This window comes from Methylophilus sp. 'Pure River', assembly GCF_046765995.1.
GTDB lineage: Bacteria > Pseudomonadota > Gammaproteobacteria > Burkholderiales > Methylophilaceae > Methylophilus.
Genome location: NZ_JBKOUE010000001.1, coordinates 114,166 through 169,716 on the forward strand (window position 1 = coordinate 114,166; position 55,551 = coordinate 169,716).

Below are 55,551 nucleotides of genomic sequence, written 5' to 3' on the forward strand. Positions count from 1 at the left end.
TTGAAAACCAAGGGGAGTGAGAATGGCTGCAGTTGAAACTTCTGATCCAAAAGATTTGGACAAATACGATTATAAATGTGAAGCAGGGAAAATCAGGCAGTTCCTGTGGTTCTGCGCCGGTATTGATGAGCAACTCATCAGAAGATGCCCACATTCAGAACGCGTCAAAGCAGAAGGTATCGGAGGGGTGATCTTAGCCACCTCTGTTCTTGCATTCTTGTCTGGATCATATGCCTTTTACACAGTATTTGGCCCTAAGATCAGTTATGCACTAACTCCTGAGCAACAGGTATCGGATCCCATGAGTGTCTTGTGGGCGATTGTATGTGGCATTGCTTGGGCGTTGGTGATTTTCAACCTGGATCGTTTCATCGTTACTTCCACAGGGCATGGTGATGGTACTGAGAAGATTACGTGGGATGAACTGATCAATGGTCTTCCTCGTATCGTGATGGCTGTATTCATCGGGATATGTATCTCTGCGCCATTGGAAATTAGAGTCTTTCAATCTGAAATCAATGCTGAGTTAGAAGTTAGACAGACGGAACAAACAAAAAAATATGATGAAGGCTCAAATGCCGGTTTTGCAATGAGAGAAGCGGATCTAAACGGGCGGAAACAAGAAAAACGTGAAGAGCTTCAGAAGAAAGAGTCCAGATTAAATGGCGGCCTTCTGGATATCAAAAATCAACGGAAAACCTTGGAGGATGAGGCTGGTGGTAATACTAAAACTGGAACGGCAGGCCGTGGTCCGGCGTGGCGTGACAAAATGGCCAACCTAGAGAAAATGGAAGCTGAACTTCAAGAAGAGAAGCCGAGATTAGAGCAAGACATTAGTCACTTAAAGACAGATATTGCTCAACTGCAGACTGAACTTACGCAACTGTCAGAAGAAAAGACTAAGGCGCATATGGAGAATACGCGCCGTGCAGTGAATATTGATGGTCTGGGAAATAGGATCAATATTGCTCATGAGCTGTTTCCAACCTCTTCGAAGCTGCTAATGCTTTTACTGATTATTATTGAGGTCACTCCAATCTTCATCAAGATGATGTTTATTAGAGGTCCATATGACCTGCTAAGTGAAAACCAAAATAGGATTGTGACAGCTAAGTTTGGCATTGAAGAGTACCCATTGATTCAAGCAGGCCAGAATCTCTCACCGATAGGTGCGGTATCACCCAACTTCCATCAAGCGAAAATTATTGAGGAGTATGAGGTAGCCACTTTGGCCGCCGAACGTGAGTTATCTAAAACTGCACAAGAAGCATACTTAAGAAAGATGAAACGCGACATTCAGGCAAATCCTGAAAAGTACTTTACTGAAAACAGTTAGTAAATACGAATTATGAAGGCATTTATTTCAAGAGTGCTTTTTGAATTCAATGGCTTCAACCCTGAGGTGATTGAACGACTCAGGGGAGAAGACCAATTCAAACTGGTTGCACTCAGTATATGGGCTTTGGCCGGAACACTACTTTGCGCTTTGTCGATAGGGTATATCGTCAGCTATGCAGCAGTTAGTGTTCTTTCAGGGGTGATTAGTTTTTTTATCGCATTTTTTGTACTAGTCTCTCTAAATGTTTTGCTTGTTACGACAAGTGGTATGGAGTCCAATCTTAAGCCACTAGAGCGTAAGAAATGGCAACCCTCTAAATTTCGACCATTAAGCTATTTCATGGTTGGTTTGCTGTTTTCGCAGCCAATTTTGCTGGCGTGGTTATCTCTGACTGATCAATTGGAGTCGAATGTTTCTATTCGCCATCTGGATACCCAGATTGAATCGATATCCAATCAATACAAAAACTATTCTGCACAAAAAAACTTGAGGCTTATTCAGTTAGAAACCTATCGGAATCTCGCTGATAAGAATGCACCAAATGTCACGGCCAAATACGTGAAAAAAGCAATATTGATTGATGATGGTGATTCCAAAGACACTTTAGAACAACTGAAGAATAAACTAGTCGGCTTGGGTTTCGATGTTACTTCCCTCTCAAAGGTTTATGGTGTCGATTTAGATGCCAAAATCAAAAGCTATTACGACAACATAAGTGCAGGGGACATAAGTCTTTTTGTTTACAGAGGGCCTTCCAAAGTCACATCTGATCATTCGCTCGAACTAACCCCACCCAATGCCGGGATGTTTTCTCATTCGGTTGATACTGATAGCTTAATTTCAATCGTAGCTAATAAAAAACCGTTGGCGTCGTATTTCTTGTTTAGCTTATCGGCAAGTTCTGATAGTGCGAAGATCAGTAAAACGATCAACTGGGAGAACCAGGAAAGTAGCTATGTTATGTCTTTGAGTAATGATGAGCGTGGCGAGCTAGTAGAATCTTTCTTGAAAAACTTGAATGAGTCAGTCGAGCTTAACAATACCTTTAGAACTACTGCCTCTGAGTTCGCAAGTGATGAGGAAAATCCTAGGTTATATCAATCGTTGCAATTGCAATTTCCTATTTTGCTGACTTGGGGTCAAGGCCAGTTTTATAAAGAAATGAGCAGGGTAGATATGGACGGTATGCTCCCTGCGGGTGATTACTGTAAAACTTACTCAGGATTTGAACAAAGTACTTTTGCTAAATGCTTGGAGGCAGAAGAGGGTATCGTTAAATCAGAATTGCAGTTCATCGATGAAATGCTAGCCAAGAATGTACAAAGTATTGAAGAAGTGAAAACAAAAAAACTTCAAAATCCGTCAATTCTATTTAACTATACGGGTTGGTTTGTCAAACACGTCTTCTTGGCGATTATTCTAAGTTTGTTTGTAATCTTATTTGTAGGTGGGCCTTATATCTACAGAGATTATATAAATACGGGTGTGATATTGAGGTATGAATTAAAAAGCATTCAATTTAGCCGTGTGAGCCTTCATAAGCAGTTTCGGATATTTAGAACAGTTATCAGAAACATAAGAAACAGATTTATCAAAGAAGGGGAGCCGTTTGATGAGACAGCAATACAACACCCACTGTACAAGTCTAATGTGAAAGAGCGCAAGAAGAAGCCAAACTCTACTGGCGATGATCTTTATAGGTCTCTTAGAGAAGCTATTAAAAATAATAAGCGGAGTTCATTGTGAAGAAACTGTTTCATGCGCTAAAGGGCTTTGTGTATGCCTCCGCAGGCGTGGACACCCAGTTGATATATGACTGCCCATTACATGAACGCCGAAGAAATCTATACATTGGCTTATTGGTTTTAATGGTCAGCCTTTTGAGCTTCATAAGTGTTATTTATACCGTTTACAACATATTGGAAGCATCCGTAATTGATAGTAAATACAGCGACTATGTGAATTTTTCAATTGCATTGGTCACAGGCTTTATTTGGTTCTTAGTCGTATTCAATATTTACCGTGCGTGTTTAACAATTTCTGGAATTGGAGATGGCACCTCACGAATTACTTCTGATGAAATCAAAAACGCAATTCCACAAATAATCATGGCATTGGTATTAGCTCTATCTTTAGGGGCACCGCTCAATATTTTGTTATTACACCGTGAAGTAAATCATGTTGTAACTGCTTCAGATATTGACAGATTAATGCAGAATGAAGAGAGCCAAATCAAGTCAAAGGCGCAAATGCTCATTGAAGCACACATGGATGAAACTTCTAATGATCAGATGGCAGTCAGCGAGAGTCAGGTCTTCAAAGAGCTCAATGACAATCAGGAGGAGCTTTTAATACAGAGTTCACAAAGCTTTATGGGGTTGCTTGACAAGATCTATAACCAGAATCCACTACTGACTCTCTTGATTTTTGTAGTCGCGATTCATCTTTACATCGTGCCCATCTTTTTAAGGATGCTTTGGGTTAAAGGGGTGTATGAGTTCAAGGTCGAGTTCCAGAATCAAATCTCGCTTGCCGACAACGGTATTTTCAAAGATTACTACAGGGTAAATTTCCAAGGAACGCATACAGAGAATCGATTTATTCAAGCTGAGCGTGTGATGAGGTCAAGAAAATTCACGACTTCCGAAATTGAAAATCAAGAGTAAGAACAGGCGTAACCAGAGTGATGAAAATGAGAAAAATAAATCTAAACCTTATATTAGTTAGCGCTGTCCTGCTGTTGTGCTCTTCAGCAAGTGCTGATTCATTGAGGGGGCATGTAGTAGGTGTCGTTGACGGCGATACAATCACTTTGCTTGTAGACTCGCACAAGCAATACAAAATTAGGCTTTCAGGAATTGACGCTCCTGAGAAAGCACAGCCATTTGGCCAAGTCTCGAAGAAATCACTTTCTGATTTGATTTACGATAAAGATGTATTTGTCGAATATTCTAAATATGATCGATATGGCAGGGTAATAGGGAAAATCAGCTTTAATAAGCTAGATGTGAACTTGGAGCAAATTAAGAAGGGGTTAGCTTGGCACTATAAGAAATATCAAAATGAGCAATTACCTTCAGAACGAGAGCTTTACTCAGATGAGGAGCTAAAAGCTCAAGCTTCCAAATTGGGCTTGTGGAGTGAAGTTAATTCGATACCGCCTTGGGATTGGAGAAAAAAGAAGAGTGAGCACTGAGTTAAAATACTCAATAAGAAACGAACTGATAATAAAAGGAAGAGGGCTGTAAATGGAAAAACAACAATCATCACAATGGTGGCGTTGGCCATTATTACCATTTGCTTCAATATTAGGCGGCTTGCTAGGTTCCATGCTATTTGTATTTCTACATTGGATTTTAATGAAGTTTCAGGGGGACTTCCACGAGGATGGCTGGTGGTTTAGATATATCTTACCAACTATTTCTTCTGGAGTTTTTGGTTGGCTATACATATACATTACCTTCAGAGTAGCGCCAAAGGGAAAAGTGATCGCTGGGGTAGTGATGACGACAATTCTCGGGATTTTTACGATTTTTAGTATCGTAGCATCTTGGTATTTAAGCTCGAACTCAATGATAAATGCAATTCAACCAACTATTGGAGCACTGGCGGCATTCATTTTTGCAATTGTTGGTTTGGTTCAAATGAAAGAAGAGCAAGAGCGTATAAAAGGTTACTCTCAACAGTTCTCAGAGACCTAGCTAACTTTTATCAATTTCAAATAATCTAAGAGCCTCTGAAATGGCACAAACAAAAAGACCGAAGAATAAGTGCAAAAATTGCGGAGACACCTGGTATCCCCGTGGTAGAAATCTATCAAATAAATGTCCAAATTGCGGCAGCGAAAATATAGAGATTAGCCGGGAGGGTTTGCTAGTTGGCGTTCTATTCTTTGCGATTTTGATAATAGTCGGCCTATATGGCGACAATAAAAATACAGAACAGGAACAAAATAATCTAACGGAGACTGTTCAGTTGGATGAGAGTACGTTTATAGACCGCCGTGAAGTTGAAGAGGTTGAGTCAGGGGCAGAGGTCCCACCTGAGATGGGCACTGAACAAACCAATCCCATCGATTTCATATCGGATGGTGCGGGGCATCAACATGAGACATCTGACGGCACTTCAGATACTAAGACGCATGCTACTATCCCAGCTGATGAACAACCTTCATTTCGTGAGGATTTTTACAGATGGTCTGAGTCTGAGAAACAACTACGGGCTCGTTACATGTCTTTACTAAACGATTCATCTGCAAGCCAGAGCGATTTGGATGGTAGAAGGTCAGACTATCTAACTTTTGTGGATAATAAAAATAAGAAATGCGGGAGTATATTGAGTGATCATGCAAGTAACATAAACTCAAATGTTTCACATATCAACTTCAATAGAGAGCAAATTCATATCATTAATTGCCATCAAGAAGCGAATGTAGCAAGGATTAATGAAATTCAAGAGCAATATTAATTGCTAACGCTTCAGTACCAACTGCTCCTCAACAAGTGATGACAGCTACAACGCTTACAATAAATCGATGAGGTTTGCTTCCTAAAACTCATCTTCATCAAGGGCATATGTATGCATGTTGCCATTTGCGACTTTATATAGTGTCATCGTAAAGACACTAAATTCAATGCCTTCATCAGTTTGTCTCTCTTTAGCTACAAATGATTCCGAGCGGGACAGTTTTCCACTATCCAGATTTTGATATCTTAGGTCATACTCACCTGCCGTAATATTTTCGACTGTGAAGTCGCTATGTGCTGGGATGAAAAATACCCGTACAGGAGCAGCGCCATTGTTTTGAAGAGCATAGAGTTTAACGAATACATCAGAATCGTTTCTATTGTTATCTACTGTTACCTTGGACTTACCGTTCGTCCTAAGCTGCGGATACCCATCGACATATGTTGGAAAGTCAGGCCATTCGTTTCCATTCGGATCTTCTAATGGGCGAGTGTAGGCTGGCTTGTGCTGTATTGGCTCCGCAATTTGCTCTGAAGCCGAGTAGCTACTTCCATTGGAGTTATTGTTGTTTCGTTTACTTTCATTGTAAAGAGCATCTGCCACAACCCCAAAAACCAAAAGCATGACTGAGGCTTGTATATAAAAAGCTTTATTGAAAAGTGCCCATGAGTTGATTAGTTTTACCGTATTAACACCATTTTTTGTAAGAGTGTTAATTAAATTATCAATGTCATTTTTTAAAGTAAGCGTTTCTTGTGATGCATTTCTCCTTGGGAGTTTATTGGCAAACCTCAATGCATCTTGTGCCACGGCATATGCGACATCCAGTTTGTTGTTGTATGCAAATACCCATGCCTGATAGAAAGTCAGCCGAGCATTCATATCGTTAGGGCGTTTTCCTCCAAACATATTAACTAATAGTGTTTGAATCGAGTAAATTGGACCCCACGGTAAGCCCCACCATCCAAACAGCCATGTAACCAAGGAGGCCTTCAATATTTGTTTTTCGGCACATACGCTGCAGTAAATGCCCTGGTGAGCTCTTTTGGACGTATAGAATAGGAAGCTTCTTACGTCATAGAAAATTGAATATCTTGGCTGGGCTGATACTTTATCGCATACAGAGCAAACAGCCGGCTCAGGTTGGTCTTCATCCTCTTCAGGTGTGTGATGAACAGTTTCAACAAGTGAGGTATCGTATTCAGCTCTTAGGTCAGGATCACTGAGTACACTGAGTGCCTCGTTTAACAACTGAAAAAGTTGTGTAGCATTTTTGGCTTTATTTCTATCCGGATGTAACTCCATCGCCTTCTTTTTAAATGCCGACTTGATATCGGATTCAGTGGCGCTACAATCTATGCCTAATATTTTGTAGTAGCCTTTAGGGTCTTTTGAACTCACTTATTTTTTCCCTGGTTTGTAAAATGAGGCAGCATTATCATTATTTAACTTTTGACGAATAATACCCTACCTTACCGTCTAAAATTCATTAAACTTGGGTAATGTGATCGTGCAACTGGCTTTTCTGCTATATCTAGCAACGGATGAACGGTATTTCCAGATTACTTCCTCTGGCCTCCTTAATTTTTCTCTTAATTTTTTACCAAATGTGATTGGTGAGTGTATTCATGGACTCTGCAATTTTCTTAGAGTGGTTTCGTTATGCTGTTAACCGTGTAGGGTCGGGTTATTTTGGCTATGCTGAACGTGTTTATTGTTACGAGCTATATCATTTTTTAAGAGTTGCAATGCATCATCATGAGCGAGTAAATGGTCCCATTGGAAATATCTACCTTCATAGCGAGTTGGTTAAAGCTGTTATTTCAACTGATATAGCACAGCGGTACGAGGTTTGGCCTTTGAGTGCGCAGAGAATGCCTGACTTTCTTTTTCACACGCCCGGAAACTTCGATAATCAAGTTGCAGCAATCGAAGTAAAAGTTTCACCGGCCTTGTCATCTGCCGATCTAATAGACGATTTAAAAAAACTCACTGAGCTTCGCCAAAATTATCGATACGACCTTGGAATATTCCATTGTGTAAATATCGAATCATATAGGTTGCGATTGCTTCTGCAGCGAGCTAACGCTGAAAATATGGTCTTGGATCAAGACATACTAGTTGAGTGCAAATCATCTCACGGTGCACCAATTGAATCATTTAGGCTTTCGGAACTACTGACATAAGGCTGTGCAAAGAGGATTAGATCTGGATTTGGATTTGAATATGTATCGTAGCGCCGAGATGGCCATGATGTTTTCTTGGATTTTTTTATGGGAAGAGAAGGGCAATTCAAGTTTCCAGTAGGTTTGGCTATCAAATCTGAAATTTATACATCATTCTATTTACAAATCATATCACCCATATAGAATACCAACCGAATGGTATGTTTTGTGAGGTTGGTAATGAAATCAAGGCCAGATGAGTTTAAAGTTTGGGATGCTTTTTTAGCAGGGTTATTCATTAGCACTACTGCTTGGGCAGAAAACACCGAAGAGTTATGGCAAAAAGCTCAAAGTAAATATTTCGATAGTCGCCTCATAGAGGCATCTGAGTTTATGCAGATTGTTGGACCACGGATATCAGAAAATGGTAGCCAGGTTCCGTTAACAATCACTGTTGATAATAGTAGGGCGCCTTCACGAATCGAGAAGCTCTATTTGATTTTGGATGGGAATCCAATTCCATTGGCGGCTACTTACAAACTTGGTGGGTTGCTAGGCAATCTGAAATTAGAGACTCGCATCCGGATGGATAAGCAATCTAATATCCGAGTTATCGGTGAGACTGCAGAAGGTAAACTTTACATGGCCACAACTAATGTAGAGGCCGGGGGAGGGTGCGGTGGTAATGTTAATGTCGAGAATCTGGCATTAAATCCAGATATTGGTCGAATAAGATTAAACCTTGCTGGAGTTCCTGGGGGCAACTCTCACGTTGCCTTTATGATCAAGCATCCAATGCTCAGCGGGCTTCAGCATGACTCCAAAACGAAAGAGAAAATCCCAGCTAACTACATTAATAAAACAGTTTTTAGGTTTAATGGTGAGTTATTATTTGAGGCCGATTTTGGAGTATCGACCAGCGAAAATCCATACCTTCGTTTTACTTTTATACCTAAACAGCAAGGAGAGCTTGGTGTCATTGCTGAAGATAATTTTGGCAAAAAATTCTCCCATGATTTGAAAGCCACTTTTTAATCATCAACAGTTACAGGATGTTTGCAATAGCCTCCAACTTCATATCTTTGCTTAGTCGATAGTAATACCTCCTAATCTAATGGATAATGATCAATATATTAGGGAAAAAAGAATAGTATGGGCCTAGAAAAACTCGCCGACCTCAAGAAACAACTTTCTGCAGAGGCCAAATCAGCAAAACCAACTAGGTCACAAAAGACCGCCTCCGTAGATCCAGTCGTATTAATCATAGGTAAGTTACAAAAGCTGTTTCCGAAAACTTTCCCTAAAAATCCAAACCCTAAGGTCCCTCTAAAAGTAGGTATTCTGGATGATCTTTATGCTCGATCTGAAGAGATTGGTATTTCAAAGGAAGATATCCAATTAGCAATTAAAACCTGGTGCAAATCCTCTCGATATTGGAACGCCTCCAAAGAAGGTGCCGTACGCGTTGATTTGGATGGAAACCCTGCTGGTGTTGTAGAAGCAAAAGGGGCTGCACAAGCAAGAGCTATGGCAAGAAAAGCCAAGCCCGCAAGGATTGAGGCTTCCAAGCCTACTACCGATTCTCCTAAATCTGAAATAGAGTAGCATTCCCTGCCAACGCTAATTTCTCCATAACCTGGTTGAGATGGCAGAAGTGTTTATATAACGAGTAATCCCTAGCCCCACAGAAGCTTCTGGGTGTTAGAACTCTCAAAATCTATAATCATCAATATAAATTGTTGTATTTGGTTAGCCGCCTAACTATAATGTACCTAATCATGGTCTTGGCAGTTTGATATTCCTGAATTAGCTGGCGAACCCAGTTAGGTGTAATGCTTTGGCGATGTGACTTGAAGCGACATATTTCTTGCTTCTTAGATTTTTGTTTTCTAATACTCAATAAAGGATGGCTACACATGAAATCAATCATTAAATCCGTATTTGCACTCGTTGCATTTAGTTTGGTCACGGCTGGTAGTGCTGTTGCTGGTGACGCATCCACCAAAGCTGCGATCGAAACTTTGAACAATAGCTGGAATAAGGCTTTCAACAGCTCAGATGCAAAATCACTTGCAAATTTGTACGCTGAGAATGGTGTGCTCTCACCTGGTAACGGTAAAGCGCTAATTGGCCGTGCAGAGATCGAGGGTTTGTTTAAGAGTTTCTTTGACGCAGGTGTAAATAGCCATAAATTGGAAATTGTCACGGTCGATGGCGACGACAAAACTATTTACCAGGTCGCAAAGTGGAGCGCCCGTGGTGCTGAAAAAGACGGTGTCTCACCAACATTTGGTGGCATAACAACGAGTGTTTATAAGAAAGATGCCAGCGGTAAGTGGGTCGCTCAATCTCACGTTTGGAACGCAGGTAATTAAACCAATTGTGAGGCACTTGCCTCACTTTGGTGATTAGGAGCATTCCATTTTCGCTTCTTTGAATCTCATAAAAAGACATTCTGATTATTGTAACAATAATAAATTTTATTGTTACAATAAAAAACATGAGAAACGAAGACTACGAAGATATCGATAAAAGACCAGGTTCTGGACGAAGAATTCGCTTTGCCATGTTGAGAGGCTAAGGCATGCATTATCCTATTCCGCTAAGCCAGAACCCTACAGTAATCCTGATCCCTTTTTATGAGGGTAAGGTCCGTGCTGGCCAATCGCGTTTTGTGTCAGCTGCGCAGGACTACGAGATGAAAGAGCTCGACCTAAACGAGCTTCTGGTCGCTGATCCACCGGCAACCTTTATGGTTCAAGTGGCCAAAGACTCTGACTCCATGATCGATGCTGGCATCTTCCCAGGCTCCAAACTTATCGTGAACAAGGCTCTGGGGTCTAAAGCCAAGTCATCCAATATCGTTATCGCAATCGTTGATGGTGAGTTCGTTGTTAAGCGCTTGTATAAACGACTTAAGATCGTGCGCCTATTGTCAGAGAATAAGGCAAAAGCGTATCCACCTATTGAGTTCTCAGAAGGCCAAGAGCTTGTGATTTGGGGTGTGGTACAGCATGTCATCAACTCCTTCGATTAGACGGGTATTCGCCCTCGGTGACGTAAACTCAATGTATGCCTCCTGCGAGGAGGTATTCCGTCCTGATATCCAGGGTAAACCAGTTGTCGTGCTATCCAATAACGATGGATGTGTCATTGCCCAAAACAAGCTTGCCAAAGCCACTTTAGAAATCTACATGGCCCGACCATGGTTCGAGATCAAAGAAGCAGCCGAGAAGCTAGGGACTGTAGTGTTCTCATCTAACTACGAGTTGTACGCAAACATGAGCAATCGGTTTGCGGCAATCATGTCCAAATACTCACCACGCATGGAGAAGTATTCGATTGATGAGGTGTTCCTGGAGATGACCGGCATTCATGTCAATTACACTGATTACGGCCATACCATCAAACAGGATGTCAGAGACTCAACAGGTCTTCCTATCTGTGTCGGGTTTGGTTACAGCAAGACGTTGGCCAAATTAGCTAATCATTGTGCCAAAAAACAAGATCACTGGAATGGCGTATGTGATTTCACATCAATGTCGGAGAATGAGATAGATGCCATCCTTGCAGAGTTATCAGTCGGTAAGGTCTGGGGGGTGGGGCGGAAGCTAGAAGCCCGATTGAACAAACTTGGTGTTCATACCGTTTTACGGTTGAAGCATGCTGATCCAAAACGTATTCGTGATGAGTTTGGTGTTTTGCTGGAGCGGACTGTCAGGGAGCTTAACGGTGAGGTCTGGATAGAGATGGAAGATGAGCTGCCTGAAGCCAAGCAGGTTATGAGCTCTCGCTCGTTTGGCGTACGCGCTTCTACCTTAGAGGACCTGAGCCAGGCAGTTGCCTTCCATGCTGGGATTGCCTCAGAGCGAATGCGGGGCAAAGGCTTGTATGCGAATGGGGTCTATGTCTTTGCTCAGAATAGTCCGCATGATAAAGCTGAGTATTACTCAGGTCAGCTTTCAGTAGGTTTCCCAGCACCCACGAATTCGACAACCAAGATCACTAAAACTGCTCTATGGCTTTTGAGGAAACTATACAGACCAGGTGTGTATTACCAGAAGTGCGGTGTAATGTTGCTAGATACCGTTTCCAGCGGTGGTTTGCAAAGCGATATGTTTGGCTTTACTGAAAGCGATCCAAAATCGGAAGCCTTAATGGAAGTTATGGACAAGATCAAACGCAAGTATCCGAACAACCCGGTTAAGTCTGCTGCTGAAGGTAAGGTCCAGGAGTGGAAGATGCAGCGTAATTATCTTAGTCCTAATTACACTGGGGATTGGAAGCAATTGCTTGAAGTTAAATGAAATATAAGTTAAAAAGCGTGCACTCTTAAAGGGTAGTGGGTCTCGATAGCCGACCGTTAGCGAGACCCTACTTCAATCTATTTAAAACCAAAACCACGTTCGTCTAGAGTTGATCTTAATTCCTGTCGGCCATCCATATACTCCATACTGGTAGCAGACCCTTGAACGGCTTCTTTCCAGGTCTTACCTTTCATACCTAAGCCTTCGCGGAAAGTCTTGAATACTTCTTCATAGGCTTCAATATGCGTGTTCAAATCCTTAGCTTGATATCGGTTGTGATGTACAACAACCTGCTGAGGTAATCTAGGGCGAATGTTAGTTTGAACTTCGAGATCAGGCCAACCGACGACTAACCCACAAACTACATAGCTGTAGCGTGGCAGACTCAATAATTCAGCAAGCTCTTTAGCTCTATTACGAGCAGCACCAATATATACCGTTCCAAGTCCAATTGATTCAGCGGCCACTGAGGCATTTTGAGCTGCCAGCGCTGCATCTAGGGATGCCATCAGGAATGAGTCGAGGTACTCATGCACGCTTGGATTAAGACCAGCATCCACAGTGATATCGTGGTTTCTTGAAATGTCCGCCACCCAGAGAAGTATTGCTGGCGCTTGAGCGATATAGCCATTACCTTGTCCATCTTTACCACCGGCCAGGGCTCTGACTTTAGATTTCAGTTCAGAATCTGTAACTGCAACCACACTCCATTGTTGAAGATTTGAAGAGGTTGAAGCGGACTGAGCAGCTGCCACAAGAGTTTCCAACCAACCTTCCGGCAGTGGTTTATCCAGGTAATTTCTAATTGAGCGATGATTCAATAAACCTTCGATCTGCTCATTCCAGATAATGTTTTGAGGAGTATCTTGACTTCCATATCTTGCCTTAATCAAATCGTCCTTATGTAACTTTGTAGCCATGTATTTTCCTTAAGTGCTGAACTGACATTTTCTCAATCAAGATCAAATTTCACTGTGATGAAGATCACCCCAGGACAGAATTCCTTGCACACAATCTATGCTAAGCCAATAGTTAGTGTGTCATTGACTTGTAGTCTTGTGTGCTTTACGTTTACTTGGGCGAATAAGGCCATTTCCTTTGCGAATCTTTGCCAAGTAAGGCTCTGTCGAATCTGGCACATCAACCGTAAATTTTAGACCAAGCTCATTCATTAGCTGAATGACTCGACCTATCTGTGCTGTTTCCTTACCGTACTCAACATCACCAACAAACACTGGACCTACTCCAGCCATGCCCGCTAAATCGTCTAGCCGAATCTTATTAGCCTTTCGTGTTGCGCGAATTACCTCGCCTAATTCTGCCATTGTGTTGATTTGGATTTTCATTACATTCCTCAAAAATATATTCGAACTGATATATTTTATTGTAACTCCAACGCAAAAAGCAAAAATATATTCGAACTGATATATTTTAAAGTCGGGAAATTTAAGGCTGTATTGATAGGCAGGCATGAAAGAAAAAAGCCAGCGCGACTCCGAGCTGGCTTTGCAAGTGCTTTATGCTTTACTTAGTGCGACGACGTGACATTAGACCCATTAAGCCTAATCCAGCTAAAAACATCGCATAACTATCTGCCTCTGGAACAGGTGAGATATTTTCTGAGAACGATAAGCGCAGGCCATAACTAAGTGGGGCATTGGCGTTTTGATTATCTGCCCACATCCATGTAACACCAGAAGTGCTAGATGTCAGAGCACCTCCAATTGCAAAAAATCCATTCGTGGATTTTGCCGCATCAATACCCGCTTGATTAAATTGGATCGCGAAACTGTCGTAACGACCCGGATTGCTTATTTGCAAACTCGCATACTCAACACCACTACCTAAATCATTGTAGATTGAATATTGACCACTGCCGCCATTACGGAGATCGGCAATGCTTGCGCTCACATCGAATAAAGAATATTCAATATTATTCTCTGGACTTGAGTTCCAGACATTATTGGCAAACAACTGAATCGATACCAGGGCCGACATATCTAACCCTGTAAAATCAAATACAAAGAAATTGCGATCTGCAGAACCGGAAACTTGATCGATTCCAATTGAAGGGTTCAAGGGATTATGGCTTGCAGTGATGCCACTGTAAAAGCCCTGGTCAATAGTTTGAAGTTCAACTGTTGTATTGGCTGCCACAGCTTGATTGCTTAATGAAAACGCGAATGCAATTGAAACTGCCAATTTGTTAAAAATACCTCTCATTAGTACCTCTCTATTTTTCTTAGTTAGTAAAACGCACTTAAATGTACCCCAAAGAGTACACGCGAGCATTCTACATCCAAATGTACTCTATAGAGCATAGTCATTATGGGTACATGCAGGCTTTATTTAGTCCTCTATAGAGGAATAAAAAATGGAATTCAAAAAAGCACTTGGCGTGGCGATCAGAGAGGCAAGAGTGGCTAAAAATATAACCCAGGAATCAATTAGCGCTTTTTCGAGTAGGACATACTTGTCTGATCTTGAGAATGGGAAAAAAGATGCTTCGGTTTCAAAAATTAATGCCTTAGCAACATCTATCGGAGTCCACCCGCTAACAATATTTGCGCTGGCTTATTTGCATGTTGAGCAGGAGTCAAATATAGAAGATCTTCAGCGTAAGATAGCCAAGGAGTTAACCCACATAAAGAAAGCCACACAAGTTGACTTGTAATTCAATTAAATATACCAATAAAAATATTTCGATAAATTAAAGCTATAAAAATTTCTGTCGTAAAACTTTTCAAAGCGGAACCAAGTAAGCACATACGAGGGCCATCGTTGCTTGTTGGGGAAAGCCCCCCAACTGCTATTAGGCTCTAGTCTTCAAATCATCTTGGAAGTCAATCAAGAAGCTGTGCACATGCCCAAAGTGTAATTTTAATCTGAACGATATAATTCCACATGTTAAAAAATCATTACTCCTTTGTCCTTGGGCTCTGCTCCTATGTCGTTTTTATTGCGACTACACTGATCATAGTATTATGGCCGACCGAACTGAACCCTATTTTTGATGGCGTATTTTGGTCTACATTTGCAATTTTCTTCGAGAGTTGTTTTGTCGTTGGGTATTTATATAAAACCCGAGGAGGCTCTACTAGAAATGTTCGTTTTTCATTCGGCATTTTGCTTATTGTTGCCGCCGCAGTAATGTTTAGTGGCCTCAATCGCATAACAGAGAATTCTGCTACTTGGAAACCTCGTTATCCTGATAACTACGCTATTTTTTTCATTTGGCTTAGTACCCTCATAGTGTATGCCAAAGACATCATTTCAATCGGGATAGGAGCGTTAGGTGCCAACCTTATTGGCTATGCTATTACTGAGCCGAAGAAGTCGAAGAATAAAACTTTCAAAAGAAGATCTCAATTTATGTAAAACACCCAATACCATCATGCTTAAGATATATTCAAAAAAGTGAATACTTGAGAGCCTTATACACAGAAATGAAAATACCCTGGTTCTGGGGATCGATTTCCGACTCCCATCTGGATTAAGCAACAACCTTACATCAGAGTTAGTTTTTTCATGAAAATTATCCGAGTTTAGTATCAGTTAGTCTTTACAAAACCGTTACTGGATAAGTCGATTATGAAATTGGAATTAAAATCCTCATTTTCATTTCTACCTAAAACATATCCCCTTGGATTACAGACCACACTTGTTTCATTGAGTACATAATCAAAACTGTCATGAGTATGTCCATGTATCCAAAGTGTACTGGCGCCAAATAAATCCTCTAGTCTCGATGCGAAGCAAGGTGCCAATGGGACATTTTGAAATCTTGGAGGAACAGAGTACCAACTCGGGCAGTGGTGCGTGACAACAACCGTCTGCCCATTGAATGGCTGATCAAAGAGCTTTGCCTTGAGCCAGGCCCTGGACTCATGATGTAGGGTTTCAGAGTCTTCAGCAGGGAACCTTGAATTGTTCTGCATTATTAATCGGAAGTCATTGAGTCCTCTATTGGCCTCTCGTAAAGAATCTTGATATTTCGACTCGCCAAACAGCTGAAAGTCTGTCCAAAGCGTGCATCCCAGGAAACGAACGCCATTAATAATGACTTCATCGTTTTCTAGGAAATCCACGCCATATTGTTTACCGGAGGACCTCAGATCGTCGAGGACCTTTAACCGATCGCGCTTATAGAACTCATGATTGCCGGCGACATAAACAATTCGAGTATCTGGCCAGGCATTTCTTGCCCATGGTATAGCTTGATCGCCAGTCCAGATGTCCCCGGCTAGTACAACCACATCCACCTTCTCTTTTGCAGGGTAAAAAGGTGCAAACTCTAGATGTAAGTCACTTAACACTAATATCTTCAAAACTTTCTCCTAATCTTTGAATTTGCGCGTCTCGCTAATGGCTTTGCGAAGGCCGTGTCTTCATCTACGAATAGCCGGGCACACCAAAATAACTTCCTATGCCCTCCTGGTGCAGAAAACCGCACAGATTGACCAACAAGAACGGGTCTGGTGCAATCAGCTCATTGATTAAATAGTGAGAACCAGTCGCAGTGAGTGCGACTTGGTTATCCGGATCGTAGCCAATCACCGGTGAGGTATGCACTGCACTCGATAAGGGTTTGCCTACCCGACGCCCGATCAGAAAGTACGAACATTTATTGAAAACTGGATAAATCCTTTTATAGATGAATCCGCCTTCAACATTGCCTCTCAGATTACTTATGATGAATGGCATCTGAAGCGTTAGCATATCCTCAGGTGAGGCCAACTCAAGGCGTAGGAACTCTCTATTACGCCTAATGATGTCATCAATATCCTTGGGGATATGCTCACCATATTCCTCATGCAACTTCCCTAACAAGCTGTCATAGCTAGACTGACTCATATTCGATGAACTTCAAGCCCGAGTATCTCAATAGGTAACTGGCCTAGCGCCAAAATAGTTACCAATGCCATCACGATGAAACATGTAGCAAATATGAAGCAATAGTAAAAGATCTGGTGCACCGGTTTTGAAGCTCTCAACCACGTAATGTGATCCGGAAGCGGTCAAAGCCACATTGTTAACGTTATCGTATGCAACAACTTGTGAGGTGTGGAAGGCCTCCTCACCGCTCCTAAATCCAACAAGACAAAAAATTTCAGCATTCTTGCTTGGAACGATGCGTTTATAGACAAATGCCTGAGTTAGAACTCCACGCAGATTTGTCACAGGAATGTCCTTATGCATTTTGGCCAAATCCTCTGTACTCGCATAATCCAATTGCATCATGTGTCGATTCTGAGTGATGATGTCGTCGAGCTCCTTGGGCAATACAGCTTCGATGGTGTCGTTTAAATTATCTTTTTCCATAAATTTCTCCTTAATATTCATCTAACCAAGTGCCGGTCTTATTGGACCGATTAACTTTAGAGTTGCAATACTGGCAGTACTTAATGCCATTACCTTTCTTTTTAGCCACTCCGCACCGAGCACAGATAGCGAGTGATTCATGCTTGGCTTTAAGAATGGCTGAGTAGACTTCTTTTGCATGACTGGTTTTTGATAGGTCCACTTCGATGTCCAGGAAGTCATGTCGATCATCAGCACTTATGATGATGACTTGAAGATTTTTGATTGCACTGACAAAGTCAGCAAAAATGTCAGCCCAGCCTTCTTCGAACTTCAATTGATGGTGGGCCACCAAGAGTTTCTTACCAATCTCCAGCTGCTTAACGAAAGCGACAGGATCAAATCTTTTGTAGGTTTTACTAGAGGAATCCGACACGCTGTACCTCCTGTTTAATGTTTGGAAGATCGTCTACGCAAACTCGATCACGCTGATCGAGAAATGCCTTCATCATCGCTTCATCAAGAGAGAGCCTTACCTCTCTGGGGGATAGATAAGCCAATTGCTGTTTAACCTCATCTTCCAGAGATGCGCTCAGAAATGACTCTAGAGAGTTATGCTTTAACAACATTGAGTAAATGCTATCGATAACCCCCAGCATTTCAGTGGGCAGAGGTTGCTTAATGTGGAAGAGCTTCATCCTGGACAGAATGGGACCATTGATGGTGTTGGACTCATTGGCAGTTGCAATCCAAATCACATTGCTCGCATCCAGCTCCAGGGGAATAGCTTCATCTTTAAACCTGCTGGCAGTGTGAGGTTCCAGCAATGTATAGAATGAAGAGATCACGCTATACCTGGTATCTCCAGCAGCTTTATCAATTTCATCGATTAGGATGATGGGATTGGCTGTTTTAGATGTGGCCAAAGATTTGATAATGAAGCCTGGGCTGCCTTCTCCCCATTGCAGGCTGGTTCCTGACAAAGCGAAACCTGCTGTGACTGTAGCCAGGGACATTTCAAAATATGGGAGCTTTAGAAGCTTTGCAGTCTCACTTACGAATAGTGTTTTGCCGAGCCCTGCATCTCCTAGAAGCAGGATTGGCGACAGCTTGAAAGGCCTGTTGAATTTCCTGGAGACATTCGCTTGCAACTGAATGTAATTGATGACCTCTTTGAATTGAGGAAATGAAACCCTCAATGCATCAAAGTCAATTTCATTACTGATGACTTTATTTGGCCTTCTAGACTTCCAAAGACCTTTGAGAACAGGTGCAAGCCTGCTCTTGATATCACTTCCTCTTTTTTCATGTGATTTAACGAGTTCAACAAGCTTATCGTGGTTAACGATTGGTACGGTTTTCTTTGGCATGACAATTCCTCAAGACTAATCAACGTACATGCCTTCGAAATCAATTATTGTTCTATATTTGAGTTGCTCAATCTGCTCGCCTGTAGCTTCTGGATCGTAATAAAAGCGTTTTCCTTCAAAGAAATCGAATCTATACGAAAGGTAGTCTTCATTTTTGTGCGTAAAAGGGGCTTTGGAAAGTTTGTACACTTCAAGCGTTTCATTAAGCCCTGAATTACTCAAACTTCTTGGAATTAAGCAACGAATTGAATTGATTGGGCACTCCTGAAAAACCTTCTCTAGATGTGCTACATCGCAGCAATATTCATAGCTATATCCTGAGGGGATATTACTTTCAACAATTTCAGAAATGAAACACAACTGCCTGTCAGGAAAAATGAAATAGGGGACTTGTACTTCTAATGCACTTGGGCCGTCTTCAAAAGCCAAACGATTTGCGAGGAACATGTTAAAACCTTGATTCGTCATGAAGTCATACTATGTAGATAACAATACAAATTGTCTTCTAAAGAGTACCCTTAACGAAGGGATTTATTATTCCCTGATTTAAGAATGTTGCTGAACTGCGGAATTTAGGTGGGCATCTATGGCCTGATTTTTGAATACCAGCTTGATGGTGGGATTAATACAGGATGGTAGTCAGTCTGGGGGTTATTGATTTATGTGATTCGACACGCTGAATTTAAACATAGCACGTCGAGCTACCCTCGAAGGGCAGCCGCTAATCGAGTCCCTCTCCAGTGATAAACATAACTTGATTAAGTCCAATTGTGTTGGACTCATGGTATCTAACTGATTGAAAATTTCATTTACGATGTAAAACTTATCGTGATGTGTTTTCAAAGGTAGCGTGAATTTATGCTCTGAATGCCTTACTGCGTCTGCTAATTGGAGACGCTCAACCTCACTCAATTCAAGCTTTTCAGCAATCACGGCCTCAAGCTTTTTCCAATCAACACTTTTGTGACCAGATTCAATACATGCAATGGTAGTTGCATTCAAACCGAGCGAATCAGCAATTTGTTTCTGATATAAGTTTCTAGTGGAGCGTGCAGCTTTTAAGAATATTGCGCCAGGAGACATCTTCATTCCATTTTTGTAATGAAGCAAAATTTACTACACTAAAGAAATTATTTCAATAAAGCACTGATTTATAATGTAATTATCGTATGTCTTATTAGATTTAAATAGTGCATTAATGGTTTTTTTGAAATGAGAGCTTAAGGAGCAAACTCTTCATATTTGTAATGTAACGTTGTCGGAAATGTTAGTAAATGACTGTAGCTGGAATATGTTTTTTACAGCCAATCGAAATCGGATATCTGCAGGTCTATTTTTTTTAATGGTATATTTGGTATACGAATTCAAGTCGATAAAAATTAGAAGCGATAGTAAAACGGTTATTTAATATTCAAGGATCAAGAGAAATGAAGTATTTACATACAATGGTTAGGGTTAGCGACGTAGAGAAATCACTCAAGTTTTACCGAGATGCTCTAGGACTGGAGGTCGTTCGAGAGATGAAAAACGAACAGGGTCGGTTCACCCTGATTTACTTAGCGGCACCTAATGATCCTGCTGCAGAAATTGAGCTGACGTACAACTGGGATCCTGAGGAATACACAGGTGGCAGAAACTTTGGCCATGTTGCGTATGAAGTTGAGGACATTTATAAAACTTGCCAGAAGCTTGCTGATAATGGGGTCACGATCCTTCGACCACCACGTGACGGATACATGGCATTCATTCGTTCGCCAGATAATATTTCAGTTGAGTTGCTGCAAGCTGGTAAACCACTTGAGCCTCAAGAGCCTTGGGCTTCGATGAAGAACACTGGGTCTTGGTAGGCATATCTGGAAATGGACAAGTGTACTGACATTTGTCCATTAGTTTTGATAATTGATGGACAAGTTGGTTTTCTATAACTATTTGTTTTTTAAGGGGAGTCGGATGTCCATTTTACAGTTACTTGTAAGTACATGGGGTTATAAAATCGAATTCATCCAGAAGGGGACCATTGAGTACCCCGTGAATGTCTAACAGGGAGCACTTACTTGAGGCTGTGGCGCTGGCGCAAGCTGGCGACTGGGACGCGGCCCACAATATCGCGCAGGATTACAGTGACAGCACGGCGAACTGGATACATGCCGTGCTGCATAAAATTGAAGGCGATAGCTGGAATAGCAAGTACTGGTATGCCAAAAGCGGTGGTCACCAGTATGAAGATTACGGCCCGGATGTCGCCACCGAACTGGCGGCCATTCAACAATGGCTGGACACTGCCACCGCGCAATAGCTTGATTGCTTACTTATGATCCTCGTCGGCAGGGCGACGGCTGGAAACAAAAATCCCCCACAGTGACTGCACAAACAGGCCGATCACGGTGCCGGTGATAAATAGCAGCAGGCAGGCGAGCAAACACACCAACAGCAAGAAGGCATCTTGTTGCCACAGGCCCAGCGCAGACAATGACTGCCAGACAGTCAATATTTGCTGTATCCAATGATCAAGATTGATAAGCGCCATGTGTTTATTATGCCTGAGCCAGCGCAGGCATGTAATCAGTCAGCCCATGCATGGATGTCTACAGCCAACATTTTGCATCATTTTACGGGTTCCCTCTTTTAGCCAACGTTAAGCTTTAAAGCCAGGCTTGCCATCACAAGAGCCAAATCAGTGCATCTTATCGCCTGATGACGGTGCATCTCTGCTATTTCGATTCTTTAACGCCATGATTCTTAAGTGAAAAAAACCGCCTTGAAGATGGCCTGCTTGTTGCTAGTCTATCATGGAGCTCGCACTGAGCTAGAGGAGAGGCACCATGAACAAAAAACTTGCGGCCAGTGCCACGATGTCAGTCGCCATGGCTTCGGCGGAAACACGGCTGTCCGAAAATATTACATTACTGGGTGTCTTGCTCGACAAGGCCATTCTGGAGGTGGAGGGGGAGGAGATCTCCCGGAAGATTGCTGCTATTCGGCAGGCTGCACTGCGTTTTCACCAGACACATGATCAGCAAGCTTCGCTAGACCTTGAGCAGTTATTGGCAGGCCTGAGTTTGGAGCACACCGTGCGTGTCGTGCGGGCACTGGCTTATTTCAAGCATTTGGTGAATCTGGCTGAGGATTTATACGGCCAGCAATTGGGGCATTGTCAGCAAAATACGCCTGCGCCCGGCATGCTTTCATATACTTTGTTGCAAATCAAAGAAGCCGGGATTCCGGCGGACACCATTAAACACCTGTTAGAGGATGCCCTGATTTCCCCTGTGCTGACCGCACACCCCACGGAAGTACAGCGCAAAAGTGTGCTGGATATTGAGCGCCTGATTGCCGAGTTGCTGGCTGCGCGTGCGGCTATGGTGTCTGAGCGGCAGTTGGCGCGCAATACGCTGCTGTTGCAAGGCGCTGTGTCTGCGTTATGGCAAACCCGCATGATGCGCTATTCAAAACTCAGTGTGCTCAACGAAATTGAAAATGCATTAACCTACTATGAGAGTACGTTTTTACATGTGATCCCAGAGATTTTGCAGGACATTGAGTGCGATCTGGCCGATGTGTTGCCTGATGCGGCATTGCCTGGCTTCTTGCGCATGGGCAGCTGGATAGGCGGTGATCGCGATGGTAATCCGTTTGTGAATGGCGGGACCTTGCGCGAGAGTGTGCGCTTGCAGGCCATCACCTTGTTCAAGTTTTATTTGCAGGAGCTGTCGGCCTTAAAGCGCGAGCTGGCCGTTTCAACCCGGGTGGTTGGCGTGGACGATGCGGTGCTACAGCTAAGCAAAACGTCGCGCGACCAATCACAACACCGGCTGGACGAACCTTATCGCCTGGCGCTTAACGGTATTCACGATCGCTTACTGGCTACGGCCAATACGCTACTGCCACAAGGTGGCTGGGTGTTGGCCGAAGACATGGCCGCCGACCCTTACGAAACGCCAGAGGCCTTGCTGGCGCCTTTGCAAACCATCGCCGACTCTTTGCGTGCGCATCAGGGCGAGGCTTTGATTTACCCGCGCCTGGGCAAGCTGATCAAGGCCATTGCCACGTTTGGCTTTCACCTGGCAACGGTGGATATCCGGCAATCCTCAGATGTGCACGAAGCGGTGATTACCGAGTTATTACAAAAAGCCGGGCATGACTTTGATTATGCCGGGTTTAATGAGGATGAAAAAATCGGTATTTTGCTGGAGGAGCTCAAGCAGCCGCGCTTGCTGTTTTCACCGTTCCAGCAATATTCCGAGCTGGTGCATAAAGAAATTGGTGTGCTGGTGGCGGTGCGCGAGATGCGCGAACGTTTTGGCGAGCATGCGGTGCGGCAATATATTATTTCGCATACCGAGACCTTGTCTGACCTGCTGGAAGTGGCTTTGCTACAACGCGAGGCAGGTTTGCTGCGTGGCGTGTGGGGCTCGGCCAACATCCAGGTCGATTTGAATATTGTGCCGCTGTTTGAAACCATCGCCGACTTACGCGATGCCCCGATGATTATGGGTAAGTGGCTGAGCCTGCTTGGTATCCGCCACGTGATTCGTTATCAGGGCAACGAGCAGGAAGTGATGCTTGGGTATTCTGATAGCAATAAGGATGGTGGTTTTTTAACCTCCAATTGGGAGTTGTATAAAGCAGAAATCTCACTGGTGGAATTGTTCAACCAGGCCAACGTCAAATTGCGCCTGTTCCATGGCCGTGGCGGCACGGTAGGGCGAGGCGGTGGTCCGACCTACCAGGCCATCATGGCGCAACCCAAAGGCACGGTGGATGGCCAGATTCGTCTGACAGAACAGGGTGAGATTATTTCCACGCGTTATGCCGATCCGGTGGTCGGTCGGCAGCATCTGGAAACACTGATTGCCGCCACGCTGGATGCGACATTATTCCCGGCTGACCAACTGGAGTCCGGCAAACGACGCGCTTTCGAAGGCGTGATGGAAACACTGTCTGCCACCGCCATGACCAGCTATCGCAGCCTGGTCTATGAAACCCCGGGCTTTGCCGAGTACTTTTTTAATACCACTCCAATTAACGAAATTGCCGAACTCAATTTAGGTAGCCGTCCGGCGGCACGTAAATCGACGCGTCGCATCGAGGATTTACGCGCGATTCCGTGGGGATTCTCCTGGGGGCAATGCCGCTTACTCTTGCCCGGCTGGTACGGCCTGGGCAGTGCCATCCATCACTTTTTGCAGCAGGATCCTGCATTAAAAGAAGCGCGGCTGGCCATGTTGCATGAAATGCAGGCGCATTGGCCATTGTTTAATACCTTGATTCAGAATGTGGACATGGTGCTGGCTAAAACTGACCTGATTGTGGCGCGCCATTATGCCCATTTGCTCGAAGACCGTGAGCTGCGTGAAGAGATTTTCAGCCGGATTGCGCAGGAGCACAAGCTGACTACGGACGCAGTCAATCTGTTACTTGGCACCACGCAACGCCTGGCCACTCAGCCGGTGATTGCAAAATCTATCCGTGATCGTCTGCCTTACCTTGACCCCATGAATCATCTGCAGGTGGAAATGATACAGCGCTACCGTAATGGTGAAACGGATGAAAAACTGAAGTGGGCGATACCACTGACGATTAACGGCATTGCGACCAGTTTGCGCAATACAGGGTAAGCATTGTTTCGACATGAAAAAAGGACAAGCTAGACTTGTCCTTTTTTGGCACATTAGCTTAGTGCTTATGTTTGCTTTCCCAGGACCTGATTTGCTTTTCAGCTTCATCCTTGGTGATGCCGTAACGTTCCTGGATTTTACCGGCGACCTGGTCGCGTTTACCTTCAATCACATCCAGATCATCGTTGGTTAACTTGCCCCATTGTTCCTGGACTTTGCCTTTAAGTTGTTTCCAGTTGCCTTCAAAAATATCTTTATTCATGTTGAATCTCCTCAATTTAAGAATGGTGTTCAGGTCATTAACCTGTGTTGCATGTTAAAGATAAAACCGTGTGGATTCAGTCGGCGCGTGGACTAACTTGAGGTCAGATAAGGCTGACATGGGGCGTCAGAAAAGCTGTTTTTAAGTATGACTTTACGTGTGTGCGGGTTCCGCTGGGCCATTAAAAGCTGTTAAGATTCGGGCATGAAGAACACACTTTCTGCGTTGGGCCAATCGCTGCTGCAACGATTGCCCTATGAATACTGGATAGGCTGGCGCTATACGCGTGCCAAGCGTAATAACCATTTCATTTCATTTATTTCGCTGACCAGCATGGTGGGCATTGCGCTAGGCGTGATGGCACTGATTGTCGTGTTGTCGGTGATGAACGGCTTTCAGGATGAGTTGCGTAAACGCATTCTGGGCGTGGCCTCACATATTGAGGTGCGTGGCTTTGATGTGGGGCTGGCTGGCTGGCAAGACTTGCAGCAGCAGATTCAATCGATTCCACCTAAGTCTGTGGCTAGCTCAATTGAAGGGGTTGCGCCTTATATCATGGCGCAGGGTATGCTCACTTACGATCAGGCAGTACAGGGCGTGCTGATCCGTGGCGTGTTACCCGATCAAGAGGCACGCGTCTCCGAGCTTTCCAGCCAGATGAAAATTGGCCAGTTAAAAGACTTGCAGGCCGGGCAATTTAATATTGTGCTTGGCTCAGACCTCGCCATGGCGCTCGGTGTGCGTGTGGGTGAAAAAGTCGTGTTGATGGCGCCGCAAGGACAGGTGACGCCTGCGGGTTTAGTCCCGCGCATCAAGCAATTTACGGTGGCGGGTATTTTCCAGGTTGGTATGTATGAGTATGACGCCGGGTTGGCATTGATTCACCTTGATGACGCTGCCAAGCTATATCGCTTGGGTGATCAGGTGTCTGGCCTGCGTTTGAAGCTGGCCGATTTGTTTATGGCCGACCGTGTGAGTCGCGAGCTGGTCCAGGCACTGGGCCCTAACTATTACGTGACTGACTGGACACAGCAGCATGCCAATTTCTTTAAAGCGATTCAGCTCGAGAAGCGCGTGATGTTTATTATCCTGGCGCTGATTGTGGCCGTGGCTGCGTTCAATATTGTGTCTACGCTGGTGATGGCGGTGACCGACAAGCGTGCGGATATTGCGATTTTGCGCACCATGGGTGCCACGCCGCAAGCCATCCGCAAGATGTTTGTGGTGCAGGGCGCGATGATAGGCATTATCGGCACGGTGTCTGGTGCGGTGCTGGGCGTGATACTGGCATTGAATATTGAAACCGTGGTGCCATGGATAGAACACACATTCAATGTGCAGTTTTTATCCAAAGATGTGTATTACATCAGTGACTTACCTTCTAAACTGATGTGGTCAGATGTGACGGCAATTGTCGGTTTGTCTATTTTGCTCAGCCTGGTCGCCACCTTGTATCCAAGTGCGCGTGCAGCCAGCATGAATCCGGCGGAGGCCTTGCGTTATGAGTGAGTTGATATTGCAATGCCAGGGCCTGGCGAAAACCTATCAGGGGCTGGATACCTCGGTATTGACTGGCGTCGATCTACAATTGGCTGCTGGCGATCATGTGGCGATTGTCGGGGCTTCTGGCAGCGGCAAAAGCACCTTGCTGCATCTGCTGGGCGGGCTGGATGCGCCCACGCAGGGCGAGGTGGCATGGTTGGGCAAGCCGCTGGCCAGTTTGTCTGAGCGCGACAAAAGTGCCATGCGTAACCAGTATCTGGGCTTTGTCTACCAGTTTCACCATTTGCTGCCAGAATTTAGTGCGCTGGAAAACGTGGCCATGCCCTTATTGATTCGCCGCATGCCGAGAACACAAGCGCTGGCACAGGCTGAGCACTATTTGTCGCTGGTTGGGTTATCACACCGGCTGGAACACACGCCAGGTGAGCTCTCAGGTGGTGAGCGTCAACGCGCAGCGCTGGCACGCGCCCTGGTCACGCAGCCGCGTTGTATCCTGGCTGATGAGCCGACCGGCAACCTTGATCGGCAAACGGCAGAGCAGGTATTTGAATTGCTGTTGCAAATACAGTCACAACAAGGCACTGCGCTGGTGGTGGTCACGCATGACTTGTCACTGGCGGCACGTATGCACCGGCAGTATCGTTTGCAGGATGGCACACTGCAAACCCTGGGCTCTGCGCCGCAGGATGTGATTGCCAGTTAGCGAGACCGCATGCTGCCAAGCGCCACAGTCGGATTACTGTTTGGAGTTTGGCTATTTCAGCAACAGCCTAGGCTGTGGTCGCTGGCGGTATGGGCAGGCTGGTTGGCGGCATTCGTTACGCTGCGTCTATTGCTGTTTGGCCTGATGCCAGGCCGTGTCCCGGGTATTGCCTTTTCTTTCCCCTTTCAACCCCTGCTGCGCAGACTATGGCTGGTCTTGCTGATTGCCGCCCTGGCATTTGCCTACGTGCAGGCGCGTGCCTGGTGGCGTTTGCAATCGGTGTTGCCTGCGGCCTGCGAGCAGTTGGTGATACCTGTACAGGGTGTCATTGTCAGTGTGCCCGAGCGTGATGCGCGCGGTCAGCATGTCGATCTCGCCGTCGAACGCAGCTTCAATCCGGCCTGTCCCTTACCTGCCAACATACGCTTGCATCTCTATCAGCAGACTTATCGCGGCGAGGCTGCAAAACCACTGGCGTTACCGTATTTGCAAGCAGGTGAACGCTGGCAATTCAGTGTCCGCCTCAAGCGGCCACATGCCACGCGTAATCCGCATGGGTTTGATTATGCTGCCTGGTGTCTGTCGAATGACATCGGTGCCAGCGGGTCCATTGACACCAAAGCCCACATGCATCAATTGCAGCCCCTGGTCTGGCAACCTGCCGCGTTGATTGCACGCTGGCGCGCCAGTGTGGGGGAGCGTATTGAGCGCGTGTTGGGTGCGACGCCCGCCAGTGCTGTCTTGCGTGCGCTGGTGATTGGCGATGACAGCCACATTACGCGCACGGACTGGCAATTGTTTGTGGATACCGGCATTAATCATCTGGTCTCGATATCAGGCTTGCACATTACGATGCTGGCTTCATTGGGCTATTTGTGTATCGGTTGGCTTTGGCGATTACGCCCGCGTTGGGCCTTGCATCTGCCCTCCAAAGTGGCGGCGAGCGCGGGCGGCGCATTGGTTGCGATTGCCTATTCGGCCTTGGCAGGCTTTTCTATTCCCACCCAACGTACGCTATACATGTTGCTCACGGTGCTGGTGATACTGAGCCTCAAGCATAGATTGCCTTTTTCCTGGATACTTTGCGTTGCCATGTGGGTCGTGCTGTTGCTGGATCCGTGGGCGGTCATGGCACCCGGGTTCTGGCTGTCTTTTGGCGCGGTGGCAGTATTGGCGTTCGCCATGGGCGGGCGTTTGCGCCCGTCACGCTGGTGGCAATCTGCACTACAAACACAATGGATTATGACGCTGGCATTGGTGCCGGTACTTATCCTGTTTTTTAATCAACTCTCGCTGGTCTCGCCGCTGGCAAATGGCCTGGCAATTCCCATGGTGAGTGTGGGCGTGGTGCCGCTGGCGATTGCCGGGGCGGTGTTGCCCTTGGATGGCTTATTACACATCGCTGCCGGATTGTGGCAGGTGTGTGCGCACGCCTTGGCGTGGTTGCATCAATTGCCCTGGGCGGTGGGGTATGTGGCGACGCCACCCATGTGGGCATGGCTGATGGCCATGTTGGGGACGCTGGTATGGCTGATGCCACGGGGCTGGCCCTTGCGCTGGGCTGGGTTGTTATTATGGTTGCCGCTGTGGCAACCCCTGTCACCAGCGTTGCAACCTGGTCAAATGCGTGTCACTGTACTGGATGTCGGACAAGGCTTGAGTGTGCTGGTACAAACGGCGCAGCATGCCATGCTATATGACGCCGGGCCGGTATATCACGAACAAAGTGATGCTGGCCAGCGTATTGTCTTGCCTTATTTGCGTCATCTGGGTATCAAGCAGCTGGGTGTCGCGGTCATTTCGCATGATGATAATGACCATGTGGGCGGCATGGCCTCGGTGTTGGCCAGCGTACCTGCTAGCCGAATCTTAAGCTCACTGACTTCTGACGCGGCTTTTTTTTCGCAGTTGCAACAGCTGCCTCAGGCCGCCAGCCTGCCGCGTATTGCCTGCCATGCCGGGCAGCAGTGGCAATGGGATCAGGTGTTGTTTCGGGTGGTTTATCCTGCAGAAAGTTTGCCGACAGGTACGAAGGACAATGATAAAAGCTGTGTGATCCAGGTGGTGTCTGCGCATGGCAGTGTATTATTGACCGGTGATATTGAATATCCAGCCGAGCAGGCACTACTTGCGTCTAGCTTTGGCGGCGATCTGCGTTCTACCGTGATGACCATGCCGCACCATGGCAGTAAAACCTCATCCAGCCTGGCATTGATCCGCCAGGTGAACCCCGAGATAGCGATTGCCACTGTTGGTTACCGCAACCGGTTTGGTCATCCCAAGCCCGAGGTGATGGCGCGTTATCAGGCATTGGGTAGCCAGGCATTACGCTCAGACCGGGATGGTGCCATTGTGCTGGATTTTACCCAGGGCTCGCGTCCACAAGTCAGCCGCTGGCGGGCACTAGAACCGCATTACTGGGAATTGTAATTTATGGCAATTGTACCTTGATGGATACCGGACAAAACTTGCCCTCAGGCCTGGTTAACGCTAAAGTAGCGAAAGTTTAAAAACAACTGGAGTGTTTGCTGTGTGGGAAATTATTTTAGCGGCCGGCTGGCCTATCTGGCCTCTGATTATTGCCTCTGTGATTGCCTTCGCCATCATCGTTGAGCGATTCTGGGCATTAAGAGCCTCGGTCGTTACGCCTGAGCAATTACTGCCAGAAGTACAAAACTGGTTAAAACAGGGCGGCGTCACGCGCGAAACACTGAGCCGCCTGGAAGCGCACTCCTTGTTGGGTAAAGTATTTGCCAGCGCACTGGCCAATATGAATAACTCACGTGAAGTGACTAAAGAGGCGATTGAAGAAACCGGCCGCGCTGTGGCACACAAGCTGGAACAATACCTGCCCACGCTGGGTACGATTGCCACGGTTGCGCCTTTGCTCGGTTTGCTGGGTACGGTGATCGGGATGGTAGAGTTGTTCGGCTCATTTACAAACAGCGGTCATGACGTGGCACAGTTTGCGCGCGGTATTTCTGTGGCGCTGTATAACACGGCGGCTGGTATCGTGGTGGCGGTGCCTTCCATGATTGCTTACCGTTATTTCCGCGGCAAAATTGATGGCTTCCTGGTCGACATGGAACAGCAAGCGATTAAGTTGGTAGAGATTATCCACGGTGACCGTGGCTAAGATAACCGCCATTAAGCCGTATTGAAAACAAAGGCAATTTCATGAATTTCAAACGTGGTGTCCGCAACGAAGAGTTGGAAATCAACTTCATTCCACTGATCGACGTACTACTGGTGATTATCATCTTTTTGATGGTGAGTGCGACGTTCTCTCGCACCAGCGAACTGCAAATTAACTTGCCAACTGCCGATGCCAATGCACCGCAAGAAAAGCCGCTGACGATCACGGTAGAAGTGGATGCCAATGGCCGCTATCTGGTGAATGGCAAAGAAGCCAACGGTGTCGTCGTGTCTGACCTGGCTGCTGCGCTCACGCAAGCCGGTGCTGAAGGGCCGACAGGTAAGGAACCAACCATTATCATCAACGCCGATGCCAAGGCCACACACCAGTCTGTGGTGAATATTATGGAAGCATCGCGGATGGCCAATTACACGCATATTACGTTTGCGACGCAGGTGAATTCCCGCTAATGTTGCCGGTAACATCATCTGATCCATCAACAAGCCCGTCAACCTTGGCGGGCTGTTTGTTTTTAGTCTGCCCGAGAAAACCGCATGGCGCGTAAGTCCTCTTCTGAATCGGTGATTATCACCAATCCTGTGTTGCTCTATAAGCGCTTGTTTGCATACGCCTGGCATTACAAGATGCATTTTGCATTGTCCATGGTGTCTACCGCGATTCTCGCCTCCAGCAATACGCTATTTTTGGCCTTGATTAAAAAAGTTACCGATGAAGGGTTTGCCAAATCTACGGATCACGATGCCTATGTATTACCCTTGATGTTATTTGGCCTGATGGCGATCAGGGCCGTGGCCGGCTTCTTTTCTGTGTACAGTCTCCGTACGGTGGCCAGGCGCGTGGTGGAAGTCTTGCGCAAGCAGATTTTTGCCAAATTGCTGATGTTGCCGGTGAGTTTTTTTGATGCCAATTCCAACGGCTTGCTGGTCTCCAAAATGACCTATGACATTGAGCGCTTGTCTACTGTGGTCACGCGTTCTGCACTCAACGTGTTGCGCGATGTGTTGACGGTGATTGGCCTGATTGGATACATGCTCTATCTGGATTGGCGTTTGACGCTGATTTTTGCCTTGGTTGCCCCTTTGATGGGCTTGTACCTAGCACGCACCACGCCCAAGTTACGGGCCAATGCTAAAAAAGTGCAACAGGCCGTTGGCGAGATCACCAAAACCGCAGAAGAGGCGATTGCGGCGCAGCGTATCGTCAAGATTTTTGGCGCGCAGGCGTTCGAGAATGACCGCTTTGGCGAAGTGGTGAGCCGCAATCGCCAACTGGAATTACGTACTGCCAGAATTTCCGGCCTCAATAGTTTCGTCATTGAAATCCTGTCTGCTGTGGCTTTGGGCCTGGTGGTTTTTTATGCACTGGCGCAGTTTACCGTCGGCGAGTTTGCAGCATTTGTGGGTGCGTTAATGATGCTGATTGCACCGATTAAACATATCACTGCTGCCAATGAAGATTTACAGATCGGCCTGGCGGCGGCGCAAAGTGTATTTGATGTGCTGGATATTGAAAACGAAGTCGATCAAGGCAATTATCAAGTCGGTCGAGCCCTGGGCGCATTGCGTTTTGACCAGGTCACCGTGCGCTACCCGCAAGCCAAGAAGGATGCTTTGTCTGCCTTGAGTTTTGAGATTGCAGCGGGTGAAAAAGTCGCGCTGGTTGGGCGTTCAGGCAGCGGCAAAACCACACTGGTGAATTTACTGCCGCGCTTTTATGAGTCGCAACAGGGTTGCGTGTTGCTGGACGGTCACGATGTGCGAGATTACCAACTCGACAATTTGCGCGCGCAGTTTTCGCTGGTCAGCCAGGATATTGTGTTATTTAACGATACCATCTTTAATAACATTGCCTACGGCGCGTTGCGCGATGCTAGCGAGCAGGAAGTGATTGAAGCCGCGAAAGCAGCCAATGCCTGGGAGTTTATCCAGCAAATGCCACAGGGCTTGCAAAGCGAGATCGGCGACCGCGGCGTACGCTTGTCCGGTGGCCAGCGTCAGCGCCTGGCCATTGCGCGCGCAATTTTGAAAAACGCGCCTGTCTTGTTGCTCGATGAAGCGACTTCGGCGCTGGATAGTGAGTCTGAATTGCATGTGCAAATGGCACTGGACCGCCTGATGCGCGACCGCACGACGATTGTGATCGCACACAGACTGAGTACCATTGAAAACGCCGACAGAATTTTCGTCATGGACCACGGCAATATTATAGAAACTGGCTCACACCAAACCTTGCTGGCACAGAACGGCTATTACAGCAGGCTTTATCACAAGCAGTTTCAAGACGACTGATGTTACGCACCTGGTTTGAGCGGCAATGGCAAACAAACGGCTGGGCGCAATGCTTGCTGTTGCCGTTGTCGTGGGTATTTGCGCTACTGGCAGCGGGCAGGCGTTATGGCTACCAGGTCGGCCTATTCTCCAGCCAAGCCTTGCCTGTGCCAGTCATCATTGTGGGCAATATCTCTGTCGGCGGTGTTGGTAAAACGCCGCTGGTCATCTACCTGGCGCAACAATTACGGGCGGCAGGATATATGCCGGGCATCTTGAGTCGTGGCTACGGTGGTCAGCATCGCGGTGAAGTCACGCCTGAGAGCGCACCTGCACTGTGTGGCGATGAGCCGGTATTGATTGCCCGCCGTACGGGATGTCCGGTATGGGTAGACCCTGCACGGGCAGCGGGCGGCCTGGCATTGCTCAAGGCGCATCCTGAGGTGAATGTGTTGATCTGTGATGATGGCTTGCAGCACTATGCTTTGCAGCGCGATATTGAAATTGCAGTGGTGCAGCGGCCATTAGGCATAGGCAATGGGCGCTTATTACCCGCCGGTCCTTTGCGTGAGCCCTTGAATCGTTTACGCTTGGTCGACCTGGTGGTTGAAACAGGGCAATTGCCCGCAACGCCCATGCATGTGAACACTTACCAGTTACGCTTACGCACGGGGACATGGACGTCGGTTACCGACTGTTCCAGCGAAACCAGCACTGAGTGGCTACGTGTGCAGTCCGTTGAGCAGCCTCTGGTGGCGGTGGCGGGTATCGGCCATCCGCAGCGCTTTTTTGACCTGCTGGCGACCATGGGCCTGGACTGTGAACAACGTCCGCTGGCAGATCATTATGCTTATACTCAGGCCGACTTTATAGCGTTGCGCGGAAAAACCATACTGATGACCGAGAAAGATGCCGTAAAATGTCAGCATTTGCAGTTAGAGAATGCTTGGTTTTTACCCGTGTCGGCTGAACTAAGCCCTGTCGGCCATGATCAATCACTGGCAGCATCTGTCATTGGTCTGTTGAAACACAAGCATGCAAAAGCAGCCATGCCACCATATAAAGGAAGTCAAAAATGAATCCCAAATTACTGGAAATCCTGGTTTGTCCAGTGACCAAAGGGCCTTTGGTCTACGATAAGCAAAAGCAGGAGCTGGTCTCAAAAAATGCACGCCTGGCGTATCCGGTGCGAGATGGTATCCCCGTCATGCTGGAAGACGAAGCACGTCGTCTGGACGAGCACGAGTACAGTGAATAACGATGTTTAAGGTTGTTGTTCCCGCCCGCTTTGCCAGCACACGGTTGCCGGGCAAACCACTGGTCGATATTGCCGGCAAGCCTATGGTCGTCCGCGTGGCCGAACAGGCAGCCAAAAGCCTGGCTAATGAGGTGGTGATTGCGACAGACCATGACGATATCCTGCAAGCTGCTGATGCACATGGTGTGGCGGTTGTGATGACGCGGGTTGACCATGTCTCTGGCACTGACCGTATTGCTGAAGTGGTGGCAAAAATGGGCTGGCCGGATGAGATGATTGTGGTGAATGTACAGGGCGATGAGCCACTGATTGATCCGGTACTCATTAACGAGGTAGCCGCGACTTTGTCATCAGACCCACAAGCCGTGATGTCGACTGCCTGTCATCCGATTCATGAAGCGGAGGTCATCGACAATCCAAATGTCGTCAAAGTGGTTCTCAATGCCAAGCAGCAAGCCTTGTATTTCAGCCGTGCTGCGATCCCCTTTCCACGTGACGCCGAGAATAGGCAAAGCCTTGCTGCCCACCGTCATATTGGAATCTATGCTTACCGCGTCGGTTTTTTAAAGCAATATGCCAGCCTGCCTGTGACCGCATTGGAAAAGATAGAAAGCCTGGAACAATTGCGCGTGCTATATCATGGTTACCAGATCGCGGTGACGGTGACCGCACATGCGCCTGCCAGTGGTGTGGACACCCCTGAAGATTTAGATTTGGTGCGGAAAGTATTTGTAGTGTCGTGATGTGTGAAACATAGACAATAAAAAAGCCTGCATCTGCAGGCTTTTTTATTGAGTGTTACGCGTCAATTAGTTTTTTCTCTGACGGCGTGCAGCAATCGTACCCATCAAAGCTAAACCGGCAAACATCATGCCGTAAGTTTCTGGCTCTGGCACTGGTACTGTGATTGGGCTGATGGTGTAGCTACCTTCGTAGTTACCACCAGCAATCAGGTTAAATTGCAAAGTGTAGTTGCCTGCGGCCAGATTAGACACGCTGAATGTGTATCTGGTGACATCCAGATCAATCAATGGGGTCAGGATAGGTGCGTAAGTGAAAGTGTCATCTGCGTCGCTGATGACTGTCAGGCCTTGATACAAGCCAGTTCTGGTATCGCTCAATAATCTCAATTCTGGATCCAGAATACCTGTCAAATCAAAATTACCGCCCAAATAGGAGATGTTGATTTTAACAGTGTGGGACAAGCTTTCGCCTGGATGGTCAGTACCGCTAAATGTGGTTGTTGTAGCAAAAACAGAAGTGCTGGCTAACAGTGAAGCTGCGACTAAAATATTTTTCAACATGATTTTTTCCCCGATTGATATTATTCAATTGTTGCTGAGGGCGATTATGTCAAAAGGAAGTCAGTGGCGAAATAGCCCGATAGGGTCATGTGGGGGAACTTCAGCGGGGGAGGATTACTCAGGCCCTGAAAATAAAGTAAACAGCACCCATCATGCACAGACCTGCCCACAGATAGTCCCATTTCAGCGGCTGCTGCATATACATCACCGCAAACGGCACAAAGATGACCAGAGTGATGACTTCTTGCAGGATTTTGAGTTGTGCCAGGTTGAGCTGGGTAAAGCCGATGCGGTTGGCAGGCACCTGAAAGCAATATTCAATCAGGGCGATGCCCCAGCTGGCAATAATGGCAATCCAGAGCGGTTTCTGGTGCAAGTCACGCAGATGGCCGTACCAGGCAAACAACATAAACAGGTTGGCTGCCGATAGTAACAAGATGGTTTTAATCAGGGTGAAAGACATGCCAAACCCATTTAAGAGAAACCGGGCACGCAGTTTAATGCGCCACCCGGGATGATACGGTTTGAATTAAATAGCTGCTTCGCCAGTTTCGCCGGTACGGATGCGGATGACTTGCTCGACCGAGGTGACAAAAATCTTGCCATCGCCAATCTTGCCGGTATGTGCGGCTTTAATAATGGCTTCAATGGCACTGTCTACCATGTCTGTGGCCAGGATCACTTCAATTTTGATTTTGGGCAGGAAGTCCACCACATATTCTGCACCGCGATATAACTCGGTGTGGCCTTTTTGACGACCAAACCCTTTGACCTCTGTCACGGTCAGGCCATTGACGCCAATGGCGGACAGGGCTTCACGCACTTCATCCAGTTTAAAGGGTTTAATGACGGCTTCTACTTTTTTCATACGCGCTCCGTGGTTAAAACTTTGTCTAGCATTCTACGCAACCAGTGCTGTTTATTCAAATATCACTGCGAGGCACTGGTTAGCCGGGTTAAAAAGTCAGGTTGCAGGTAATCGGGTAGCGGCGGTCTTTGCCAAATCCGCGCTCGGTAATGCGCACACCCACGGCGGCCTGCCTGCGCTTGTATTCGTTGCGGTCTATCAGGCGTGTGACGCGCTGTACGTCAGCCTGCGCATAGCCTAACTTGACGATGGCATCCAGGCTGTAGTCTTTTTCCACATAAGCCTCCATGATTGCATCGAGCACCTCATAAGGTGGCAGGCTGTCCTGGTCGGTCTGGTTGGCACGCAGTTCTGCACTTGGCGCCCGTGTAATAATCCGCTCCGGAATGACTATGCCCAACTGGTTGCGATAGGCAGCCAGCCGGTAGACCAGCGTTTTAGGTACATCTTTAATCAGTGCAAAGCCGCCAGCCATGTCGCCATATAGCGTACTGTACCCGACAGCGGTCTCAGATTTATTACCCGTGGTCAGTACCAGGCTGCCGAATTTATTGCTGATGGCCATCAATAACATGCCGCGAATACGCGCTTGCAGGTTTTCTTCGGTGGTATCAAACGATGTGCCTGTGAATTCTTCAGCAAGCGTGTCGCAAAAGCCTTCAAACAGTGGCTTGATCGGTAACACGCTGTACTCAACGTCGACCAGGCGTGCCATTTCAGCTGCGTCTTCTACACTGATGCCCGCTGTAAACTCCGACGGCATCATCACCGCTTTCACCCGCTCTTTGCCCAGCGCATCGACCGCAATGGCCAGCGTCAATGCCGAGTCTATGCCACCGGATAAGCCCAGCACCACGCTGGGAAATTTGTTTTTATTGACGTAGTCTTGCAGGCCCAGCAACAAGGCTTTATACACGGCAGCTTCAACCGCCAGTGGCGGGGCAATGTCGGTTGGCTGCGGCTGTATGCCGTCTATATTGAGATAGCCCAGGCGCTCTTCAAGCATCGGCAGCTCTTGCACCAGTGCGCCCTGGCTATTCATACTGAACGAGGCGCCATCGAATACCAGTTCATCCTGGCCACCCACCATATTGGCATAGACCATGGCCAGACCCGTCTCCCGAATACGCTCACGCAAGACCTGGTAACGGGTTTGCTGCTTGTGCATATGGTAGGGAGAGGCATTGATGGTCAGCAGGACTTGCGCATCCGCTTGCAAGGCTTGCAAGGCCGGGCCAGGTTCCCAGCTATCGGCGCAGATTAAGATGCCGTAGCGGACACCATGCCATTCAAAGACAACCGGCAAGTCTCCTGCCTCAAAATAACGTTCTTCATCAAAGACGCTATAGTTAGGCAGGTTGTGTTTGTGGTAAGTGGCTTGAATTCTGCCAGAGTGAATCACCGAGGCCGCGTTATAACGCTTGCCTGCGACCATATGCGGATGACCGATAATCACCGCCATATCGGCGGGCAACTGTTGCTCTAACCATTGCAGGGCGCGCTGGTTGGCGGCATAAAAGTCTTGCCTGAATAGCAGGTCTTCGGGCGGATAACCGCAGAGTGCCAGCTCCGGTGTCAGCAACAGCCTTGCACCTGCCTCATGGGCCTGATTAGCGAGCGCCAGGATGCGTTCTGCATTTTGCTGCATGGCACCAACCATGCAGTTCATTTGAGCAATTGCGAGTTTCATGATGCCCTATTTGTTGAGTACTTGTTATGGTCAGTACTTGCCGCCAGCTGCTTTAATCAGCTCGACCATGGCAGGATTCTGGCCTTTCAGCGCGTAGACATAAGCGGTGAGACCATATTGGTCGCGGGTTTTGACATTGGCTTCATGTTCTAATAACAAGCGCGCCATGTCAGGAGAGTTGTTGCTGACTGCTAAATGCAGCAATGGTGTACCTTCGCTGTCCTTGTGGTTAGCATCTGCCTTGCGCTCCAGTAGTGCTTTGGCAACTTCGGTCTGGTTCTTGGTGACCGCCCATGTCAGGGCTGTCCATTCGTGTTCATCCTCTTCATCCACTTTGGCGCCGTGCTCCAGCAGGTAAATGGCCGCCGGTGTATGACCTTCCCTGGCCGTAATCATTAATGCCGTGGTGCCGAGTTTGTCTTTGAGGTTGGCATCTGCGCCATGACTCAAAATGGAGGTGATAGTGGGCACATCCCCACTTTTTGCGGCATACATGAGCACGGTTTTACCATCTGAAGAACGCACATTGGCGTCAAAGCCACGTTCAATAATGAGGCCCACGACTGCGCTATAGCCGGACGTGGCTGCCAGGCCGAGCGCGCTCCAGCCCGCCGGATCACGTACTTTAACGTCAGCCCCTTTTTCCAGCAAGGCTTTCACCGCGTCAATATTGTTCTTTTTGGCCGCGAACATCAGCGCGGTCCAGCCACCCTGGTCTTTGGCATTGATATCTGCGCCGTTGGCCAGTAACTCAGTAATCACCGCTGCCTGGTTTTTGCGCGCGGCATACATGATGGGCGTGATTTTTTCGCTGTCGGTCACATTGGGGTTGGCGCCACTTTTGAGTAACGCTTTCACCGTGGCCAGATCGCCTTTGGAAGAGGCGATCAACAGGTAAGAAATATTGGCACTTGGCTCTATGCTGGTTTCATCAACGGGCGGCGCTTTTTTTGCAGCCTGTGCAGGTAGGGATAGCCCCAGCAACAGGCAGGCGCTCATGCAGAGGGCGCCAAGCCGATGGGTTGTCTGAGGACGATGCTTCATGCCGTTTCCTTTATTTATTTTGTCGCGCGCTTGATGGCTTCGAGTACCGCTTCACCCAGGCCAGCAGGGGAGGCAGCAACTACACAGCCAGCCGCTTCCAGCGCAGCAATCTTGTCTTCTGCTTTGCCTGAGCCACCCGAAATAATCGCACCGGCATGGCCCATGCGTTTACCTTTAGGTGCCGTCAGGCCTGCGATATACGCAGCCACAGGTTTGGTGACATGATGCTTGATAAAGTCAGCCGCAGCTTCTTCATCGCTACCGCCGATTTCGCCAACCATGATAATGGCTTCCGTTTCAGGGTCTTTCTGAAAGAGTTCCAGGCACTCAATAAAGTTCAAGCCTTTGATCGGGTCGCCACCAATGCCAACGCAGGTGGTTTGACCCAAACCCAGCGCAGTCGTTTGATGCACGGCCTCGTAGGTGAGCGTGCCTGAGCGTGACACCACGCCGACTTTGCCGCGTTGGTGGATGCTGCCTGGCATAATGCCGATTTTGCACTCACCGGGGGTGATGACACCCGGGCAGTTAGGGCCAATTAGTTTGGTGCCATTGGCGCGCAATGCGGCTTTGACATTGAGCATGTCAAGCACGGGAATGCCTTCGGTGATACAGACAATTAATTCGATGCCTGCATCGGCAGCTTCCAGAATGGAGTCTGCGGCAAATGGCGGCGGCACATAAATTACACTGGCATTGGCCTGTGTTTCTTTCACCGCTTCACGCATGGTGTTAAACACGGGTAAATCCAGATGTTGCTGGCCACCTTTGCCCGGTGTTACGCCACCCACCATTTTGGTGCCGTAGGCCAGAGCCTGTTCAGAGTGAAACGTGCCTTGTTTACCGGTGAAGCCCTGGCACAATACTTTGGTATTTTTATCCACTAAAATTGCCATGACTACACACCTTTGCTCACTGCTTTGACCGCTTGCTGGGCGGCATCAGTCAACCCTTCGGCGGAAATAATATTCAAGCCGCTGTCACGCAGCATCTGTTTGCCTAGCTCTACGTTAGTGCCTTCGAGGCGCACCACGACAGGAATGGTCATGCCAACTTCGCGCACGGCGGTGATAATGCCGGTGGCAATAATGTCACAGCGCATGATGCCGCCAAAGATATTCACTAAAATGGCTTTAACATTCTGGTCTGCCAGAATGATTTTGAATGCCTTGGTCACCGTTTCAGCCGTGGCGCCACCGCCTACATCGAGGAAGTTGGCAGGCATGCCGCCGTGTAGCTTAATTAAGTCCATGGTCGCCATGGCCAGGCCTGCGCCGTTCACCATGCAGCCGATATTGCCATTCAGGGCAATATAGTTGAGGCCGCTATGATGGGCCTCGGCTTCTTTGGCGTCGTCTTGAGACCAGTCGCGCATTTCGGCAAATGGTTTCTGGCGGTATAAGGCGTTGTCATCCACCGTCATTTTGCAATCCAGCGCAACCAGTTTGCCATCCGCAGTGACGATCAGCGGGTTGATTTCCAGCAGCGCCAAATCGTTGTCTTTAAATAGTTTGTACAAGCCCTTGGACAGTTTGGTAAAGGCACTGATCTGGTCGCCACTCAAGCCCAGGCCAAAGGCCAGGTTGCGCGCCTGGTAGTCCACCAGGCCATTCAGCGGGTCACAGACTTCCTGCAGAATTTTTTCCGGCTGTGTGGCGGCGATTTCTTCAATATCCATGCCGCCCGCACTTGAGGCGACCATGACCACGCGTTCCAGCGTGCGGTCAACCAGCATAGACAAGTACAACTCACGTGCAATCGGCAAGGTTTGTTCCACCAGCACTTGGTGTACTGGTTGACCATCTGGCGCGTTCTGGTAAGTGACCAGGTGCTTACCCAGCAGGCTGCCCGCGACTGTTTGCGCTTCCAGCGCAGACTTTACCACTTTGACGCCGCCAGCTTTGCCGCGGCCACCCGCGTGGACTTGCGCCTTAACGACCCAGGCCTCGCCACCTAATTCTTTCGTGGCAGCAGCGGCAGCTTCTTCAGATTGGACAACTAGGCCAGACGGGGTAGCCAAACCGTACTTTTGCAGTAGCTGTTTGGCTTGATATTCGTGCAGATTCATGAAAATAAGAGATTTTTATGATTAAGCATCTATTTTCGCGCAAATACCCCGGTAAGGCTAGACTACAAACAAAAAAACCGCACACAAGTGCGGTTTTATCTGTGCTAACGCAGCCTTTACAGGTCTTGCGCCCAGGCGTTGCCATAGACTTTGCCATTGCGTGGGAGAATCAGCATCTGGTACATGCTGATCACCCACATGTAACTGGAGGCGAGACTGTAACCAACGCCACCGATGATGGTGAGCCAGGCAAAGTGCGGTGACAGTTTGGTCAGCCACCAGGACATGACGTCCACAATCAAAAACGCAAACGGGAAAGCAATGGCAATGATTTTCGCGGTTTTTGGCACATTGACGGCAAAACTGAAAATCAGGCCAATGAAAAAGAAAATAAAGCTGATGCCAAACAAGTGGATGTGCGACACGCGGGTCAGGCCGCTAATGGTGGCACCTTCATTCACTTCTGCACGGGCTTTCACTTCCTCATATTTGGTGAAGTTCGGAATCCCCGGAATATTGCTGTGGCACATCACACAGTGCTGGGCAAAAATTTGTTTGTAATGTGACTCCCACTGGTCTTGCGGTGCGCCTTGCTGTGCCCATTTGATGATGTCCTGGCGTACTTCCAGCGGTGCCTTGTCAGACATGGAGCCGTTTAATTTGCTCGCCAGCTTGGTGCCGCTGCGGTCGCCATAATAACTGTAGACAATATCGTTGACGGAGAGGCCAAACTTGCCGTCGGCCATGCCGTGTGTGAGCATGATTTGCAGGCCGGCCATGCACAGGCCGACACCAATCACCAGCAGATAGCCGATAAATAGCGCTTTCAGCGGCAATGGCAGGTTGGGCAGGTTCAACCATGGTAGTGTTTGTGCGTCTTGTTTCATTCAATTTCCCGGGGGTTTTTAGTTTGCTTGCAAGCATACCATCGCTTGTGGCATTCCAAAAACAGAAATACTCCTTAAAAACAAGCTGTTCTCAGTGATTGGGGAGGCAACTGGTATAATCGCGCTTTTGTTCAATTAGCGATTTTTATCATGCGTTTAGTGGTTCAAGGTCCTGCCATCACCATGGCACATTTGTCTCATATTCATGGCCTGGTGGGCGGGCATACACAATTCATGCAAGTGGCTCAGCATGCTTATTACCTGCCGGTGGCTGACGGTGAATATCAGGATGTGAAAGCCTTTTGCGCCAGCCAGCAGATGGATTGTGCACTGGTGCAGGATAGCCATCGGTTGCAGCATATCGGCTTATGCGTGATGGACATGGATTCCACCCTGATTGCCATTGAATGCATTGATGAAATCGCTGACATGATGAACCTTAAACCGCAAGTGGCCGAGATCACTGAGGCTGCCATGCGCGGTGAGCTGGATTTTGCTGCCAGTCTGCGCAAGCGTGTGGCCTTGCTCAAAGGGTTGCCTGAATCTGCCCTGCAGCGTGTGATTGAAGAGCGCTTAACCTTTAACCCTGGCGCGCAAGACTGGATTAATACCTGCAAGCAACATGGCATTAAAACCATGGTGGTGTCTGGTGGTTTCACCTTTTTTGCCAACTATGTCAAAGATACGCTGGGGTTGGATTATGCCGTGTCCAATACGTTGGAAATTGTCGATGGCAAATTGACCGGCCAGGTGCTGGGCGACATTGTAGATGCGCAGCGCAAGGCCGATGAGTTGTTGAAACTGCGTGAAACACTCGGACTGGATGTCACTCAAACCATCGCCATTGGTGATGGTGCCAACGACCTGACCATGATGGCCGTGGCTGCGGTCGGTGTGGCTTATCACGCCAAACCGGTGGTGCAGCAGCAAGCCATGTATGCACTGAATGTGGTGGGCCTGGATGGCGTCGCCAATCTGTTGACTATCTAGTCGCTGCGCTTAGTCGAGCAATGACAGGCAGTTTTCTGGGTTGGTGTTTTTTAAATAAATAATTGATTTATTTATATTTTTTGTGAGATATCGTTTGCTATTGTGGCGATTAAAGTGCATAGTGTGCCCACGCGAAGTTCAAGCATTGTTGTTTTCTCTGGTGTTATCTTTCGGTTCTATCGTTAATCCCGCTACTTGACCCTCGCCTTTAATAGGGGAAACCCATTCATTTTTTAAGGAATTATTATGGCAACAGGTATTGTGAAGTGGTTTAACGATGCAAAAGGGTTTGGTTTCATTACGCCAGATCAAGGTGGCGATGACTTATTTGCGCATTTCTCAGCGATTCAATCTGCTGGTTTTAAAAGCCTGGCAGAAAATCAGCGTGTTTCTTATGAAGAAACAACAGGCCCTAAGGGTAAGCAAGCGTCAGCCATTCAAGTGATTGCTTAAGCACGTGCGTTTGGGTGAATTCACCCCCGGATAAAGCCCGTTTGTACGGGCTTTTTTGTTTTTTATTTTAAGGATACCTCATGGCTAAAGAAGAATTGATTGAAATGCAGGGCGCAGTGACGGAAATATTGCCAGATGCGCGTTATCGCGTGACGCTGGATAACGGCCATCAGTTGATTGCTTACACTGGCGGCAAAATGCGCAAACATAAAATACGTATTTTGGCCGGCGACAAAATCACCATTGAAATGTCACCCTATGATATGGGTAAAGGCCGCATTACTTTCCGCCATCTACCGCCACGCAAGCCTTCATAAAAAACATTTAGTGGGTCTCTGCATTTAAGTAGGCCAGTTCAATCTCGCTAAAGCCAGCCTGTTTGCGGGCCTCCATATTGAATGGGGGCCTTAATTTTGGCGCCTGGTATTGCTGGCGTAACGCCTCAAACGTGGCGACAATGTCGAGCCCGCGTTGATCGCATAAATACTGGAACCAGCGGTTGCCAATGGCCACATGGCCGATTTCGTCACGCAGGATAATGTCCAGGATGGCAGCAGCAGCATGGTCACCAGCCTGCGACAGTTTCTGTTTGAGCGGCGGCGTGGCGTCCAGGCCGCGGGCTTCCATGGTGCGCGGCACCAGCGCCATACGTGCCAACACATCAGATTGGGTTTTTTCAACCATCTCCCACAGGCTGTTATGGCCGTCAAAGTCACCATAATCAAACCCCAGCGTTTGCAAGTGTGCGCGTAGTAGTGAGAAGTGATAGGCCTCTTCTTTGGCTACTTGCAGCCAGTCACGGTAATAGTCTTGCGGCATATCGGCAAACCGCCAGACGGCATCCAGTGCCAGGTTGATGGCATTGAACTCAATGTGCGCCAACGCATGAATGAGCGCAGCACGGCCTTCGGCCGTATTCATGGCACGGCGCTGTACCAGCTTGGGCGGCACCAGGCTGGGCTTTTCCGGCCTACCTGGAATGGATTGTACTGGTGCGGTAAGTGTGAGGTGGGCGTTGTAGTCGAGATTAGTTTCCCACAGCAAAGTGACTTGCTGGCATTTTTGTTGCGGATCACTAAGCGTCAGTGCTTGCAGGGCGAGGGTTCTCAGGCAGGATGTCATAGCGTTGGAATTTTACCGTGAATTGGCTGCCGATGTGATGCGTGATTGGGTGAGACAGCCCTGCGGTGACGGTGATGCTGGCATTGTGGTGTTCTGCAATTTCGGCGACGATGGCCAAGCCCAGGCCACAACCATTGCCCTGGTTGGGGTCCAGCCGATGGAAACGCTCAAAAATCAGCGCTGTCTGGTCGTCAGGAATGCCGACGCCGCTGTCCGACACCTGTAGCATCAGGGATTGCTCACTTTGCCATAGGCGGATCACAATCAGGCCTTGTTCGGGCGTATATTGAATGGCATTTTCCAGCAGGTTATTGAGCATTTCAGAGAGCATTAAAGCGTCGCCCAATACTTTGTCCTGATGCGTTTCAATCAGCACTTCCAGTTCCAACTGCTTATCAGACGCCGGGCCTATCCAGCGCGCGCACTCCTCAGAAATAATACTGGTCAGCGAGACTGGCTGGAACACCAGTTGGCTGCTGGCGGCATCGGTTCTGGCCATGCTCAACAGGCGTTGAATCAGGTGGGATAGACGTGTTGTGCTACGCAGCATGTAATTCAATGGTTCTTGCACCGCTTCTGGTGGATGGCTTCTGAGCGCCAGTTCAGCCTGGGTTTGCAGGCCTGCAATCGGCGTGCGTAGCTGGTGTGAGGCATCGGCAATAAATTGCTGTTGTTGCTGTAAACCCGCTTTTACCCGTGACAGCAGCGCATTCATGGCGTGTAACAGCGGATGCAGTTCTAATGGTGAAGAGCTGGTGTCCAGCGGGCTGAGGTCGCGGTGCGAGCGCTGGTGCAACGACTCCCTGAGGTCTTGCAAGGGTTTAAGTGCAAAGTGTATGCCTAACTCAATCACAATGGCTGCCAAGAGCATCATCAGCACTTGTGGTAGTAACATTTCTTCCACCATTTCAGCCACCATGGCATCACGTTTGCCGGTGGTTTCTGCCATGGTAATCAGGATATTGCGGGCGTTGATGGCCTTGCTTTCTGGCAGGCCAAACGTCACGGCGCGAATCGCTTCGCCTTTGTAGAGGCTGTTGTAATAAATCTGCTGGTTGCCCGCGGGTGGTTTGCTGGGGAGTGGCAGGTTGGCTTCGCCAAATACCAGTTTGCCTTGCGGCCCGCTGATGCGTATATAAATGTGGTCACCTTCGTTATAGCTCAGCAAGTGGCTGGCCACTTCGGGGATTTCGATTTTGACTTCGTTGTTGGCGTCGATAATCACTTCATCGGCCAGCGCGAGCACAGTACGCAACAAAGACTGGTCATAGGCCTGTGTCGCATAATGCAAGGCGCGTGAGTAGGAGAGGGCGGCAGACACCCCGAGCACCAGCAACATGGGCAACAATAGCCACAAGCGCAACTGGTTTTTGAGTGAACGTGGTCCCATGTCTTCAGCGTGTCATTAAAGGCTTAGGTGTTCGGCTTCCAGCATATAGCCTAGGCCACGGACGGTACGGATATGGGCGCCGCTGGGTTCAATTTTCTTGCGCAGGCGGTGGATATACACCTCAATGGCATTGTCACCCAGAGTTTCGTCCCAGTTACACAGCGACTCCATGATTTGCTCTTTGGCGATAATTTTCCCGGTACGCATCATCAGTGTTTCCAGCAGGTTGAGTTCGCGGGCAGACAGCGTGATGGGTTGTTCATTAATGCTGGCCAGTTTGTTGGCGACATCCAGTTTTAAATTGCCGCATTGCAACGGTAGGTTGTTGCCCAGTTTGCTGCGGCGTATCAATGCACGTACACGTGCTTCAAGTTCTTCGAGATGAAATGGTTTGGTCAGGAAGTCATCAGCCCCCAGGTCCAGCGCCTGCACGCGTGTGGCGACATCTTCACGCGCAGTCAGAATCAGCACCGCAATCGCGTTCGCCTGCTGACGCAGGTGTGATAGTAACTGCATGCCGTCCATGGTGGGTAACCCGAGGTCAAGAATCACCATATCGTAGACGTCATCCTGAATGGCACGCAAGGCTTGTTTGCCATCGGTGACGTGATCAACCGCGTATTGCGACTGGCTGAGGGCACGCACCAGTCCGTTGGCAATCACTAAATCATCTTCCACAATTAATAAACGCATCGTTGATATCCGCTGGTCTGAATATGTCCAGTGTACCTCAATGCTGGCGGGTTTTTCGTTTGTAAGTTTGCTGCAAGCCAGACGTAAGTTAGCTGTAAGGAGAGCAGCGTATTGTGCAAGGGTGGACAACGCGATGCGAGCCACGATGCCATTAACACAGAATATTAAATGAGCAGCAGCGATTAAGGAGCGATCATGATCAAGACCCTGTTAGTCATGTCGGGATTCATTCTTTCAGCCTATGCCATGGCCGGGACCAATCCCTCGCCACATGATCAGGTTGAATTGCAGAAACATTTGAAAGTAGCCAGACACGCTGTCGCGCAGCCAGCGGTCAACTCCCAAAAGGAGGTTGACAAAAAAACTGCGCAAACCAAGTAACTGTGCAGTTGCCTAAGCACGCTGAATTCCCTGCAGTGTGTTGAGGCAATCAGCAGTTTCGTGTGTATCCTCTCACTTTAACCACGCGCAAGCGTGGTTTTTTTTATCTGTGATTTAGGGCATCTGATGTGGGCTTGGCACCTCGCGCAAGCCCATCTCGTACTTTTTAGCGCAAATCTATAATATCCAGCTTGCCTGCCTTCATGTCCGGCACCAGCAAATGATGGTCATCTTGTGTCAGCGCAATATCTGCGGCAGATTGATAACCCTCTTTCACCAGAGTGACCTTATGTTGCTGGTCAATACGGAAGACTTTGCCTGATTTCCAGTCACTGACATAAATCGTACCATTTGCCTGTTTGACAATGCCATCGCCACCGCCCAAGCCACTGGCCACTTCATCCAGTTTTTTAGTTAGCAGGTTGTAGTTGTAAAGCACGCCAGAAGTGAAGTCGACCAAGAGCAGGTGCTCACCTTTGGCATCGGCCAGCAAGCCGTTTGGGGCTAAAATGCGTGCATCAATGGTCCCGTCCAGCAGTAAACTGAGTTGACGCTGCGGTGTGACTTTATAAATAATGCCGCCTTTGCCGCTACCCAGAATATCACCACTGTCACTGATATACAGATTGCCATTGGCATCTGCACTCAGGTCATTGAGAAATTGCGGCACTTTTGGAAAATCTGTTGCTGCCAGAAATACTTCTGCGCTGGCCGTGGGCTGAGTCAGGGCCACACGCAACACGCGCGTTTTGTCGGCAATGTATAAATCAGTGCCGATCAGCACCAGCCCTTTGGGGTCATCCAGGCCTTGTATCAAGACCGAAGTTTTGCCATGGTCAATGACGCGAATCTGGCCATCGCCATCCTGGCCAAAGCCATTGATTTCAGATACGTAGATTTTGCCATCGGCGGCTTGTACCACAGACTCAGGTGTTAACAGGCCATTCACAGGCTCCAAACCATGAGCCTGGCTGAGGCTGCTGATGGTAAGGAGTAACGCGGCCAGTACGCTGGAAATCAATGTACGGCGAACATGGTGGGCAAACAACATAAACACTCCTAGAAAAAGGCTTTGGGTTGGCTTAAGGTGTTGATGCTATTGCATAACGCCTGATAGGTTTGTACCGGGGCTTGCGACACGGATTGCTGGAATACCTGATTCTGCTGTAATTGCTGGATCACCTGGTCAAATGCACGCTGGTAGGACTGATGGGTAAAGTACTCTACGTTATAAGTCAGCCAGCCGCGTGATTGACCTTCGCCTTTAACGGTCACCAGTGGTTTGCCCAGTGCGCTGTCAGCTGCGGGCTGGTTGTACACTTTGGCGGTGATTTCGCTATAAAAAACACCAGTTTGCGGGTTGTAAAACATATTGGGCTCAATCACGACCAGTGCCTGACCTTTGGCCTCGGCTTCACAGCTGGACGTGGTGTATTTTTGTGCCTGGAAGCTGCTCAAGCCGACCGCTTCGGCGGCTTCGGCACGGTTATGCCAATAGTTGAGGTAAGGGTTCAGAAGGCGTACCGGATGCTGGTAAAAAGACTCTGGCACCTGGATGACCAGGGCAGGGGAGGTCTCTGCCTGACTCAGGCTAATCCAGCCCAGGCAGAGAGTGCCAGTGATAGACAATAACATGCGTTTCATATATTGCTCCTGAAAAAATGCTTTGCAGCGTGCGATTACAGGCTGCGAATACGGTAAATCCAGCCGGTCAGGTCATCTGACACATAGAGCCAGCCATCGGCACCGACAATGACATCTACCGGTCGTCCCCAGGCTTGTTTGCCTTGCAGCCAGCCACTGATGAATGGGACGCTTGCCACCGGCTGTTGGTTCCTGAATTGTACACGCAGCAAGGCGTAGCCGCTGGGTTGTTTGCGGTTCCAGGAACCATGCAGAGCCACAATGGCATCCTGTTTGAGGTCATCAGGCAATCGGCTTTGATGTAAAAAGGTGATGCCTATGGGGGTGCTGTGTGAGGGGAGTGTGAGTGCGGGCGCCTGCGCCTGTTGGCAAACGCCAGTTTCGCCTACAAAGTTTGGGTCTTGCATGAGCTGCCCCGGCTGTGCAGGATTCGCCCAGCAATAGGGCCAGCCATAATGCTGGCCTGCTTCAATCTTGTTCAGGTGTTCTGGGGGCAAGTCATCATCGACCACGCCATTTTTTTGCCCGCTGCGGTTATCGGCGCCATTGTTGGTGGCAAACATTTCGCCGCTTTGTGGGTGCCAGGCAACACTTTGGCTGTTACGCAGGCCCCGCGCCCAAATTGCACTTTGTGCATGGCGGCCAACGGTCAGCAAGGCCCCGGCAGGGCGACCATCCAGGGTGTAGCGCAATAGCGTGGCGCGCGTAGGATTGTCTTCAACACAGACATTACAACTGGAGCCGACATTGATAAACAGATAACCATCAGGCGACAGTTTGAGTGTTTTCAGGCTATGGCCACCACTGGGAAAATTGCGGATAAAGGGCTGTGGTGCCCCCCAGCTATCGCCCTGTTTGGGTAGCTTGACCACGCCAGTTTGCTCGGCCACCAGCAAGTCTTCGCCCAGCAGTACCAGGCCGTGTGGCGCGTTGAGGCCTTGTGCGATGACCTCTGCTTCGCCTTGTGCGTTTAAGCGTACGATACGGCCGGTGTCGGACAAACTGACTAATAGCCGCCCCTGGCTATCTAGCGCCAGCATACGTGGCGCCCCCAAGGTGCTGACATCACTAAAGCGCTCGATCTTGAGCCCGGCAGGGACTTCCAATGCCGATAAGGCAGTCTCCACGGCAGGGGTTTGTGCCATGGCGTAATGCAAGCCAATTGCTGTACATAAACCCGTGAGCGCGATCAGCAGCAGGCGCGAGACTTTACCAGCCGAGGAGGTTTGGGCATGTGCTGTGGTCATGTCAATGTGTCTGCCCAGATGTTTTCTGCCCAGGCCTGGGCGTATTCGCCTTCCTGCACGGTGGCTTTGGTAGATACGCCGCCGCCTTCAGCGGACACCATGGACTTCTTGGCCGGGTCATAACGATAGACATTGGCCACATGCATGGCTTGCTGGTCGTCGACAAAGCTATAGCAGGTGTTGGCAAATACGGGCAGCGGATTAGGCGCGTTGCCAGTTTGCAGGTCTATGATAGCGGCGGCACAGACTTTGGCTTGCGAGGTCGCCATATGGGCAGACTTAGGTAAGCCTGCCGAAATACTGTCGCCGATGATATGCACATCCGACTGCAAGCTCGATGCATAAGTGACAAAGTCGACTTCGCACCAGCGGCCATCGACATTATTCAGGCCAGCCACTTGTGCCACTTTGCCCGCCAGTTGCGGCGGAATCACATTCAGCACGTCTGCTTTCACAGTTTCAAAGTCGGTTTTAATGGTTTTACTGGCGGCATCCAGTTGCAGGATTTCACTATTGTTATGGTATTCAATGATGCCCTGGTAGGCACCATTGAAACTTTGCAGGAACAGGCCTTTTTTGGAGGTAATGTCAGCATTGGCATCCAGAATCAGCACTTTGCTGCGTGGTTTGTGCTGTTTGAAATAATGCGCCACTTGGCAGGCACGTTCATAGGGGCCGGGCGGGCAGCGGTAAGCGCCCGTTGGGATCGTCATTACAAACACGCCGCCATCCGGCATGCTTTCCAGTTGCTGCCGTAGTTGCAGCGTTTGCTTGCCTGCTTTCCATGCGTGCGGAATATCAGCCACTGGCGCGGGCATGCCTGGAATCTTGCTGTAATTAAAGTCCACGCCAGGCGCGAGTATCAGGCGGTCATAGCTGAGGTTGCCGCGTGTAAGTTGCACTTGCTTATTAGCGAGATCCACCGCAGTCACGCTGTCTTTCACCCAGTTTAGCCCATGCTGTTTGCGTGATAAGTCATAGCCAAAACTTAACTGATCCAGTGTCCGGCTACCACCCAGCACCAGGTTGCTCTGCGGGCAGGAGATAAATTGCGGGTTAGGCTCAATAATGGTGACTTTGAGGTTGCCCATGCTCCAGGCGCGTAAGTATTTGGCGGCGGTGAGGCCTGCAAACCCTGCGCCTACTATTACCACATGGCCTAGAGGTGGTTTGCTGGCACGGGCAAAAGCGGGCAGGCCATAAAAGGCGAGTCCGCCATAAATCACTGAGCGCACAAATTGCCTGCGTGTTGTGCTGACAGGATGGCTGGTCAAGATAGAATCCGGCTGCATTATTGTGCCCCCAGGAATGATTGATGCGGCAAGGCATGCGCTGTTTGTCTGGGCTGCTGTGCGAAATAACTTGCCAGGGCGGTGATTTCTTCCTTGGTCAAGCCTTTGGCATGATGATGCATGACTGTCGATGATACCGAGCCATCCTTAAAGCCCTGCATGCGCTGCACAAAGTAATCCTGGTTGAGGGCAGCCAGCGTAGGCGTGCCGCCCAGGCTGTTGCCGTTAGGGCCGTGGCAGGCAGCGCAAGAGGCCGCCAGGGTGTGAATTGCCGAGGAGTCTTCTGCCTGCGCCGCTAGCGACCATGCGACGACACAAGCCCATAACATACTTGCGTATACCTGCTTCATACTTTCCCCCAAGATTTTTGTGATGACTCACATTATTCTAAATGGCAGCGCAGGCGTGAGTGACTCTGGTTACACACCGCCTCAAAACGATAGTCATAAAACAAAAACGGCCATGAATATCATGACCGTTTTTGTTCAATATCGTTGCGAGTTGCCAGCGATTAGAAGCATTTTTCTTCCTGACAGCCATCATTTTTGGTGCCAAGTTCAGTCAGCAGGTCGACCATTTTCTGGTCATTTTCTTCTTTGAAATAGCGTACCAGGGATACATCGCCTTTGAGTTTGATGTTCACATCCGCACCCGCAGCAGCCAGGTATTTCATGGTCGCGGTGTCGCCGATAAAGGCAGACATATGGAACGCCGTGTTATGGCTGGCAGGGTGTACATAGTTCAGGTCAGCACCTTTGGACACAAGGTATTTCACCACGTCCAGTTTGCCTTTTGACGCCGCCATTTGCAGTGGCTCCCAGGCAAAGAATTTTTGTTTGACCAGGGTTGGGTCTGCTTCCACAAACTTTTTGACGACTTTAATATTGCCACCTGTAAGCGCCTCGGTAAACTCCATGTACTCCTCATCTGACAGCGCAAATGCCTGTAAGGCAAATGACAGTGAGAACAAGGCCACTAAAAACTTAACTGATTTCATAATCTCTCCAAACACCTGATTTTCATTTTTAAAAATAACCACTTTGTTTTAATGGCGAAACCACGTGAGCCGGTTTCGCTTAACCCACAAACTTGCGTGCATTCCTGAACATACGCATCCATGGGCCGTCCTCTTGCCACCCGTCTGGGCACCAGGAGTGTTGTACGGCCCTGAACACGCGTTCAGGGTGTGGCATCATGATGCTGAAACGGCCGTCTTGCGTAGTGAAACCGGTCAAGCCCTGTGGCGAACCATTCGGGTTAAACGGGTAGACCTCGGTCGCTTGCGCAGCATGGTCAACATAGCGCACAGTTGCCAGTTGCTGTTGTAGCACACTTGTGACCGCGCTGGCATCAGTAAATTCCGTAAAACCTTCACCATGTGCCACAGCGATCGGCATGCGGCTGCCTGCCATGCCATCAAAGAAGATGGAAGGTGAAGATAAAATCTCGATCAGCGCCACACGGGCTTCAAATTGTTCGGACTTGTTGCGCACGAAATGCGGCCAGTGCTCGGCACCAGGAATAATGCTGTGCAGGTTGCTCATCATCTGGCAACCGTTACACACGCCCAGGGCGAAGGTATCGGTGCGGTTAAAGAAGGCGCTGAATTCGTCGCGGGCGCGGTTGTTGAACAGGATGGACTTGGCCCAGCCTTCGCCAGCACCTAGCACGTCACCGTAAGAGAAGCCACCACAGGCGACCAGGCCGGCAAAGTCTTTGAGGGACACGCGGCCACTGATGACGTCGCTCATATGGACGTCTACGCTATTAAAGCCTGCGCGGTCAAAGGCGGCGGCCATTTCGGTCTGGCCGTTGACGCCTTGCTCACGCAAGATTGCCATATTGGGACGTTTGCCGGTATTGATATAGGGCGCAGCGATATTATCGTTGAGGTCGAACGTCAGCTTGGCATGCAAACCGGCATCATCGGCGTTGAGGATGCGGTCATATTCCTGCTGCGCACAGGTCGGGTTGTCACGCAGGCTTTGCATGCGGTAAGTGGTTTCAGACCACATACGGTGCAACTCAATACGTGAGGCTTGGTATTGCGTGTTGCCTTGTTTGATTGCAATGTCATGCCCCGCGTTGACCTGGCCGATGCGATGTACACAGGCGCCCAGCGCCTGTTGCAGTTGCGCTGCAATCGCGGCGGCGTCTGCGGCACGCACTTGCACCACGGCCCCCAGTTCTTCGTTAAACAGCGTGCTGATGTGATCGTTACCCAGGCTGGACAAGTCAATATTGAGGCCGCAATGACCAGCAAACGCCATTTCTGCCAATGTGACATACAGGCCGCCGTCAGAGCGGTCATGATAAGCTAGCAGTTTGCCGTCACTGTTCAATTGCTGAATCGCAGCGAAAAACGCTTTCAATTGTGCTGGCTGGTCAACATCCGGCACGCTATTGCCCAGTTGCTTGTAGACTTGCGCCAGGGCCGAGCCGCCCATGCGGTTGCGGCCATTGCCGAGGTCGATCAGGATCAGCTCGCTCTCACCCAAATCGGTGCGCAGTTGTGGCGTCAGGGTTTTGCGCACATCTGGCGTATTGGCAAACGCTGAAATCACCAGTGAAATTGGCGCAGTCACTGCTTTATTTTCACCGTTGTCTTGCCACACGGTTTTCATACTCATGGAGTCTTTACCCACCGGGATGCTGATACCCAGTGCCGGACACAACTCCATGCCCACGGTTTTCACGGTGGCGTACAGTGCGGCATCTTCACCGGCGTGGCCAGCAGGGGCCATCCAGTTGGCGGACAGTTTGAGGTTGCCGATCTCACTAATGGCCGCGGCAGCAATGTTGGTGATGGCTTCACCAATCGCCATGCGGCCAGAAGCAGGCGCGTCAATGAGTGCCAGCGGGGCCTTTTCGCCGATGGCAAATGCTTCGCCAATATTGGTTTCAAACCCGGCGCAAGTCACGGCCACGTTGCTGACCGGCACTTGCCATGGGCCGACCATCTGGTCGCGTGCAATCAGGCCGGTGACGCTGCGGTCACCGATCGTGATGAGGAAGGTTTTGTCAGCCACACCTGGCAGGCGCAATACACGTGCGACGGCGTCTTTCAGGTCTACGGTGCTGGTGTCAAACGCTTGCAGGTTTTTCGGGGTGGACTTCACGTCGCGCAGCATTTTTGGTGGTTTACCCAACAACACGGACAATTCCATGTCGACTGGCTTGTTGGCAAAGTGAGTGTCTTCCACGGTTAAGTGACGTTCTTCAGTCGTCACGCCGACGACCGCGAACGGGCAGCGCTCACGTGCACAGATAGCTTCGAACAGTGGCAACTGGTCTTGAGTCACGGCGAGCACATAGCGCTCTTGTGCTTCGTTACTCCACAATTCGCGTGGGCTCATGCCAGGCTCTTCGTTGTGCACATCACGCAGTTGGAACACCGCACCTACTTTGGCATCATTGACCAGTTCAGGGAAGGCGTTGGAGATGCCACCGGCACCGACGTCGTGGATGCTTAAAATAGGGTTCTTGTCCCCCATTTGCCAGCAACGGTCGATGACCTCTTGCGCACGGCGTTGCAGCTCAGGGTTGCCTCGCTGCACGGAGTCAAAATCCAGGTTTTCAGTGTTGGCACCGGTATCCATACTGGAAGCTGCACCACCGCCCAGGCCGATCAGCATAGCCGGGCCGCCCAGTTGAATCAGGGCTGAACCAGGCGGGATGCTGTTTTTAAAACTATGGCTATCGGAAATATTACCGACACCACCAGCTAGCATAATCGGTTTGTGGTAGCCGCGCACTTCTGCTTTGCCATCAGTGCCCGTGGTTTCCAATTCAAAGGTACGGAAGTAACCGGCAATGTTGGGGCGCCCAAATTCGTTGTTATAAGCGGCGCCACCGAGTGGGCCGTCTATCATGATTTGCAGCGGGCTGGCGATACGGCCGGGCTTGCCGTAGTTGGTTTCCCACGGCTGAGTAAAGTCTGGCAGGTTGAGGTTAGACACCGAGAAGCCGGCCAGGCCTGCTTTAGGTTTCGAGCCAATACCGGTGGCACCTTCGTCACGAATCTCGCCACCTGCACCCGTAGCCGCACCGGCAAAGGGTGAAATCGCGGTTGGGTGGTTATGCGTTTCTACCTTCATGAGGTAGTGCATATTGTCTTCTACAAACTGGTAACTCTGATCGGCAGACGGGTAAAAACGCTTGGTTTTCTGGCCTTGCACGATAGACGAGTTGTCTGAGTACGCGACGACGGTATGGCCTGGATTCAGCTTGTGTGTGTTGCGAATCATATTGAACAGCGACAACTCTTGTTGCACGCCATCAATCACCCAGTCGGCATTGAAAATCTTGTGGCGGCAATGTTCTGAGTTGGCCTGGGCAAACATCATCAGCTCGACATCGGTCGGGTTGCGGCCCATTTTTGTATAATTTTCCAGCAGGTAATCGACTTCGTCAGGCGATAAGGCCAAGCCCATGTCATTGTTGGCAGCTTCAAGCGCCGCTTTGCCACCGACCAGGATGTCGATGCTGGATAACGGTTTAGGATCAGCGTGGTGATACAGTTTTTCGGCATCGGCCAGGCTGTAGATCACGGTTTCCGTCATGCGGTCTTGGATGGCTGCACGTAACGCCTGTTTTTCGCTATCGGTCAGTGGCTGGCCGTTTTGGGTGGTCACGTAGTAGGCAATGCCACGCTCCAGACGCAACAGGCTGCTCAGGCCGCAGTTGTGCGCAATGTCAGTCGCACGTGATGCCCACGGTGAAATGGTGCCTATGCGAGGTGTGACCAACAACAGTTCGCCC

General features: G+C 48.6%; 61 protein-coding genes (1 of these 61 only partly in view). 30 read left to right on the top strand and 31 right to left on the bottom strand.

The genetic code is table 11. The features are described 5' to 3' along the window. The first annotated feature begins 22 nt into the window (after window positions 1-22). From ACIDE9_RS00570 to ACIDE9_RS00595, 6 genes are read left to right on the top strand one after another with little or no spacing between them, the layout of a single operon-like run. Entirely contained in the window at window positions 23-1,336 is a 1,314-nt protein-coding gene (locus ACIDE9_RS00570) for a DUF4407 domain-containing protein (protein ID WP_106288035.1), read from the top strand. Window positions 1,337-1,348: 12 nt separating this feature from the next. Beyond that, window positions 1,349-3,085 (top strand): hypothetical protein, encoded by a 1,737-nt coding sequence (locus ACIDE9_RS00575; protein WP_106288034.1) that lies wholly within the window; start codon window positions 1,349-1,351, stop codon window positions 3,083-3,085. Next, entirely contained in the window at window positions 3,082-4,005 is a 924-nt protein-coding gene (locus ACIDE9_RS00580) for a DUF4407 domain-containing protein (protein WP_181256652.1), read from the top strand. The genes ACIDE9_RS00575 and ACIDE9_RS00580 overlap by 4 nt, the downstream gene beginning before the upstream one ends. A 20-nt stretch (window positions 4,006-4,025) precedes the next feature. After that, window positions 4,026-4,535, top strand: coding sequence for a thermonuclease family protein (locus ACIDE9_RS00585; RefSeq protein ID WP_339378036.1), 510 nt, complete (start codon window positions 4,026-4,028; stop codon window positions 4,533-4,535). 52 nt (window positions 4,536-4,587) lie between these two features. After that, on the top strand, window positions 4,588-5,040 hold the full coding sequence (locus tag ACIDE9_RS00590; protein ID WP_411991941.1) for a hypothetical protein: 453 nt from the start codon (window positions 4,588-4,590) through the stop codon (window positions 5,038-5,040). 40 nt (window positions 5,041-5,080) lie between these two features. Then, entirely contained in the window at window positions 5,081-5,806 is a 726-nt protein-coding gene (locus tag ACIDE9_RS00595) for a hypothetical protein (RefSeq protein ID WP_411991943.1), read from the top strand. A gap of 81 nt (window positions 5,807-5,887) precedes the next feature. Here ACIDE9_RS00595 and ACIDE9_RS00600 read toward each other — a convergent pair whose 3' ends face one another. Further along, window positions 5,888-7,207, bottom strand: a complete 1,320-nt coding sequence (locus tag ACIDE9_RS00600; protein WP_411991945.1) for a J domain-containing protein — start codon at window positions 7,205-7,207, stop codon at window positions 5,888-5,890. Between the two features lie 227 nt (window positions 7,208-7,434). Between ACIDE9_RS00600 and ACIDE9_RS00605 the strand changes: the two genes are divergently transcribed. From ACIDE9_RS00605 to ACIDE9_RS00630, 6 genes are all read left to right on the top strand, one after another. Continuing rightward, window positions 7,435-7,992 (top strand): hypothetical protein, encoded by a 558-nt coding sequence (locus ACIDE9_RS00605; RefSeq protein ID WP_411991947.1) that lies wholly within the window; start codon window positions 7,435-7,437, stop codon window positions 7,990-7,992. Window positions 7,993-8,211: 219 nt separating this feature from the next. Then, window positions 8,212-9,006, top strand: a complete 795-nt coding sequence (locus ACIDE9_RS00610; protein ID WP_411991949.1) for a quinoprotein dehydrogenase-associated SoxYZ-like carrier — start codon at window positions 8,212-8,214, stop codon at window positions 9,004-9,006. A gap of 117 nt (window positions 9,007-9,123) precedes the next feature. Then, window positions 9,124-9,576, top strand: coding sequence for a ProQ/FinO family protein (locus ACIDE9_RS00615; protein ID WP_411991951.1), 453 nt, complete (start codon window positions 9,124-9,126; stop codon window positions 9,574-9,576). Between the two features lie 311 nt (window positions 9,577-9,887). Further along, complete coding sequence (locus ACIDE9_RS00620) at window positions 9,888-10,346, top strand: YybH family protein (protein ID WP_411991953.1); 459 nt, start codon at window positions 9,888-9,890, stop codon at window positions 10,344-10,346. A gap of 209 nt (window positions 10,347-10,555) precedes the next feature. Then, window positions 10,556-11,008 carry a LexA family protein gene (locus ACIDE9_RS00625; RefSeq protein WP_411991955.1) on the top strand — a complete coding sequence of 151 codons (453 nt, stop codon included), beginning with the start codon at window positions 10,556-10,558 and terminating at the stop codon, window positions 11,006-11,008. Continuing rightward, complete coding sequence (locus ACIDE9_RS00630) at window positions 10,986-12,278, top strand: Y-family DNA polymerase (RefSeq protein WP_411991957.1); 1,293 nt, start codon at window positions 10,986-10,988, stop codon at window positions 12,276-12,278. The genes ACIDE9_RS00625 and ACIDE9_RS00630 overlap by 23 nt, the downstream gene beginning before the upstream one ends. 77 nt (window positions 12,279-12,355) lie before the next feature. On the opposite strand, the gene ACIDE9_RS00635 is transcribed toward ACIDE9_RS00630, so the two are convergent. From ACIDE9_RS00635 to ACIDE9_RS00645, 3 genes are all read right to left on the bottom strand, one after another. Beyond that, window positions 12,356-13,198, bottom strand: coding sequence for an NADPH-dependent oxidoreductase (locus tag ACIDE9_RS00635; protein ID WP_411991959.1), 843 nt, complete (start codon window positions 13,196-13,198; stop codon window positions 12,356-12,358). Window positions 13,199-13,318: 120 nt separating this feature from the next. Continuing rightward, window positions 13,319-13,750 (bottom strand): hypothetical protein, encoded by a 432-nt coding sequence (locus tag ACIDE9_RS00640; protein WP_411991961.1) that lies wholly within the window; start codon window positions 13,748-13,750, stop codon window positions 13,319-13,321. Between the two features lie 52 nt (window positions 13,751-13,802). Continuing rightward, on the bottom strand, window positions 13,803-14,501 hold the full coding sequence (locus ACIDE9_RS00645) for a PEP-CTERM sorting domain-containing protein (RefSeq protein WP_411991963.1): 699 nt from the start codon (window positions 14,499-14,501) through the stop codon (window positions 13,803-13,805). Between the two features lie 151 nt (window positions 14,502-14,652). Here ACIDE9_RS00645 and ACIDE9_RS00650 point away from each other — a divergent pair, with 151 nt between their 5' ends. Both ACIDE9_RS00650 and ACIDE9_RS00655 read left to right on the top strand, forming a co-directional pair. Next, entirely contained in the window at window positions 14,653-14,952 is a 300-nt protein-coding gene (locus ACIDE9_RS00650) for a helix-turn-helix domain-containing protein (protein ID WP_411991965.1), read from the top strand. 230 nt (window positions 14,953-15,182) lie between these two features. Then, window positions 15,183-15,656, top strand: coding sequence for a hypothetical protein (locus tag ACIDE9_RS00655; RefSeq protein ID WP_411991967.1), 474 nt, complete (start codon window positions 15,183-15,185; stop codon window positions 15,654-15,656). A 173-nt stretch (window positions 15,657-15,829) separates the two neighbouring features. On the opposite strand, the gene ACIDE9_RS00660 is transcribed toward ACIDE9_RS00655, so the two are convergent. From ACIDE9_RS00660 to ACIDE9_RS00690, 7 genes are all read right to left on the bottom strand, one after another. Beyond that, window positions 15,830-16,606, bottom strand: a complete 777-nt coding sequence (locus ACIDE9_RS00660; RefSeq protein WP_411991969.1) for a metallophosphoesterase — start codon at window positions 16,604-16,606, stop codon at window positions 15,830-15,832. A gap of 64 nt (window positions 16,607-16,670) precedes the next feature. Further along, window positions 16,671-16,850 carry a hypothetical protein gene (locus ACIDE9_RS00665; RefSeq protein WP_411991971.1) on the bottom strand — a complete coding sequence of 60 codons (180 nt, stop codon included), beginning with the start codon at window positions 16,848-16,850 and terminating at the stop codon, window positions 16,671-16,673. A 309-nt stretch (window positions 16,851-17,159) separates the two neighbouring features. Continuing rightward, a complete protein-coding gene (locus ACIDE9_RS00670) occupies window positions 17,160-17,600 on the bottom strand; it encodes a hypothetical protein (protein ID WP_411991973.1) in 441 nt (146 codons plus the stop codon). 10 nt (window positions 17,601-17,610) lie between these two features. Continuing rightward, window positions 17,611-18,015 (bottom strand): hypothetical protein, encoded by a 405-nt coding sequence (locus ACIDE9_RS00675; protein ID WP_411991975.1) that lies wholly within the window; start codon window positions 18,013-18,015, stop codon window positions 17,611-17,613. Further along, window positions 17,999-18,949: an AAA family ATPase gene (locus tag ACIDE9_RS00680; protein WP_411991977.1), complete on the bottom strand. Its 951-nt coding sequence runs from the start codon at window positions 18,947-18,949 to the stop codon at window positions 17,999-18,001. Before ACIDE9_RS00680 ends, ACIDE9_RS00675 begins: the two co-directional genes overlap by 17 nt. Window positions 18,950-18,964: 15 nt before the next feature. After that, window positions 18,965-19,417, bottom strand: a complete 453-nt coding sequence (locus tag ACIDE9_RS00685; RefSeq protein WP_411991979.1) for a hypothetical protein — start codon at window positions 19,415-19,417, stop codon at window positions 18,965-18,967. Window positions 19,418-19,600: 183 nt separating this feature from the next. Further along, window positions 19,601-20,032 (bottom strand): helix-turn-helix domain-containing protein, encoded by a 432-nt coding sequence (locus tag ACIDE9_RS00690; protein WP_411991981.1) that lies wholly within the window; start codon window positions 20,030-20,032, stop codon window positions 19,601-19,603. A 344-nt stretch (window positions 20,033-20,376) separates the two neighbouring features. Between ACIDE9_RS00690 and ACIDE9_RS00695 the strand changes: the two genes are divergently transcribed. Together ACIDE9_RS00695 and ACIDE9_RS00700 are read left to right on the top strand one after the other, a co-directional pair. Beyond that, window positions 20,377-20,796, top strand: coding sequence for a VOC family protein (locus tag ACIDE9_RS00695; protein ID WP_411991983.1), 420 nt, complete (start codon window positions 20,377-20,379; stop codon window positions 20,794-20,796). A 185-nt stretch (window positions 20,797-20,981) separates the two neighbouring features. Next, on the top strand, window positions 20,982-21,245 hold the full coding sequence (locus ACIDE9_RS00700) for a hypothetical protein (protein ID WP_411991985.1): 264 nt from the start codon (window positions 20,982-20,984) through the stop codon (window positions 21,243-21,245). Between the two features lie 9 nt (window positions 21,246-21,254). Here ACIDE9_RS00700 and ACIDE9_RS00705 read toward each other — a convergent pair whose 3' ends face one another. Next, a complete protein-coding gene (locus ACIDE9_RS00705; RefSeq protein WP_194753052.1) occupies window positions 21,255-21,476 on the bottom strand; it encodes a hypothetical protein in 222 nt (73 codons plus the stop codon). Window positions 21,477-21,771: 295 nt separating this feature from the next. Between ACIDE9_RS00705 and ppc the strand changes: the two genes are divergently transcribed. Next, window positions 21,772-24,567 carry a phosphoenolpyruvate carboxylase gene (ppc, locus tag ACIDE9_RS00710; protein ID WP_411991987.1) on the top strand — a complete coding sequence of 932 codons (2,796 nt, stop codon included), beginning with the start codon at window positions 21,772-21,774 and terminating at the stop codon, window positions 24,565-24,567. Window positions 24,568-24,625: 58 nt separating this feature from the next. Here ppc and ACIDE9_RS00715 read toward each other — a convergent pair whose 3' ends face one another. Continuing rightward, the gene (locus ACIDE9_RS00715; RefSeq protein WP_194753055.1) at window positions 24,626-24,829 is read right to left on the bottom strand and encodes a CsbD family protein; all 204 of its coding nucleotides are present in this window, start codon (window positions 24,827-24,829) and stop codon (window positions 24,626-24,628) included. 204 nt (window positions 24,830-25,033) lie between these two features. Here ACIDE9_RS00715 and ACIDE9_RS00720 point away from each other — a divergent pair, with 204 nt between their 5' ends. The 9 genes from ACIDE9_RS00720 to kdsB all read left to right on the top strand — a co-directional run bounded on the left by ACIDE9_RS00720 (window position 25,034) and on the right by kdsB (window position 34,460). After that, window positions 25,034-26,338 (top strand): lipoprotein-releasing ABC transporter permease subunit, encoded by a 1,305-nt coding sequence (locus ACIDE9_RS00720; protein ID WP_411991989.1) that lies wholly within the window; start codon window positions 25,034-25,036, stop codon window positions 26,336-26,338. After that, window positions 26,331-27,035 (top strand): lipoprotein-releasing ABC transporter ATP-binding protein LolD, encoded by a 705-nt coding sequence (gene lolD / locus ACIDE9_RS00725; RefSeq protein ID WP_194753057.1) that lies wholly within the window; start codon window positions 26,331-26,333, stop codon window positions 27,033-27,035. The genes ACIDE9_RS00720 and lolD overlap by 8 nt, the downstream gene beginning before the upstream one ends. A 9-nt stretch (window positions 27,036-27,044) precedes the next feature. Continuing rightward, on the top strand, window positions 27,045-29,465 hold the full coding sequence (locus ACIDE9_RS00730) for a DNA internalization-related competence protein ComEC/Rec2 (RefSeq protein ID WP_411991991.1): 2,421 nt from the start codon (window positions 27,045-27,047) through the stop codon (window positions 29,463-29,465). 100 nt (window positions 29,466-29,565) lie between these two features. Beyond that, the gene (locus ACIDE9_RS00735) at window positions 29,566-30,171 is read left to right on the top strand and encodes a MotA/TolQ/ExbB proton channel family protein (protein WP_194753059.1); all 606 of its coding nucleotides are present in this window, start codon (window positions 29,566-29,568) and stop codon (window positions 30,169-30,171) included. Window positions 30,172-30,212: 41 nt separating this feature from the next. Then, a complete protein-coding gene (locus ACIDE9_RS00740) occupies window positions 30,213-30,641 on the top strand; it encodes an ExbD/TolR family protein (RefSeq protein WP_194753060.1) in 429 nt (142 codons plus the stop codon). Window positions 30,642-30,725: 84 nt separating this feature from the next. After that, window positions 30,726-32,480 (top strand): lipid A export permease/ATP-binding protein MsbA, encoded by a 1,755-nt coding sequence (msbA, locus tag ACIDE9_RS00745; protein WP_411991994.1) that lies wholly within the window; start codon window positions 30,726-30,728, stop codon window positions 32,478-32,480. Beyond that, window positions 32,480-33,538: a tetraacyldisaccharide 4'-kinase gene (gene lpxK, locus ACIDE9_RS00750; protein ID WP_411991996.1), complete on the top strand. Its 1,059-nt coding sequence runs from the start codon at window positions 32,480-32,482 to the stop codon at window positions 33,536-33,538. Before msbA ends, lpxK begins: the two co-directional genes overlap by 1 nt. Next, window positions 33,535-33,717, top strand: a complete 183-nt coding sequence (locus ACIDE9_RS00755; protein ID WP_047514384.1) for a Trm112 family protein — start codon at window positions 33,535-33,537, stop codon at window positions 33,715-33,717. The genes lpxK and ACIDE9_RS00755 overlap by 4 nt, the downstream gene beginning before the upstream one ends. 2 nt (window positions 33,718-33,719) lie before the next feature. Beyond that, complete coding sequence (gene kdsB / locus ACIDE9_RS00760) at window positions 33,720-34,460, top strand: 3-deoxy-manno-octulosonate cytidylyltransferase (protein WP_411991997.1); 741 nt, start codon at window positions 33,720-33,722, stop codon at window positions 34,458-34,460. 66 nt (window positions 34,461-34,526) lie between these two features. Here the strand turns inward: kdsB and ACIDE9_RS00765 are convergent, their stop codons facing one another. From ACIDE9_RS00765 to ACIDE9_RS00800, 8 genes are all read right to left on the bottom strand, one after another. Further along, a complete protein-coding gene (locus ACIDE9_RS00765) occupies window positions 34,527-35,021 on the bottom strand; it encodes an FxDxF family PEP-CTERM protein (protein WP_411991998.1) in 495 nt (164 codons plus the stop codon). A 118-nt stretch (window positions 35,022-35,139) separates the two neighbouring features. Next, window positions 35,140-35,484 (bottom strand): DMT family protein, encoded by a 345-nt coding sequence (locus ACIDE9_RS00770; RefSeq protein WP_411991999.1) that lies wholly within the window; start codon window positions 35,482-35,484, stop codon window positions 35,140-35,142. Between the two features lie 66 nt (window positions 35,485-35,550). Beyond that, the gene (locus ACIDE9_RS00775) at window positions 35,551-35,889 is read right to left on the bottom strand and encodes a P-II family nitrogen regulator (RefSeq protein ID WP_029148398.1); all 339 of its coding nucleotides are present in this window, start codon (window positions 35,887-35,889) and stop codon (window positions 35,551-35,553) included. A gap of 88 nt (window positions 35,890-35,977) precedes the next feature. Then, entirely contained in the window at window positions 35,978-37,579 is a 1,602-nt protein-coding gene (locus ACIDE9_RS00780) for an NAD+ synthase (protein ID WP_411992001.1), read from the bottom strand. A gap of 30 nt (window positions 37,580-37,609) precedes the next feature. Further along, window positions 37,610-38,578: an ankyrin repeat domain-containing protein gene (locus ACIDE9_RS00785; RefSeq protein ID WP_194753851.1), complete on the bottom strand. Its 969-nt coding sequence runs from the start codon at window positions 38,576-38,578 to the stop codon at window positions 37,610-37,612. Window positions 38,579-38,637: 59 nt separating this feature from the next. Beyond that, entirely contained in the window at window positions 38,638-39,519 is an 882-nt protein-coding gene (gene sucD / locus ACIDE9_RS00790) for a succinate--CoA ligase subunit alpha (RefSeq protein WP_194740722.1), read from the bottom strand. Window positions 39,520-39,521: 2 nt separating this feature from the next. After that, a complete protein-coding gene (sucC, locus tag ACIDE9_RS00795; protein WP_194740723.1) occupies window positions 39,522-40,691 on the bottom strand; it encodes an ADP-forming succinate--CoA ligase subunit beta in 1,170 nt (389 codons plus the stop codon). Window positions 40,692-40,807: 116 nt separating this feature from the next. Next, window positions 40,808-41,578 (bottom strand): elongation factor-1 alpha, encoded by a 771-nt coding sequence (locus ACIDE9_RS00800; RefSeq protein WP_194753068.1) that lies wholly within the window; start codon window positions 41,576-41,578, stop codon window positions 40,808-40,810. 150 nt (window positions 41,579-41,728) lie between these two features. Between ACIDE9_RS00800 and serB the strand changes: the two genes are divergently transcribed. The 3 genes from serB (at window position 41,729) to infA (ending at window position 43,338) form a co-directional block, all read left to right on the top strand. Beyond that, on the top strand, window positions 41,729-42,568 hold the full coding sequence (serB, locus tag ACIDE9_RS00805; protein ID WP_411992004.1) for a phosphoserine phosphatase SerB: 840 nt from the start codon (window positions 41,729-41,731) through the stop codon (window positions 42,566-42,568). A 246-nt stretch (window positions 42,569-42,814) separates the two neighbouring features. Next, entirely contained in the window at window positions 42,815-43,021 is a 207-nt protein-coding gene (locus tag ACIDE9_RS00810; protein ID WP_019881669.1) for a cold-shock protein, read from the top strand. A gap of 80 nt (window positions 43,022-43,101) precedes the next feature. Beyond that, the gene (infA, locus tag ACIDE9_RS00815; RefSeq protein WP_019881670.1) at window positions 43,102-43,338 is read left to right on the top strand and encodes a translation initiation factor IF-1; all 237 of its coding nucleotides are present in this window, start codon (window positions 43,102-43,104) and stop codon (window positions 43,336-43,338) included. A 7-nt stretch (window positions 43,339-43,345) separates the two neighbouring features. Here the strand turns inward: infA and ACIDE9_RS00820 are convergent, their stop codons facing one another. The 3 genes from ACIDE9_RS00820 to ACIDE9_RS00830 are packed head-to-tail and all read right to left on the bottom strand — an operon-like array spanning window position 43,346 to window position 46,226. After that, window positions 43,346-44,143: a ferritin-like domain-containing protein gene (locus ACIDE9_RS00820; protein WP_411992005.1), complete on the bottom strand. Its 798-nt coding sequence runs from the start codon at window positions 44,141-44,143 to the stop codon at window positions 43,346-43,348. Next, a complete protein-coding gene (locus ACIDE9_RS00825; RefSeq protein ID WP_411992006.1) occupies window positions 44,097-45,533 on the bottom strand; it encodes a sensor histidine kinase in 1,437 nt (478 codons plus the stop codon). The genes ACIDE9_RS00820 and ACIDE9_RS00825 overlap by 47 nt, the downstream gene beginning before the upstream one ends. Window positions 45,534-45,548: 15 nt before the next feature. Then, the gene (locus ACIDE9_RS00830) at window positions 45,549-46,226 is read right to left on the bottom strand and encodes a response regulator transcription factor (protein WP_194753072.1); all 678 of its coding nucleotides are present in this window, start codon (window positions 46,224-46,226) and stop codon (window positions 45,549-45,551) included. A 195-nt stretch (window positions 46,227-46,421) separates the two neighbouring features. Here ACIDE9_RS00830 and ACIDE9_RS00835 point away from each other — a divergent pair, with 195 nt between their 5' ends. After that, window positions 46,422-46,607, top strand: a complete 186-nt coding sequence (locus ACIDE9_RS00835; RefSeq protein WP_411992008.1) for a hypothetical protein — start codon at window positions 46,422-46,424, stop codon at window positions 46,605-46,607. 166 nt (window positions 46,608-46,773) lie between these two features. Here ACIDE9_RS00835 and ACIDE9_RS00840 read toward each other — a convergent pair whose 3' ends face one another. The 7 genes from ACIDE9_RS00840 to purL form a co-directional block, all read right to left on the bottom strand. Beyond that, the gene (locus ACIDE9_RS00840; protein WP_411992010.1) at window positions 46,774-47,658 is read right to left on the bottom strand and encodes an SMP-30/gluconolactonase/LRE family protein; all 885 of its coding nucleotides are present in this window, start codon (window positions 47,656-47,658) and stop codon (window positions 46,774-46,776) included. Between the two features lie 8 nt (window positions 47,659-47,666). Beyond that, window positions 47,667-48,251, bottom strand: coding sequence for a hypothetical protein (locus tag ACIDE9_RS00845; protein ID WP_194753074.1), 585 nt, complete (start codon window positions 48,249-48,251; stop codon window positions 47,667-47,669). Window positions 48,252-48,286: 35 nt separating this feature from the next. Then, window positions 48,287-49,498, bottom strand: coding sequence for a PQQ-dependent sugar dehydrogenase (locus tag ACIDE9_RS00850; RefSeq protein ID WP_411992012.1), 1,212 nt, complete (start codon window positions 49,496-49,498; stop codon window positions 48,287-48,289). Continuing rightward, a complete protein-coding gene (locus ACIDE9_RS00855) occupies window positions 49,495-50,790 on the bottom strand; it encodes an FCSD flavin-binding domain-containing protein (protein ID WP_411992014.1) in 1,296 nt (431 codons plus the stop codon). The genes ACIDE9_RS00850 and ACIDE9_RS00855 overlap by 4 nt, the downstream gene beginning before the upstream one ends. Further along, window positions 50,790-51,140: a c-type cytochrome gene (locus ACIDE9_RS00860; RefSeq protein WP_411992016.1), complete on the bottom strand. Its 351-nt coding sequence runs from the start codon at window positions 51,138-51,140 to the stop codon at window positions 50,790-50,792. Before ACIDE9_RS00860 ends, ACIDE9_RS00855 begins: the two co-directional genes overlap by 1 nt. 161 nt (window positions 51,141-51,301) lie before the next feature. Beyond that, window positions 51,302-51,787 (bottom strand): ankyrin repeat domain-containing protein, encoded by a 486-nt coding sequence (locus ACIDE9_RS00865; RefSeq protein WP_194753078.1) that lies wholly within the window; start codon window positions 51,785-51,787, stop codon window positions 51,302-51,304. A 79-nt stretch (window positions 51,788-51,866) separates the two neighbouring features. Further along, on the bottom strand, window positions 51,867-55,551 hold the 3' portion of the coding sequence (gene purL, locus ACIDE9_RS00870; RefSeq protein WP_411992018.1) for a phosphoribosylformylglycinamidine synthase. The gene runs 227 nt beyond the window's last position; only the last 3,685 of its 3,912 coding nucleotides appear in the window; its start codon lies off the right edge, out of view; it ends in the stop codon at window positions 51,867-51,869.

What these genes read in the sequence shown, in the direction of transcription:
- kdsB (WP_411991997.1), top strand. Translation starts at nt 33,720, where the DNA reads ATGTTTAAGGTTGTTGTTCCCGCCCGCTTTGCCAGCACACGGTTGCCG.
- ACIDE9_RS00625 (WP_411991955.1), top strand. Translation starts at nt 10,556, where the DNA reads ATGCATTATCCTATTCCGCTAAGCCAGAACCCTACAGTAATCCTGATC.
- ACIDE9_RS00620 (WP_411991953.1), top strand. Translation starts at nt 9,888, where the DNA reads ATGAAATCAATCATTAAATCCGTATTTGCACTCGTTGCATTTAGTTTG.
- ACIDE9_RS00700 (WP_411991985.1), top strand. Translation starts at nt 20,982, where the DNA reads ATGTCTAACAGGGAGCACTTACTTGAGGCTGTGGCGCTGGCGCAAGCT.
- ACIDE9_RS00800 (WP_194753068.1), bottom strand. Translation starts at nt 41,578, where the DNA reads ATGAAACAAGACGCACAAACACTACCATGGTTGAACCTGCCCAACCTG.
- ACIDE9_RS00755 (WP_047514384.1), top strand. Translation starts at nt 33,535, where the DNA reads ATGAATCCCAAATTACTGGAAATCCTGGTTTGTCCAGTGACCAAAGGG.
- sucD (WP_194740722.1), bottom strand. Translation starts at nt 39,519, where the DNA reads ATGGCAATTTTAGTGGATAAAAATACCAAAGTATTGTGCCAGGGCTTC.
- ACIDE9_RS00855 (WP_411992014.1), bottom strand. Translation starts at nt 50,790, where the DNA reads ATGCAGCCGGATTCTATCTTGACCAGCCATCCTGTCAGCACAACACGC.
- ACIDE9_RS00590 (WP_411991941.1), top strand. Translation starts at nt 4,588, where the DNA reads ATGGAAAAACAACAATCATCACAATGGTGGCGTTGGCCATTATTACCA.
- ACIDE9_RS00785 (WP_194753851.1), bottom strand. Translation starts at nt 38,578, where the DNA reads ATGAGCGCCTGCCTGTTGCTGGGGCTATCCCTACCTGCACAGGCTGCA.
- ACIDE9_RS00585 (WP_339378036.1), top strand. Translation starts at nt 4,026, where the DNA reads ATGAAAATGAGAAAAATAAATCTAAACCTTATATTAGTTAGCGCTGTC.
- ACIDE9_RS00645 (WP_411991963.1), bottom strand. Translation starts at nt 14,501, where the DNA reads ATGAGAGGTATTTTTAACAAATTGGCAGTTTCAATTGCATTCGCGTTT.
- lolD (WP_194753057.1), top strand. Translation starts at nt 26,331, where the DNA reads ATGAGTGAGTTGATATTGCAATGCCAGGGCCTGGCGAAAACCTATCAG.
- msbA (WP_411991994.1), top strand. Translation starts at nt 30,726, where the DNA reads ATGGCGCGTAAGTCCTCTTCTGAATCGGTGATTATCACCAATCCTGTG.
- ACIDE9_RS00595 (WP_411991943.1), top strand. Translation starts at nt 5,081, where the DNA reads ATGGCACAAACAAAAAGACCGAAGAATAAGTGCAAAAATTGCGGAGAC.
- ACIDE9_RS00780 (WP_411992001.1), bottom strand. Translation starts at nt 37,579, where the DNA reads ATGAAACTCGCAATTGCTCAAATGAACTGCATGGTTGGTGCCATGCAG.
- ACIDE9_RS00865 (WP_194753078.1), bottom strand. Translation starts at nt 51,787, where the DNA reads ATGAAATCAGTTAAGTTTTTAGTGGCCTTGTTCTCACTGTCATTTGCC.
- ACIDE9_RS00720 (WP_411991989.1), top strand. Translation starts at nt 25,034, where the DNA reads ATGAAGAACACACTTTCTGCGTTGGGCCAATCGCTGCTGCAACGATTG.
- ACIDE9_RS00705 (WP_194753052.1), bottom strand. Translation starts at nt 21,476, where the DNA reads ATGGCGCTTATCAATCTTGATCATTGGATACAGCAAATATTGACTGTC.
- ppc (WP_411991987.1), top strand. Translation starts at nt 21,772, where the DNA reads ATGAACAAAAAACTTGCGGCCAGTGCCACGATGTCAGTCGCCATGGCT.
- ACIDE9_RS00575 (WP_106288034.1), top strand. Translation starts at nt 1,349, where the DNA reads ATGAAGGCATTTATTTCAAGAGTGCTTTTTGAATTCAATGGCTTCAAC.
- ACIDE9_RS00860 (WP_411992016.1), bottom strand. Translation starts at nt 51,140, where the DNA reads ATGAAGCAGGTATACGCAAGTATGTTATGGGCTTGTGTCGTCGCATGG.
- ACIDE9_RS00825 (WP_411992006.1), bottom strand. Translation starts at nt 45,533, where the DNA reads ATGGGACCACGTTCACTCAAAAACCAGTTGCGCTTGTGGCTATTGTTG.
- sucC (WP_194740723.1), bottom strand. Translation starts at nt 40,691, where the DNA reads ATGAATCTGCACGAATATCAAGCCAAACAGCTACTGCAAAAGTACGGT.
- ACIDE9_RS00775 (WP_029148398.1), bottom strand. Translation starts at nt 35,889, where the DNA reads ATGAAAAAAGTAGAAGCCGTCATTAAACCCTTTAAACTGGATGAAGTG.
- ACIDE9_RS00810 (WP_019881669.1), top strand. Translation starts at nt 42,815, where the DNA reads ATGGCAACAGGTATTGTGAAGTGGTTTAACGATGCAAAAGGGTTTGGT.
- ACIDE9_RS00650 (WP_411991965.1), top strand. Translation starts at nt 14,653, where the DNA reads ATGGAATTCAAAAAAGCACTTGGCGTGGCGATCAGAGAGGCAAGAGTG.
- ACIDE9_RS00695 (WP_411991983.1), top strand. Translation starts at nt 20,377, where the DNA reads ATGAAGTATTTACATACAATGGTTAGGGTTAGCGACGTAGAGAAATCA.
- ACIDE9_RS00850 (WP_411992012.1), bottom strand. Translation starts at nt 49,498, where the DNA reads ATGACCACAGCACATGCCCAAACCTCCTCGGCTGGTAAAGTCTCGCGC.
- ACIDE9_RS00640 (WP_411991961.1), bottom strand. Translation starts at nt 13,750, where the DNA reads ATGCCTGCCTATCAATACAGCCTTAAATTTCCCGACTTTAAAATATAT.
- ACIDE9_RS00685 (WP_411991979.1), bottom strand. Translation starts at nt 19,417, where the DNA reads ATGACGAATCAAGGTTTTAACATGTTCCTCGCAAATCGTTTGGCTTTT.
- ACIDE9_RS00845 (WP_194753074.1), bottom strand. Translation starts at nt 48,251, where the DNA reads ATGAAACGCATGTTATTGTCTATCACTGGCACTCTCTGCCTGGGCTGG.
- serB (WP_411992004.1), top strand. Translation starts at nt 41,729, where the DNA reads ATGCGTTTAGTGGTTCAAGGTCCTGCCATCACCATGGCACATTTGTCT.
- ACIDE9_RS00835 (WP_411992008.1), top strand. Translation starts at nt 46,422, where the DNA reads ATGATCAAGACCCTGTTAGTCATGTCGGGATTCATTCTTTCAGCCTAT.
- ACIDE9_RS00820 (WP_411992005.1), bottom strand. Translation starts at nt 44,143, where the DNA reads ATGACATCCTGCCTGAGAACCCTCGCCCTGCAAGCACTGACGCTTAGT.
- ACIDE9_RS00570 (WP_106288035.1), top strand. Translation starts at nt 23, where the DNA reads ATGGCTGCAGTTGAAACTTCTGATCCAAAAGATTTGGACAAATACGAT.
- ACIDE9_RS00680 (WP_411991977.1), bottom strand. Translation starts at nt 18,949, where the DNA reads ATGCCAAAGAAAACCGTACCAATCGTTAACCACGATAAGCTTGTTGAA.
- ACIDE9_RS00730 (WP_411991991.1), top strand. Translation starts at nt 27,045, where the DNA reads ATGCTGCCAAGCGCCACAGTCGGATTACTGTTTGGAGTTTGGCTATTT.
- ACIDE9_RS00770 (WP_411991999.1), bottom strand. Translation starts at nt 35,484, where the DNA reads ATGTCTTTCACCCTGATTAAAACCATCTTGTTACTATCGGCAGCCAAC.
- ACIDE9_RS00635 (WP_411991959.1), bottom strand. Translation starts at nt 13,198, where the DNA reads ATGGCTACAAAGTTACATAAGGACGATTTGATTAAGGCAAGATATGGA.
- infA (WP_019881670.1), top strand. Translation starts at nt 43,102, where the DNA reads ATGGCTAAAGAAGAATTGATTGAAATGCAGGGCGCAGTGACGGAAATA.
- ACIDE9_RS00830 (WP_194753072.1), bottom strand. Translation starts at nt 46,226, where the DNA reads ATGCGTTTATTAATTGTGGAAGATGATTTAGTGATTGCCAACGGACTG.
- ACIDE9_RS00630 (WP_411991957.1), top strand. Translation starts at nt 10,986, where the DNA reads ATGTCATCAACTCCTTCGATTAGACGGGTATTCGCCCTCGGTGACGTA.
- ACIDE9_RS00615 (WP_411991951.1), top strand. Translation starts at nt 9,124, where the DNA reads ATGGGCCTAGAAAAACTCGCCGACCTCAAGAAACAACTTTCTGCAGAG.
- ACIDE9_RS00605 (WP_411991947.1), top strand. Translation starts at nt 7,435, where the DNA reads ATGGACTCTGCAATTTTCTTAGAGTGGTTTCGTTATGCTGTTAACCGT.
- ACIDE9_RS00690 (WP_411991981.1), bottom strand. Translation starts at nt 20,032, where the DNA reads ATGTCTCCTGGCGCAATATTCTTAAAAGCTGCACGCTCCACTAGAAAC.
- ACIDE9_RS00740 (WP_194753060.1), top strand. Translation starts at nt 30,213, where the DNA reads ATGAATTTCAAACGTGGTGTCCGCAACGAAGAGTTGGAAATCAACTTC.
- ACIDE9_RS00610 (WP_411991949.1), top strand. Translation starts at nt 8,212, where the DNA reads ATGAAATCAAGGCCAGATGAGTTTAAAGTTTGGGATGCTTTTTTAGCA.
- ACIDE9_RS00655 (WP_411991967.1), top strand. Translation starts at nt 15,183, where the DNA reads ATGTTAAAAAATCATTACTCCTTTGTCCTTGGGCTCTGCTCCTATGTC.
- ACIDE9_RS00715 (WP_194753055.1), bottom strand. Translation starts at nt 24,829, where the DNA reads ATGAATAAAGATATTTTTGAAGGCAACTGGAAACAACTTAAAGGCAAA.
- ACIDE9_RS00840 (WP_411992010.1), bottom strand. Translation starts at nt 47,658, where the DNA reads ATGTTGTTTGCCCACCATGTTCGCCGTACATTGATTTCCAGCGTACTG.
- ACIDE9_RS00765 (WP_411991998.1), bottom strand. Translation starts at nt 35,021, where the DNA reads ATGTTGAAAAATATTTTAGTCGCAGCTTCACTGTTAGCCAGCACTTCT.
- ACIDE9_RS00670 (WP_411991973.1), bottom strand. Translation starts at nt 17,600, where the DNA reads ATGGAAAAAGATAATTTAAACGACACCATCGAAGCTGTATTGCCCAAG.
- lpxK (WP_411991996.1), top strand. Translation starts at nt 32,480, where the DNA reads ATGTTACGCACCTGGTTTGAGCGGCAATGGCAAACAAACGGCTGGGCG.